Here is a 55903-nt window from a genome sequence, read left to right as displayed (position 1 = left end):
CCGGAACACGGTCGACCCGGAGGTCAAGCGACAGCTGGCGCGGGTCCGCTACATCGAGGCGCAGCAGCAGAAGGTCGTGAACTGGCTGCTGCCGGGTGTCTCCTCGGTGCTGGAGACGACGATCGCCTACGAGCAGGTCGCAGTGGACCTGACGGCGTGGGTGGCACGGATGGAGCCGGACCCGTACCTGAAGCAGGCGTACCAGTTCGGTGTGCTGGAGGACTTCGACCACCTGTACCGGTACGCGAACCTGTACGAGATGATCGAGCACCGCAAGGCGGAGTCGATCGTCGACAACCTGACCGAGGTCATGCCCGGCCGGCCCACCCGGTTCCACCACCGCAATCCGGTGGACAACGTCCGCGACCCGTACGCCAAGGACGAGACGAACCCGCTGTCGAAGCTGCACGCGTTGACGATCATGTCGGCGGAGCAGCAGACCATGAACTTCTACATGAACACCGGCCCCACCTACATGGAGCCGATCGCCCGCCAGCTCTACCAGGAGATCGGGCTGATCGAGGAGGAGCACGTCACGCACTACGAGTCCCTGGTGGACCCGGGTGAGACGTGGTGGGAGCAGCTGGTCAACCACGAGTACAACGAGTGCTACCTGTACCACTCCTTCATGGAGCAGGAGAGCGACCCCAAGGTGAAGGCGATCTGGGAGCTGCACCTGAACATGGAGCTGGAACACCTGCACGCGGCCTGCGACCTGATGCGCCGGCACGACGGCCGCGACCCCGCCTCCGTGCTCGCCCCGGAGTTGCCCAACGTGCTCACCTTCGAGCCGAACAAGGGGTACTTGCGCGAGCTGCTCGACACCCAGATGGACCTCACGACCCTGGGCGCCGGCTATGTGCGTGAGGCGCACGAGCGGTTCGAGCAGATGCAGGAGCAGATCCACGGCGGCGAGGCTCCGCCGAGCGACCGGGTGATGACCGAGCACCAGGAGATGTTCGGCCGCGAGTACCGCGTCCAGACCGAGGGCGAGCATCCCGACCCCTCCCAGCGCGAGAAGTAGGGAGGCCGCGATGTCCGAGCTGAAGACCCCGCATGCCGGGGACGACATGGCCAAGGACGACGACGTCGTCTCCCTGCTGATGCGCCAGCACGGCGACATCCGCAACCTCTTCGACGAGGTCGAGGCCGCCAAGGGCGAGGAACGCCGCGACGCCTTCCACCGCCTGGTGCGCCTGCTGGCCGTGCACGAGACGGCCGAGGAGGAGGTCGTGCACCCCTTCGCCCGCAAGGGCTTCCCCGGTGGCGAGCAGGTCGTGAAGGACCGTCTTGCCGAGGAGAAGGCCGCCAAGGAGACCCTGTCCGCGCTGGACGAGCTGGACACCGACGACCCGAAGTTCATGCCTCAGCTGCTGAAGCTGCGCAGGGACGTCCAGGAACACGCGCGGGCCGAGGAACGCTACGAGTTCACCCACATCCGGCGCAGCACCGACGTCACCAACCTGGCCGCGATGGCCAAGGCGATCAAGGCCGCCGAGGCGATGGCACCGACCCGGCCCCACCCGGGTGTCGAGTCCGGGGCGAAGAACATGGCGCTGGGGCCGGTCGCCGCGCTGATGGACCGCACCAAGGACGCCGTACGCAAAGCTATGGGAAAGGGCTGACTCCGCGTCCTCCTGGCCGGCCGGGGCACCCGTCCGGTCGACCGGGAGGCGGAGCCGACGTCCTGGCCCGGCCGCCGTTTGTCCCATGCCCTCCGGGGGACCCTCCGCCCATGAGCAAAAAGCCAGGTCGTCGCCGTATGGGCCAGAACCGGATGCTGTGGCTGCTCGACGCCCTGGAGCGTGATCCCAGGGCGGACGCGGCGATCGACAAGCTCACCAAGGGCGTGCGGGCGCTTCCGCTGGGCCGGGCCCGAGACGCATTGCACGGCAGGTGGCTCGGCCATCCCGTGCACCCCCTGATGGTCCAGGTGCCGGTCGGCAGCTGGATGTCCGCCGCCGTGCTCGACCTGTGGCCCGGCCGCACCCGGGAGGCCGGCCTCCTGGTGGGGGTCGGGCTGGCGGCGGCCGTCCCGGCCGCGTTGGCGGGCGCGGTCGACTGGGCCGAGCTGCACCGGCAGCAGACCCGGGTGGGGCTGGTGCACGCCGTGGCCAACACGGCGGCCGTGGGACTGTACGGCGCCTCGCTCCTGTGCCGCCTCACCGGACGGGCCGCAGCGGGCCGCGCCTACGGCTTCCTCGGGCTGACGGCGGTCGGCCTGGGCGGCATGCTGGGCGGCCACCTCGCCTACCGGCAGGCTTCCGGAGCCAACCACGCCGAAGAGGTACCGCACGTCGTCAGCGAAGGCTGGCACCGGGTCGGCACGGTGGACGAGTTCCCCGCCGGCCGGCCCGTGCGGCGTGCCGTGGACGACGTGCCGGTCCTGGTGGTGCGCGAGATGGGCGGCACCTTCCACGCACTGGCCGACCGGTGCAGTCATCTGGCGGGCCCGCTGTCCGAGGGCACGGTCGCCGACGGGTGTGTCGAGTGCCCCTGGCACGGCAGCGTCTTCCGGCTCTCGGACGGCTGGAACGTCCGAGGCCCCGCCACCGCGCCCCAGCCCGCCTTCGACACCCGCGTCATCGAAGGACACGTGGAGATCAGGCTGCGCCGTGGGGACGGGACGCAAAACCCGGCACCGGGCGGGGAGGACGGGGCATCGGTGCGGGCAGGGGAGGAAGAGGATCATGAGCGTGGCATCTGACGGCCGTGTCGTGGAACGGCTGAGGCGACGGCTGCGCCGCACCGAGCGCACCTATTCGGCGGGAGAGGACCGCCCGCTGCGCGGCTACGCGGCGGCCATGACGGCTTTCGGTGTCTACACGGCGGCGTGGGCGGCGGTGGTCAGGATGCGCGGTCGGCCGCTGCCGGACCGGCCCGAGCCCTGGGATGTGGCACTGACGGCGGTGGCGACGTTCCGGCTGAGCCGGCTGCTGAGCAAGGCGTCGGTGACGAGTCCGCTGAGGGCTCCCTTCACCACGTTCCAGGGCCCTGAGGGACCGGCCGAGCTGCACGAGGAGGCGCGGTCCGAGGGGGCCAAGGACACGGTAGGCGAGCTGGTGACGTGCCCGTTCTGCATGAGCGTCTGGGTGGCCTCGACCCTCACCGCCGGACAGCTGCTCTGGCCACGCGCCACCCGCACCGCCATGGGGGCGCTCACCGCGCTGGCCGGCGCGGACGCCCTGCACCTGACGTACAGCGCGCTGGTGGCCAAGACGACCCGCGACTGACCACGCCACACCGCGCCCGCCCGACCGCCTCGCGGCCGCGCGGGCACGTCTAGCGGTCACCGCCCCCGGGGCAGAGGTCCCACGTCGGATCGGCGGCCGGGGCGCATCGCCGCGTGCCGCTGCCCGGGACCGGGGCCCGACCGGGCGGCCAGGGCGTCGGCGACCGCGCCGGTGACGAAGGCGTACACCGTCTTGTGCAGCAGGTCGACGGCGAGTTCTCGGCGGGGCCAGGTCTGGGGCGGGGCGCCGACGCCGGTGGCGTTCTCCAGGATCTGGTCGGAGGTGACCCGGACGACGGCGAACTTCCCCGACGACCAGGGCCCGCGCAGCCCCGCGTGCGCCATCACCGACCGCAGAACCCCGAGGAGGGCGCCCTGCCCCACGTGCATGGCCAGGTTCACCGGCACCGGCTGACGCCCGGAGTACTCCCGCATACCGGTCAGGCGTTCCAGTGTGCGGGCGGGGACGTGGGAGTCGGGCCGGCCGGTCAGCCGTTGCTCCGCCTTCTCGCCCAGCGTCATCACCAGCACCCCGCTCGTACCGGCCAGCAGACCCTGCCACAGTGCGCGCTTCATCATGCCGCCGCGAGTACCCGCCTCCCCCGGCTCACAGGCCCGGTTCTCGCCCGCCCCTGACCGCCACCGTTTTACTCCGGCGGTCACGGAAACCCGGCGCCGGACGGTGGGCCGCCCGGTGGCCACCGAAGCGGAGGGCTTTTTCATGAAGAAGCTGGTGTGGTCGGTCCCGGTCGCGGTCGCCGGGGCGGTGGCCGTGCGACGGTCCCGGCTGGCGCGCGGGATCTGGGAGCAGGCCGGCAGCCGGGCCCAGGAGCAGGTGGGCGACCGTTGGCTCACAGTGACGGCCAACCGGCCGCCCACGGACGTGGGGTCGGAGGGGAAGCTGCCGCCGCCCCTGGACGAGCTGGCGGAACGGATCGACGTGCGGATCCGCCCGGCGCCGGGCGACCGCGGCACGGAGGTGGCCGCGCGTTTCAAGGAGTCCGTGCCCGTCGCGTCCACGTCCGCGCCCGCGCGGCTGGCCGGGCAGGACCCACGGCAGGAGCTGCGGCGCGCGTTGCGGGACGCGAAGTCCCTGCTGGAGGCGGGCGAGGTGCTGCGGCCCGACGCGCCGCCCACCACCCGCCCCACGCCGGGCGGCAGGCTGGTCGAGGTGTTCACCCGTCGCTCCGGTGGGGAGGGAGTGCTGTGAAGGCGCTGTGCTGGGAGGGCGTGAACAAGCTGTCCGTCGAGCAGGTCCCCGATCCGGAGCTGCGCAACGACCGGGACGTCATCGTGCGGCTGATCGCGGGCACTACCTGCGGCTCCGACCTGCACCTCATCGGCGGCTACATCCCGGCGATGCGCGCCGGTGACGTGATCGGCCACGAGTTCGTCGGCGAGGTCGTCGAGACCGGCTCCGCCGTGCGCAGGCACAAGGTCGGTGACCGGGTCGTCGTCTGCTCCTTCGTCGGCTGCGGACGTTGCTGGTACTGCGCCAACGACCTGTGGTCCCTGTGCGACAACACCAACACCAACCCTGGCATCGGCCAGGCCCTCTTCGGCTACGAGACCGCCGGCATCTTCGGCTACTCGCACGCCATGGGCGGCCTGCGCGGCAGCCACGCCGAGTACGTCCGAGTCCCCTTCGCCGACTACGGCGCCTTCAAGGTCCCCGAGGGCATCGACGACACCAGCGCCCTGTTCGTCTCCGACTCCGTGCCCACCGGATGGATGGGCGCCGACCTGGCCGGGGTGAAGCCCGGTGACGTGGTCGCCGTCTGGGGTTGTGGCGCGGTGGGGCAGATGGCCGCCCGGGCGGCGGTCCTCAAGGGTGCCGAGCGGGTGATCTCCATCGACCGCATCCCCGAGCGGCTGGCCATGACCGAGCGATACGCCGACGCGGAGACCATCGATTACACCAGCACGGACGTCGCCGCCGAACTGCGCGAACGCACCGGCGGACGCGGCCCCGACGTGTGCATCGAGGCCGTGGGCATGGAGGCCCACAGCGACGGCCCCGCGCACCTGTACGACCAGGCCAAGCAGCAGCTCCGCCTCCAGACCGACCGGCCCACCGCCGTACGCCAGGCCATCCACGCCTGTCGCAAGGCCGGCACCGTCTTCATCCTGGGCGTCTTCGCGGGCGCCGTCGACAAGTTCCCGCTCGGCGCAGTGATCAACAAAGGGCTCACCGTGCGCGGCGCCCAGATGCACGGGCAGCGCTACATCCCCATGCTGCTCGAGCGGATGGCCGCCGGCGAGATCGAGACGGCCCATCTGGCGACCCATACCCTCTCGCTCGACCAGGCGCCCACCGCGTACGACATGTTCAAGCAGAAGACCGACGGCTGCGTCCGCGCCGTCATCCGCCCCGAGCTCCGTGGGGCGGCGTGATAGCCGGCCACATCGCCCACCGGGTCGCCGACCGGGTGGCCCGGTGGCGCTCGGCACCGGCCCTGCACCCCTACGGCGTGCTGTGCACGGGAACTCTGACCGTAACCGGCCGTGCCGACGCCTCCTGGGGCGTGCCCTGGCTGGACAGACCGGGCTCCTATGCGGCGACGGTGCGCTGGTCCCGGGCGCTCGGGCTGCCCCGGCCGCTACCGGACGGCCTGGGCCTGGCCGTGCGGGTCGAGGACACCGACGGCCTCGGTAACGCGCTCGACCTGCTGTTCACGTCCAGCCGCCGCGGCCGGCTCGGCCGCCACTTGCCGCTGGCGCGCCCGAACGCTCTGAAGGGGCCGTACTCCACCCTGCTGTCCTACCGCGTGGGCGAGCGCGATCGGGTGCTGGCGGCCTTCCCGGTCGGCCCTACGGGCGATGCCCTGCCGACGCTGTGGCAGGAGCTCGTCCGCCGACCGGTCCGTTTCGATCTGCGGGCGGCCGCCCCTGACGAGCCGTGGACCACCTTCGCATCACTGTCTCTGGGTGCTGTGCACGCCGCCCCGGCCACCAGCACCGTGTCTTACGACCCCTACGCCCGCAGCCTCCCTGGCCTGCGGCCCACCGGGCGACTGCGCCGCCTGCGCGACGCTGCCTACGCCGGCTCCCGTCGGGGACGGACCCCCGTCTAGCGTCGGCCAGGATCGCCTTCGCGTTCGCCGGTGCAGGCGATGATGACCCGGGCTTTGCCCTTGCGTGCGGGGTGAGCCATGGGCACAGCTGCCGGCAACGGGGCCGGGCTCAGTGGGACAGCAGGTGGGATCCGGTGCTCAGGATGCCGGCACAGATCAGCAGGAGTGAGGCACCGACGGCGAGGCGTTTCAGGAGCAGACGGCGCAAGGCGGTATACCGGGCTTCATACTCGTCCCGCAGCTGATCGGCCCGCGAGCCAACGGCCTGCAGTGCCCGGCGGGTCAGGTGCAGGCGCTGCTCGCAGTAACGGCTCGTGAGATCCCCGGCCTGGGAGCTGGTCAGCCACGGCAAGCGGGCGCAGAGAGCTGCGGCTTCGCGGAGGGCCTGCTCGCGCTCGGCCTGTATGAGGAGGCAGCCCTCGACTTGACTGGCGAGCGTGCCCGCCTCAATGTGGCGCGGTGCTTTGCGGGCGGTTCCGGCGTCACGATCGGTCGCCCTTGTGGCCACTGGGACCCAGGGCGTCGCGCTGTCCGGTGTTCTCTGCCTGGTCGAGCACGGCGACGTCGGGGTGGTGCAGGTCGAAGGCGGGGGATTCGGAGCGGACCCTGGGCAGCGTGACGAAGTTGTGCCGGGGCGGCGGGCAGGACGTCGCCCACTCCAGGGAGCGCCCGTACCCCCAGGGGTCGTCGACCTCGATCTTCTTGCCCCCCCCTGGGCGGTCTTCCAGACGTTGTACAGGAACGGCAGCGTGGACAGCCCGAGCAGGAACGCGCCGATGGAGGAGACGGTGTTCAGGGCGGTGAACCCGTCGGCGGCCAGGTAGTCGGCGTAGCGGCGGGACATGCCTTGCGCGCCGAGCCAGTGCTGGACCAGGAACGTGGTGTGGAAGCCCACGAACAGGGTCCAGAAGTGGACCTTCTCCAGCCGGGTGTCGAGCATGGTGCCGGTCATCTTCGGCCACCAGAAACTGAAGCCGGCGAACATCGCGAAGACGATTGTGCCGAAGAGCACGTAGTGGAAGTGGGCCACCACGAAGTAGCTGTCGGTGACGTGGAAGTCGATCGGAGGCGGGTCGGCTCGGGCAACCGCGCTGCGGACTGAGCGGTGCAGGCACGGGGTCCGAGTAACACGCCGCGGACGTGCTGGTAACAGTGGCATACCCGCCGGAACCGCCGGATGGCGTAGGCGTTGACCGCCTGGATCGGATGCCACCTCCGCGCGGTAGATGGCATCCGACTGGCTGGGCGCCGGAACCAGCTACGCGCTCTGGGTTAGCAGACCGGTGTCGATGACCTCAGCGATAAGGGTGGCGCCGCGGCTGTTCTGGTGGATGTGGTCGGTCGTGAGCACGAGACCTCGCCGCCGCGAGATCGTGTCGAGGCTGCGGCGCAGCACCGCGTGCTCGACGAGAACGCCGACGACCGCTGCGGGCGTCACCTCCCGGTAGGGAATCGGCGGCGGGTCCGCTTGGCGCATTTCCTCGATCTGGCGTTCGTGGAGCGGAAGATAGGCCACCTCGTTGGTGGCGGCGACCTCGGCGATCATCCGGCTGTACGCCTGCGATGCCTGTGCCGCCGGCCCGTCGAGTTGTTGGCCGAGTACCGGTAGCGACAGCAGACCGATCGTCGCGTCGGTCTCCGCTCGCAGCCGTGCGACGACGGCTCCCAGGCACTGTTGGAACCAGCCTGCCGACGGGCGATCGGGGAGCTGTTTGCGCTTCATGGCCTGCTCGACGGGGTAGCCGGCAAGGCTCGCTCGGGCGTCGTTGGTCCCGATCAACACGGTGATCACATCGGGTGGGTTCGTGACGACGGCATCGAGGCGCTGCGAGAGGTTGTAGGCGAAGTCGCCGTTGGCGCCGAAACGGGCAAGCCGCACGTCACCGGGAGGGTGGCGTCGTCCGAGAAGATCCAGGTAGTCGACGCTGAACTGCGCGCGGGTGAGGCTGTCGCCGAGGCACGCGATGCGTGTCGTCACGGCGCTTCCTCCGGGCTGGGCATGCCGGCGCGTTCGGCCGGGCGGGTGTCGGTCCGAGGGCGGTGGTCGGTGCCGAGGGTCGGGGTGATGGCCAGGATGGACGTCGGCCCCTCCATGTCGACCACGTGCCATACCCCGGCCGGGTTGATGGTGGCCTCGCCCGGTCCGAGCAGAACGCGGTCGGGCACCCCGTCCACGTCGCGAGTGACCGTCACGGACCCGCTGAGGCAAACGACCAGTTCGTCGCCTGCGGGGTGGCTCTCCCAATGGTCGCCGAGCCCGTCGCCGTCGAAGATCATCACCATCCGGCCCTCGGCGCCATCTGCCGCGACCGCGGCGCTGTAGGCATGGAGCACCTCCGGGTCCCAGGTGAAGCCCTCGACGGGTTTCGCTCTCGATCCCAGTCCGAGGTGCACGGGGGTGGTCCGCAGGTCCATGGCATCGCGTTCGTGGTTGACGAGTCTCATGCCGACGATCGTCCACGACAGCGATCGGGCAGTCTTGAAGAAAAGGGAAGAGAAGCCAACGCGACGGGCGGACGGTCGGCGGCTACCCGGCTCCGAGGAGGACTTCGCCGCGACGCCAGGCCGTCGGCGATCGGCCGGTGAACTCGCGCCAGTCCCGAACGAGATGGGCCTGGTCGGCGTAGCCGGAGACGGTTGCCACGTCGCCCCACGGGAGCGGGTCCTGCGCTGCCGCCAGTTGGTGCGCGTGCTCGAAGCGCAGGACTCGGGCGAAGGTCTTCGGCGACAGGCCCACCTCACCGCGGAACCGCTCGGTGAGGTACCGACGGCTCCAGCCGAGTTCCGCGGCGACCGTACCAACCTGGACGCAACCCCGCGCGGCGACGAGGCGGCGCCACGCCTCGGCCACCTCGGGGCGCACCCAGCGCACATGGTCGCCGCAGGCGCCACGGTCGACGGCTCGGAGGAGCAATTCGTCCAGCGCGGTGAACCGCGCCGCCCATGTCGTCGCCGATCGGAGCCGGTCGACCAGTTCGACGGCAAGCGCTCCGAGAAGCTCGTCAAGTGGGACCAGTCGGTGGGCGAGCTCGGCGGCGGGCATGCCGTAGACGGCCCGGGCCCCGAGTGGTGTCAGTGATACCAGAACGCCTTGCTGGCGCCCGTCGTGGTGAATCGCGACGGACCGGCACATCAGACCGCCTGCCACGCTGCCGAATCGGGTGACCGGTGACCCGTCCTCAACGCCCGCCGCCACCTCCAACGGATCTGACAGACTGATCACCGCAGTGAGCGCGCGGCTCGGCGGGCCGCAGTGCACCCCCGTCGGGAGCCCGCGGAGGTCGAAGCCGACATACGAGTCGACGTACTCCCGCAAGACGGGTGCCGGACGTGCACCGATCCCGGTGCGCGTGTGGTCCTCCATTTCGCCAGTGTACGAGCCGCCCACCCCAGGAAGATCACAGTCCGAGGACTGATCACCACCGTTCGCGGCTGGTGACGCGGTTCCTACCGGCAAGCGCCGGGAGCCGCCGCGTTGATCGCGGGCGGCAACGGCGAATACCGCGCGACCTACCGGCGCGGCGCGACATCGACGCCGGCCACCCCGTCCCCGACACGAGCACCGTCGGCGCCAGGCGGGCGGACGCTGAGCCTCGCCATCGGCGCCTGACCTCGCAACACACCACAAGTTCGCCGCCATCGCTGCACCGACCAGGCGCTGACCTGCAGGCCCTTGGCGATGGTCGCGCTGTTCTCGCACAGGACACCCCGTTCCGTAGCCCGCAGCCCGCAGCCATGACCTCTCGCGGAACCCTTGCGGACAGCGCATGCCCTGGAGGAATGGCAGAGGACACGCAGCCGCCAGCTCGCACGGCACCACGAGTTGAGGCTCAACAGCCCCGCACGAGCTCATCAGCCGTCGAGGAGGAAGTCCACCGCCATCACCACGTGGAGGACGATCAGGGCGCTGCAGCAGAAGACCAGGACGGCGCCCGCGTAGGCGTTCACCAAGTGCCTGAGGGGCGACGCCGGAACCAGCACGTCCGCCGGGTCCTCCGGGGGGTGGGCCACGGTGATCGCCGGGCCGTCCTCGCCGTGCAGGAAGCCGCGATACGTCCCTGTCGCGTCCGGATAGACGTAACCCCCGCGGGTCATCGTGGCCCGGGTGGCGGTCACCAGGACACCGTGCCGGTACAGCCAGCGTTCCCGCCGGGAGCGGATCACCCCGTACAGGCCGAGCCACAGGCCCAGCCAGGCGAAGCCGCCGACCGGAATCGTGAGGAGCACCAGGTCCCACCTGCCCAGCGAGCCGGCCACCACGCAGAGGACGACGAGCGCCAGCAGGTGCCACAGGGTGCCCCGCAGGATCCGGCGGTGGAACCTCGTCCGCCAGGTGGGGGCTAGCGAGCGGACCACGGCGAACGGGGTTCCGTCGACGTCGTCGCTGTCCGTCCGGTTCGCCAGGATCGCGTTGACCCCGTCGGCGAAGGCGGTGGCCGCCGCCTCGTCCACGTCGTCGATGCGGTGGACGCGCGGCGTCGTCCCGGCCTTCGACCGCAGTTCGATCAGGACCGAGCGGCCCTCGGCGCGTATCCGGCCCAGCCCGTCGGGGGTGAAGGTGACCTGCTCGCGCGGGAGGTCGAGGATCAGTCCTATGTCCTCGACGGACAGGACGGCCCCGTCCCGGCCTCGGAGCACCGGGAGGGAGGAGATAGAGGTCGACATGGTCATGATCGTAGAGCGAGGTGCCGTCCCGGTCAGCCCCTCCGATCCCCGCTCGTCCGGCCCTTCGGGGGAGGAGAGCGGTGACGACCTCCGCGATGGCGAGCACTCCGCTCCCGCTGTTTGACCGCTTGCCGGTCGAGAGCAAGTCCTAGCTGTACAACCAGCTGCCGTAAGGCGCGGCGCCCACGAGTCGGTACAGACCGAGAGCGGCAGCTTCTCAACTTCGGAAAGCTGAATTACGTGGACCAGTGGCCGGCCGGCACTGCGCACGGTCACGACGCGGCCGGCGTCGTGGTGCGCGCCGCGTCCGACGGCTCGGGGCCGCCCGAAGGTACGTGTGTCGCAGTGGGAATGGCACCCCACGCATGGGCGGAGCGGGTGGCTGTCAGCCCCGCCTCGCTCGGAACGGTCCCGGAGGGCGTGGACCTGGCCGACGCCGCCGCGCTGGGGATAGCCGGAGTCACCTCATTCCGGGTGCTGCGCAAGCGTTCCCTGCTGGCGCGCGACGTTCTGATCACCGGGGCCAGCGGGGGCGTAGGGGACTTCGCCGTTCAGCTGGCGGCGCTGGCGGGCGCCCGGGTGACGGCACTCGTAGGTTCGCCGGGGCGGGCCGTCGGACTCCGTGAACTCGGCGCCGACAAGGTCCTGACCGACCTGTCCGAGACCGGGGACCGGTTCGATCTCGTCCTGGACACGGTCGGCGGACCACTGGTGGCCCAGGCCTGGAGTTCCCTCGCTGAGGGCGGCACCATTCACCTGGTCGGTTACTCCTCGGGGCAGGAAACCACGTTCCCGCCAGGGGCCTTGTTCGGCTTCGGTGAACCCCGCAGCATCGCCACCTACGGCGATATGACGCCGACCAGCGGGGAGCTGACGGACCTGCTGGACCTCATGGCCAGTCTCGAGCGCCGCAGCCAGCCCCGGGGGCTCTGGTCGGGGGCCGGAGTCAGTCTGCGGTCTTCGTGAAGTCCAGGTCGGCGTGGCGGACGGCGTGGGAGGCGGTGGAGACTGTGGCGCCGAGCATGCTGATGCAGCCGAAGAGGAGGAAGGTGGGGCCGGCGCCCCACCCCTCCACCAGGAGGCCGAAGAGCGGGAACATCACCGGGGTGATGCCGACTGCGCTGAGCGCCTGGACGGAGGCGACCCGGCCCTGGAAGGCGAGGGCGGTGTTGGCCTGCATCAGGGCCAGGGACAGACCGCCGCAGAGGCCGGAGACCAGGCCGGACAGGAGCGCCACGGCGACCGCGAGGGGGAGATTCGGCATGACGCCGATCAGGCCGATGCCGGCGGAGGCGACGAGCAGGGTGATGTTGTGCCAGTGGCCGGCCCGGGGGAAGCGGCCGCGCACGACCAGCAGGAGCGAGGTCGTGCAGACGCCGGCGCTGAGGGCGGCGTTCACCCAGGCACCGCCGGAGGGGCCCCAGCCGCGTTCCTCGGCGAGCATGATGACGCCGATCGCCATCGGTGGGATGCAGCCGATCATGGAGAGCAGTCCGGAGAGGACGAGCGGGCCGACGACGGGCTGGTGGCGCAGGTAGACGATGCCGTCGACCAGGTCGCGGCGGGCGGTGGAGTCCGCGGCGGGCTGTTCCCCGGGCGGCAGTGGGGCGAGCCGGACCGCGACCAGGAGGAGCAGCGACAGGGTGAAGAGGGCGCCGGTCACGGCGAACGCGGCGGCGGGGCCGCCGAGTCCCATGGAGAACCCGGCGAGCGGCGGACCGGCGATGTGACCGGACCGCTGCACCAGGTTGCGCAGGCTCTGCACCCGCATCAGCTGGTCGCGGCCGGTGAGCCGGGGCGGCATGGCGCCGACCGCAGGCATGAACAGGGCGTCCACGATGCCGAAGACGAGGGCGAGCGCGACGAGCAACCAGAGGCCGGGGGTGCTGAACGCGAGCGCCGCGGCCGCCGCGAGGATCACCACAGCGCGGACCGCGTCGGAGGAGATGACCACTCTGCGCGGGCCGAACCGGTCGGCGATCACACCGCCGCCGAGCATGAGGATCGCCCGGGGTATCGCGCCGACCGCCATCACCAGGCCGACCTGGGCCGGTCCGGCCACCTTCTGTGCGGCCCAGCCGAGCGCCACGAAGTAGGCGGCGTCGCCGACCACGGAGAAGGTGTAGGCGATGAGCCAGCGCAGGATGTTGCCGTCCCGGTGCACCGGGGTGGAGGGGGCGACGGCCACGGCGGGGGCGGGCGGGGCCGCTTCGTGGCTGGTTTCATCTGCTCGCGAGGTCACGAAAGCGCATGATCCCTCACAACGTCGGGCCTGTACACCGGAATTACCGGCGGTGTCATGACCACCGGCGGCGGGCCGTCACCGTCAACCGCTGTCAGCGGACCGCGAGATCTGGGAAGCGACAACACATCCCACACCTCGGTGACGGCAAGCCGCTGCCACAGCGGGTATGTCCCGGCGTTCACCGTGTTCGGCTCCTGCCGGGTTGCAACCTTGCACGACCGTCGGCCAGTCGAAGTCGAGCGCGGGGTACGCGGCACTCAGCTGTAGTAGGCGATCTTGTCGTCGAGCACGTCCAAGGCCCGGCGGAGCGCCGCCACGCGCTGCTCCAGGCTCGCACGACGCTCGCGGAGGAAGGTGACCCGGTCCTGCGCGGAATGCTCGGCCCGTAGCATGGCGACGAATTCCCGCAGGTCCGTGATGCCGAGGCCGGCATCACGGAAGCAGGTGACCAGGCCGATCCAGAAGAGGTCGTCCTCGCTGTACTCCCTGCGCCCACCGGGGGAGCGCCGGATCGGTCCGATCAGCCCTTCGCGCTCGTAGTAGCGCAGTGTGTCGAGGGAGACGCCGGTGCGGTCGACCGCTTCTGCCGGGGTGAGGAGGGTGGTCATGGGGCTCCTTGTCCGACCGTCGCTACCGCGCTTCGGCGAAGCGCGCCAGGTGCTCGTCGCTCAGCCGCACACGGCGTGCGGCGAGTGCCTCCTCGATCTGCTCCACCCGGCTCACGCCGACGATGGGGTCGATCCCTCGGCGCATCAGCCATGCGAGGACGACCTGGTTTCTCGTGGCCGCCAGCTCGTCGGCCACGTCGTCCAGAACCGCGAGCACCCGGGTGGTGCCAGGGTGATCATAAGTCTGGGGAAGCGGCTTGTCCGCGCGCACGTAGGAACCCCACATCAGCGAGCTGTACGACCACACGGTGAGCCGCTCCGACTGCGCGAAGTCCAGGTCCTCGTCGGTGAGCAGGCGATGGCCGCCCTCCGCGAGCGGGGTGAGTGGGCGCGGCTGGACAAGTGAGTGGCGCAGCTGCAGGGCCGTCCAGGGTTCCAGGCCCTGCTCCCGGGCGAATGACCGGGCGCGCTCCACACGCCAGGCGGCATGGTTGGCCGCCCCGACGCGCAGAGCCGTTCCCTTCGTGACCAGCTCGCCGAAGGCGCCGACGGTCTCTTCCAGCGGCACAGTGCGGTCCTCGGCGTGAGCCCAGAGGAGATCGACGTGATCGACTCCGAGACGTCCCAGGCTCCCCTCGACACCCGCTCGTACGGCGGAGGCGGAAAGTCCTTCGGCGCTCTGTGGCCAGGAGTGCGGAACGAGTGGATTCTGCCGGACCTTCGTCGCGATCCGCACCGCGTCGCGTGCGCCGGGGCGGGATCGAAGCCATGCGCCGATGACCCGCTCGCTGGCACCGCCGACGCCACTCGAATCGACCCAGAAGGAGTAGCAGTTCGCGGTGTCGAGCCAGACGCCGCCTGCGCCGACGAAGGAATCAAGGATCGCGAAAGCCTGGTCCGGTCCGACGCGGGTGCCGAAGTCCATCGTTCCGAGGACGATCTGGGGGGCAGTGGTGTTGATGTCCATGCCCCCATCCTCAGATCTGGAGCGCGCTCCAGGTCAAGTAGGCTTGTGGAGCCGATTCGATCCCCGGCCTCCGGCCCGTTCGCCTTCCGGGCCCCGTCGGCGGATCAGCGCCGAGGACGCTCGTAGACGGTGAATCCCGTTGACCACCTGCCAGTGATCACGCCACCTCCGCAGCGGTTGTCCCCCCGACCGGCATGCAAGGGCCGGAACCAGCGGACGGCATGGGCACGGTCAGCATCTGCGATGCCATCACGACAACTCCGGATCTGTCATGGGCTCATGATGCGTTCGTCTGAGCAGCACCTCATCCAGGCTCTCGGCCTCCGCCCAAAGCTCGGTGCCGCGGATGCGAAAAGTCCAGATGCTCAGTGCTACCGACACGATGCCCGGGGGCAAACGGTCCCGTTCGAGGGCGCGAACGGCCGCATTCGCGGCTCCCGACAGTCGCGGGACATCGCGATAGTGCACCCAGGGCCGTCCCCAGCCGCGTTGACGCGGTCGAAGTGAAGCGGGTGTTCTACGCGGCTGGGTCCGGCGCCCACGGCACGTTCTCACCCCGCGCCGGTGAAGCCGACCTGTTGGTGGACAAGAACCGCGACGGCGGCCACCGCCTCCGCCACGGCCTCCTGCGGGCCGAGCTCTTCACCACGGCGGAACGCGGTCTCGAAGGCCCCTTTCTCCAGTAGCTCGCGCGCCTGTGCCGTCGCGCGGTCCACGTCGCCGCGTTCCGCCGGGGGCAGTGGGGCTCCGGTCGCGGCGCGGGTGGTGGTGGCGGCGCCCAGGAGCACGGCCGCCGGTTCCCCCGCACCTGAGAGAGCAAGGGCGGCAGCCAGTCCCTCCAGGGCGAGCGCGACCGCCCGCGGGTCGCCCGTGGAGCGGGCCGTGGCGTACCCCTCCTGGTGCAGCTCCCAAGCCGCGTCCGCGTCTCCCCGGGACTCGGCGATGAACCCGAGCTCGGCGAGGATCAGGGCGTTGGCGCCGTCCAGGCCGACGTCGTGGTGCCAGGCCAGCACCGTCCGCAGATGGGTCTCCGCCTCGTCGAGCAGCCCCTCGCGCCGTGCGCCGAGCCCAAGGCCGAGCACGGCATTGATCTCGCCCGCGCGGAACCCGATGCCGGCCGCGGAGCGCCGGGCGCGCTCGTGGTACGTACGGGCCGCATCGAAGTCACCGGTCAGCAGCGCGTTCCGCCCCAGGCCGGACAGCAGGTCGGCTTTCTGGGTGGCGAGCCCGAACTCCTGCGCCGTCTCCAGCGCATCGCGTTGCAGTCCGGACGACCGGGCATAGTCGCCGTGGATCGCGGCGACCGCCGACCTCGGGTACACCGACCACAACTGCCCGTAGGTGTCGCCGACCGCGCCGAACAGCTCGGCACTCCGCGCCGCGTCCGCCTCCGCCCCCGCCAGGTCACCGGCGAGCAGCCGTTGCGCCGCCCGGTCGGAGAGGGCTGCCGCCTCGCCCCACCGGTCACCGGCTTCGCGAAATCCCGCAAGCGCCCGCTCCGTGAAAGCCTCGCCCTCGGAGATGTTGCCCGTGCCACACAGGGTGTGCGCCAGGAACCACCGCGCCCAAGTGCACTCGGTACTGTCGGCGACCTCCCCGTACGTCTCGAGAGCCGCGTGGATGCGCGCGATACGGTCCTCGCCGTCACCGAGCAGAATGGTGAAGCCGACCTGCCACACGCGCACGCGTGCGCGTAGCTCGCCCGCTCCGCCGGCCAGTTCAAGTACGGACGTCATCGAACGGCGCGCCTCGCCGAGCCGGCCGCGCAGGACCCAGTACCAGGCGAGGGCGTCCACGAGACGCAGCGCGTGCGCTGCGTCGGCCGGCTCGAGTGCTCCCTCCAGCGCCCAGCGCAGGTTCGCGTTCTCGGCGTCGAGCCTGGCCAGCCACGTGCGCTGGCCGGGCCCGCGCAGGTGCGGCGTCGCGGTCCGCGCGAGTTCCGTGTAGTACGCGACATGCCGTTGTCGGAGGGTCGCGAGTTCGCCCGCCTCCCGCAGCCGTTCGACACAGTACGCCGCCACCGACTCCAGGAGCCGGTATCGGTCGTCCGCGACGACGACCAGCGACCGGTCGACGAGGCGTACCAGGAGATTGAGTACGTCGGCCCCCTTGAGCCCGTCGCCTCCGCACACCTCCTCGGCGGCTTCCGGCGTGCAGCCCTCGGCGTGCACGGCGAGCCGCCGCAGCACCACCCGCTCGGGCCCGCTCAGCAGTTCCCAGCTCCACTCGATCATCGCGCGCAGGGTCTGCTGGCGTGCGGGGGCGCCGCGCTGACCCGTGCCGAGAAGTCGGAACCGGTCGTCGAGTCGGTCCAGGAGCCGGTGCACCCCGAGCGCCCGTACGCGCGTGGCGGCCAGCTCCAGGGCCAGCGGGAGGCCGTCGAGCCGACGGCAGACCGCCTCCACCGCGGCACGGTTGTGCTCGTCCACTGCGAAGCCGCGCGCGGCGGCCTCGGCACGCGCCGCGAACAGCTGGACCGCGCCCTCGGTGTCCAGAGGCGGCACGGCCCACAGTGTCTCGCCGGCGAGGGCCAGGGACTCCTGACTCGTGGTGAGGACGACGAGCCCGGGCGCGCCGCGCAGCAGCAGTTCGACGAGCGTGGCGGCCTCGTCCACGACGTGTTCGCAGTTGTCGAGCACGAGCAGCATCCGTCGGCCGCGCAGCGCGTCGGCGAGCCGCTCGGCGGCGCTGCGGGTCACGCCGCCCTCGGGCCGTACGCCCCAGACCCCGTCGTCGCGTAGCCCGAGCGCGACGGCGACGACCTCGGCGAGGTCGCCGCCAGGCCCGGCACCGGCGAGTTCGACGAGCCATTCGCCGTCGGGGAAGGTGCCCTTCAGCCGTGTGGCGACGGCCACGGCGAGCCGGGTCTTGCCGACTCCGCCGGGACCGGTCAGGGTGACGAGGCGGCGCCCGGCGAGCAGTTCGCCCACCTTGGCGACGGCGTCGTCCCGGCCGACGAGGTCACTGATCGGTGTGAGGACGTTGCCGCGGGCGGGCGCTGCCGTGACACTCGGACCGGCCTCCTGCCGCAGCAGCTCCCCGTGCAGTCGCACGAGGTCCGGGCTCGGGTCGAGGCCGAGTTCGTCGGCAAGCCGGGCCCGCAGGTCCTCGTACCGGTCGAGGGCCTCACTCTGCCGCCCTGCCCGGTACAGCGCCCGCAACTGCACGGCGCGCAGCCGTTCACGCAGCGGGTGGCGTTCCACGAGGCCGGCCAGCTCTCCGATGAGCTGAGCGTGTTCACCCGCGTCCAGCCGCGCCTCGGCGTGCTCCTCGACCACCGCGAGCCGGTCCTCCTCCAGTCGGTTCACGGCTGCCCGAGCGAAGGCCTCGTCCGCGAAGTCGGCGAAGGCGGGGCCCCGCCACAGCGCCAGCGCGTCAGCGAACAGCCCGGCCCGCGTGTGGGCGTCCGGCGTCGATCTGGCCCGCGCCGCGAGACCGGCGAACCGGTGAGCGTCCAACGCTGCGTCCTCGACGACGAGTTGGTATCCGGGTGCGCGTGACGCGACGAGTTCACGCCCGCCGGGTTCGGCGTCGTCGAAGACGCGTCGCAGCTGTGAGACCTTCGCCTGAAGGGCCCGGGTCGGATGGCCGGGCGGCTGGTCGCCCCACAGGTCGTCGATCAGCCGGTGTGCGGCGACGGGCCTGCCCGGGTCGACGAGCAGGGAGGCCAGCAGGGCTCGCACCTTGAGTTCGGGGACCCGGACGGGTCGCCCGTCATCCGTCCAGACGGCAGTCTCCCCCAGTACCCCGAATCGCATGCCGCCCACAGTAGCCCGGCGGCTCCGAACGCCTCCGAACAGATCCGTAACGCCGTCCGAGCCGGTCCCGAAGCGCCAGGCGGCACAGTCCTCCCATCGAGCAGATCGCACCACACGGGACCGCACTCCGCGGGACACGGAACAGGGAGAGGCATCATGGGACGACTCACCGGCAAGACGGCACTGGTCACCGGCGGCAGCCGCGGCATCGGCCGGGCCATCGCGCTACGACTCGCTGCCGAGGGCGCCCGCGTCGCAGTGCACTACGCCTCCAACGAGACGGCGGCGAAGGACACGGTGACCGCCATCGAGGCCATGGGCGGCAGCGCCTTCTCGCTCCGTGCCGAACTGGGGGTCCCCGGCGATGCCGACACCCTCTGGACGGCGTTCGACGAACACGCCGACGGTGTCGACATCCTGGTGAACAACGCGGGCATCGCAGGCCCCGGGCAGATCCACGAGGTGTCCGAGGCCGACTACGACAAGGTCTTCGCGGTCAACGCCAAGGCCCCCTTCTTCGTCATCCAGAAGGGCCTCGACCGGCTGCGCGACGGCGGCCGGATCGTCAACATCTCCTCCGGCGTCACCAAGGTCGCCTTCCCCGGAATGACCTCCTACGCCGCTGCCAAAGGCGCGGTGGAGGTACTGACGCTGACCCTCGCCCAGACCCTCGGCTCCCGCGGCATCACGGTCAACGCCGTCTCACCCGGCACGATCGAGACGGACATCCACCCGTGGATGGCAGACCCCGCCGCCAAGGCCCACGCCGCCGCGTTCTCCGTCTTCGACCGGGTCGGCCAGCCGGACGATGTCGCCGACGTGGTCGCCTTCCTCGCATCCGACGACAGCCGCTGGGTCACCGGCCAGAACATCGACGCCAGCGGCGGCTCCGGCCTCGGCCTCTGAAACCCGACCCGCGGTACCGGAAGGCGGCTGCGTCATGCCCCACACCCTCCTCGTCACCACCCACCCACGCCCCGACTCGCTGACCGCCCAGACCTCCGCCCACCTGCACGCCCGCATCAAGGACGGCGGCGGCACCGTCGACGTACTCGACCTGTACGCCGAGGAGTTCGACCCACGCCTGACTCCGGTCGACGAACCGGACTGGGCGGACCGTGAGAAGCGCTACTCCCCGGAAGTCCGCGCCCACATGGAGCGCATCGAGGCCGCTGACGACATCATCGTCGTCTTCCCCGTGTGGTGGTTCGGTCCGCCGGCCGTCCTCAAGGGCTGGATCGAACGGGTGTGGAACTACGGCTTCGCGTACGGTCGCAGCAGGCCGCGCCTCGCGGGCAAGCGGATGCGGTGGCTGGGCTTGGCGGGCGGCTCCTCGGCGGACTACCACGAGGCCGGCCTCGACACCGCGATCGACACCCAACTGCGCGTGGGTATCTCGGAGTTCTGCGGAATCACCGACGCGGAGGTTCACCTCGTGCACGACACCGAGCTCTCCGGCATACCGGAGGCGTCGCGCCCGGACCGGGTGCGGAAGATCCTGTCGGCCGCACAGGCGGTCCTGGACGTGCGTGACTGAACAGCAGCACCACCGCGGCCATCCTGGCCGGCCCTGCGCCGCCGGGGTGGCCGAGGTCGTCTCCGTCGCGACTTCCGGCCCGTCTCAGCCGCACCACACACCACCCGAACCGAACCCGAAGCACCGTGCTGGAAGGTCTCCCCATGACTGCACCGACCCCTTCACCCCTCTCTTCCCCCGCCCGGGCGGGCGTTCGCCAGTGGCTCGGACTCGCCGTACTCCTGGTTCCCGTGGCCCTGATGACCGCCGACCTCGGCGTCCTGTGGCTGGCCACCCCCTATCTGACCGCGGACCTGCGGCCCACCAGCGCCGAGGTGCTGTGGATCACCGACATCTACGGCTTCCTGACCGCGGGCCTGCTCGTGATCATGGGCACGCTCGGTGACCGCATCGGCCGCCGCACGCTCCTGATGGCCGGTTCGGCCGGCTTCGTCGCGGTCTCGCTCGTCGCCGCCTACGCGCCGAACCCCGAAACCCTCATCACGGCGCGTGCGCTGCTCGGAGTGGCCGGGGCAGCCGTCCTGCCGTCCACGCTCGCGCTGATCAGTCACATGTTCGCCGACCCACGCCAGCGGGCGACGGCGATCGCCATGTGGGTGAGTGCCCTCTCGGTGGGCCTGGCCGCCGGACCGATCGTCGGCGGTGCCCTCCTCGACAACTGGTGGTGGGGCTCGGCCTTCCTGATCGGCGTGCCGGTCATGGCTCCGGTCCTCCTCGTCGCCCCCGTGCTGCTGCCCGAGTACCGCGACCCCGCGGCCGGACGCCTCGACCTGGTGAGCGTGCTGTTCTTCCTGCTCGCGGTGCTGCCCCTGGTGTACGGCATCAAGAGCGTGGCCGGGCACGGCCCGAACGCGTCGGCTGCCGCCGCCTTCGCCGTCGGACTGGTCTTCGTGATCCTCTTCGTCCACCGCCAGAACCGACTCGAAGCCCCGTTCCTCGACCTGCGCCTGTTCCGTCGACGAGCCTTCACGGGTGCCCTCCTCACCCTCCTCCTCGGCATGGCGGCCCTGAACGGCGTCGAGTACCTCGTCCCGCAGTACCTCCAGGCGGTGGCGGGCCGGTCACCGCTGGATGCGGGCCTTTGGCTGCTGCCGGGCGCCGCGGGACTGGTGGCCGGCTCGCAGCTGACACCGGCACTGGCGCGGCGCTTCCGTCCCGCGTATGTGCTTCTCGGCGGCCTGCTGATCTCGCTCACCGGCTACATGGCGATGACGATGGCCACCGGCGTCGCCCCCATGTCGACCGCCCTCGCAGTGATCATGTTCGGTGTCGCCCCGATCAGCGTCCTCGGTACCGTCCTCGCCGTCGGCTCCGCCCCGCCGGAGAAGGCTGGAGCAGCGGCTGCGACCGGTCAGACGGCGTACGACCTGGGACTGGCGCTGGGTATCGCCGTCACCGGCAGTGTCGCGGTCGCGGTCTACCGTTCAGGCATACCCGCGGACGCCCCGCCACAGGCGCGGGACACGCTCGGCGCGGCCCTGGCGACAGCCGAACGTCTGCCGAACGGCACGGAACTGATCATCGTCGCCCGCGAGGCGTTCACCTCGGGACTTCACACCGCGGCGATGGTGAGCGCGGGCTTCGCCCTGGTGACCGCGGCATTGGTGATGACGCTACTGCGGCACATCCCGCCGATCTCGGCAGCGGGTCCGGGGGAGGGGCACGCGACCCGCGGCGACGACCGGGTCCACCACCAGGAGTCAGCCCTGAACCGCTGACGGAGGCCTCTCCGTGGATCATGCCCGAGCACACGGTCCGGCATGATCCACTGAGTGGAGGCTCAGCAGGCGCTCGAGGCGTGCCCGGGGCGGAACCGGGAGAAACAGCCCGGCGAAGCATCGCCGGGCTGTTCGACATGTGCCCACACGCCCTCGACGGGGTCGCGGCCGGGGGAGTGGGCGGGCAGCAGGGAACACCCTCAGCCCCCCGGGCTCGGTGATCAACTCAGGCATGGCGCAGGGAACATGGATGTACAGCCGGTCCCAGTCCCCCTGCCCGGGACTCTCACCGCATCCATCCACGGACAGGATCGGGAGGACGAACCGCTCGTCCGCGGTCTGTCGGGCGCACTGCCGGCCGGACGGCTCATCTGGAACGGCTGGCCCACGGGGTGTCGCCGTCACCCCGGTCATGCACCACGGAGGTCCCTGGCCGGCGAGCACCTCCTCGCTGCACACGAGCGTCGGCTGCAGAGCCACCACCTGCTGGATGCGCCCCGTGGTCTACCCGAACATGCCGGAGGAACTCTTCCCCGAGCCCTGAGGCACGCTGATTTGCGAAACACCTCCCGCATGGGCGGACGTTCGCTCCTGAGTGAACATCCCGGGGCGGGCCGCCTTCGGCACGGCAGCAGAAGACGCTGGGACGCCGAGGCTCCTCGGGGAGGGGGACAAGCTGTTTCGTCACGGCTTCATGCTCCTGCCCACACCACGGGGAGTGAGCACGCAGGCCGGCAGCGTGATCGAGGCGATGCCGCAGGGGGCCAGGAGCCCCCTTTCCAACATGCACCGACGCGTGGGTTGCGTCGGTGCTCAGATGGAGCGGGCACCCATCTCATGCCTTCAGGTGAACTTCAATGACAAAAAACGTTCACTCACCCGGTGTTGGCGGTGTTGTAGGCAATTCTGGCAGCCCTCCAACGGAAGGCTTGCTCATGCGGCGTCGTACGCTGATCGCCACCGCTCTGCTTTCCCTGTCGGCCGTCGGCGTGTCTGTGGCAGTGGCTGCGGGACCCGTGATGCCCGTCGAAGGGACGGTCACATGGTGCTTGACTTCCGCGGCGGCTGAGCATCTTGCGGCTGACGGCGTGGTGATGGCGGCCGGTGCTCCGGCCGTGCTGGACTTCTCAGGGCCGACCCCGTGTGTGCGGTGGCCCATGCAGGGCACGATCAGTCTCGACCTGACCGAGGGCTCCTGGACGGCGGGTGGCGACATGACCTTCACCAGGGCCTCGGACGGGCGCACTCTGCGCTTCACCGGGGCACACGGCGACATGGCGCGGCGGTCTCTGCTCACGGATGCGGCGGTCGGAGACGAAGCGGCGCAACCGGTCGAACTCTCCACGTACGAACTCGACATGGCGAGGGTCACGGTCACCCCGCCGTCCTTGAACTCGCCCGGCTCTGTCGAGAGTCAGCCGTTCGACACGACGCTCGAGCCGGACGGTGCGGCGGTGTTCTCGCGAGCGTTCGACGCCTCACCGGTTCCCACGGGGAGCAGCCTGGCCACGCTGGCGGGCCGTGTCGATGTGGTATCGGCGTCGGGCTGAGTCGGTGCCGGGGGAGACGGGTGTCGGCCTCGTGGGTCCTGGTCCGAGGGGAGCCCTGGACTGATGGGTGAGGTCCGGGCCGAGAAGGCCGGCGCTGCGGTCCTGACCTGGGCGCGGAATGCGGGCCTGGTGGGCGACGCTTTCGAAGAGGAACGCTTGGCCGCCATGCGGCTGGGGAGACTCGCTGAGCTGACCGCGCCGGAAGCGAGTGACCGCGATCTGGAACTGACGGCCCAGTGGGCCGCATTCATCTGCCTGGTCGACGACCGGTTCGACCGCAGCCGCCTCGATGCCCGGCCGGAGGAGGTCGCGTCCCTGTTCGCGCGGCTGCTGGAAGTGATCACCGGCGGCCACGCCGGGCGCGGCAAGGGCTTCGAGCACGCCCTGGATGACCTGTGGCGGCGTACGGCTCCGCGAATGTCCACTCAGTGGCAGGAGCGGTTCATCGCCGACTACCGAGACTTCGCCCTGGCCATGCACGAAGAAGCCCTCGGCCGCGCCGAACGGGCCCCGCTGGGGCTCAGCGCCTACGTCCTGCGGCGTCGCAGGACTATCACGGCCCTGCCCATGGCCGACATCCTGGAGTGCACCACCGGCGCGCCCTGGCCCGCCCTGCCCACCGGGGGCGGCCTCATGAGGGCCCTTCGGCGGGCTGCGGCTGATGTGGCCGGCTGGACCAACGACCTGGTGTCGGCCGAGGACGACCTGCGGGAGGACCGCGACAACCTGGTAACCGTGTTGAGCCGTGAGCACGGCTGCTCCCTGTCCTCGGCACGCGACCAGGCCACGGTGATGCGCGATGACCGCCTCAGGGATTTCCACGCGCTGGCCGCCTCGCTGACGGCGATGCCCCTTCCCGGAACCGAGCGGGAAGGAGTACGGCGCTACGTGGCGACGCTCGGATCCTTTGTCGCCGCGACGCTGCACTGGCTTGATGTCACCCATCGCTTCGACGCCCACTGGGCACCCCGGCCGAGCTGACGGATCCCTCGTTCGCCCGACCCTGCCGATCCATGCGCCACCATGCCTTCTCGTGCTCTCCAAGGACTGCCGCCGATGAGACTCCCCGCCGCCGATCTCCCCCCGGCCTGGCCGCCGTCGCATTTCCCGGCAACGTTGTCTGCCGGACGCGGGCGTCTCTTGGCGCATGTGCTCAGGCGGGTGGGAGCGGACGGTGCCGTGCGCGACGCCTGCCGCAGCCGGGTCCTGGAAACCGCGCTCGCCCTGGCCCTCGTCAAGCGCTGCGGATCTGATTTCCACGACGCGCGTGACCGCCTGGTCCGTCACGTGGAGCGCCACCTAGGCAGCGCAAGCCTGATGGACGCGGCTGTGGCCGCCACCGTCCTGGGCCGAAGCACCGGGCATCCGGCGCGTCATCGGGCCCTCGACGACATCATCAGTCGAGTTCCCGACTTCACCGGACCGCGCAAACGCGTCCTGGTTCACGCCATCTTCACCATGCTGGGCGCCGCTACCGACCAGGCCGACATCGCCGGCCAGGCCGTCGATGTGAGCGCGCTGCATCCCTGGGCTGAGGTGCAAGCCGTTGCCGTGAACGCGATTCTGGGCCGGGCGGCGGGCAGAGGACGGGCCGGCCGGGACGCTGTCACTCTGCTGGCGGCCACCCAGCGCCCAGGGACGGTGTGGGAGGGCAACCTCTTCATTCACCTGTCAGTCCTGCACGCCCTGGTGGACGTCCCCGGCATGGAGAGCGTCGTCGGTGCCGGCCTGAGCACCGCCCTCAGGCACCAGCGGGAGGACGGCGGCCTCCCCTTCGTCACCGACACCGACACGTGGAGCACCGTCGTCGCCGGCCTGGCCCTGTGCGGTGCCGGCGCACCGCGTGAAGTGCTGCACCGCATCGCCCGGCACCTCGTGAACGTTCAGCACGTCAACGGCGGCTGGTCCTACACCGACCAGGCCGCGCTCTCCGACACGGATTGCACCACCGTCGCTGTCGAATTTCTCCATCAGCTGGACCCGGCCACCTACCGCGACTCGATCGAACGTGCTCTGGACGCGCTGATCGCGGTCCGCGGCGTCGACGGCGGATTCCCCACCTACGGAGCGGGCACTCCTTCCGAGGCGTGCATGACCGCGGCCGCTATCAACGCGCTGGACACCCAAGGCCGCCACCGTCACCTGATCCGGCCTGCCCTGCGTTTTCTCGCCGACCGCCAGCTGCCTGACGGCTCCTTTCCTCCCGGCTGGAGCAGCAGTCGCCTGCACACCCTCTTCCGGGCGTACCTCGCCACTCGACCCCACCACCCCATGAGCGGTCGGATCGCCGGCCTGGTGCGGAACACTCAGAACGCGGACGGTGGCTTCGGACAGCAGACCCGGGCCCCGAGCGACGCCATCAGCACCGCCTACGCCTTGATCGTCCTGTCCGGGCAGCCCGATCCCGTCCCCGCCGCGCGCGCCACCGGCTACCTGCTCGCTCAGCAGCGTGCCGACGGCAGCATCATCTCCGTTCCCGACATGCTCGGCCCTCGTCCATTTCCGTATCACGTCCCCGTGCTGACCGACGCGTTCACTCTGCTCGCCCTGGACCACCTCACTCATCGCATCCGGCCATCACGCGTCGTCCTTCCGGCCGGTCGGGAGAGCAGCGCGCGAAGCACCGAACGGACCTCCCCGTGAACCCGTCCCGTTCCGAGTGGTCTCCTCCTTCCCGGCCCGGGCGCGTACGCCTGTTCACCGGAGGCGCAGCGTGCGTCGAGGGGCCACTGACCCGCGCCCGTGGCGGGGTCGTCGCTCGCGACGCTGCCTTCCCTGTCGTTCCCCTCCGTCGCCGCGCCCCGGGCAACCGTGACCCGCCGCGGACGCACGCCACCGGTGACCGCCACCCCCTGAGGGGATCCGGGCGGGGCGCCGCCCGGGGACACCTCGTCACCGTGTGACCCCGTCTACGTCCCCTTCGCCCGACGGTCGGGAGCTGCCTGCGGATCTTCCGGTTCAGGCCGGCCCGCTGCCTGTCGTCCCACCCCGAACCACCACCCCGGAGAACGCCGTGACCGTGTCCCTTCGTCCCAATCCCATGGACCTGACCATGCACGACATGGCCCAGGCCCACCCCTCGGTTTCCCAGACCATCGGAGTGATCCTCCATCTTGAGGGAACCGCTCCAGATCTCAGCGAACTGCGGGCCCACGTCGGCTCCCACCTGCAGCGCGAGCCGCGCCTGACGCACTACCTCAAGGGCCCCGGCCTCAAAGCCCGCTGGCACCACGACCCCACTCCTGACCTGGACCACCGCGTCCGCGAACAGCACCTCCCGTCAGGCGACCAGCACCTTGAGACAGCTCTCACCGGCCTCATCGCGCACCCCTTGCCCGAGGAAGGCCCACTGTGGGACATCTGGCTGCTGGCCGGGTACGCCCCAGGTCGTTACGCCATCTGCCTGCGAGCGCACCACAGCACCCAGGACGGAATGGGCCTGCTCGGTACCCTGACCGCCCTGTTCGGCACCGCACCCGCGCCCAGCACGCATCCGGCGCCCCGGGCGGGCGCAGGGGCCTACCTGGGCACCGTGCGCGGCATGCTGGGCGCGAGCGCCCTCAACGACGCGTGGAACGACAGCGAGCTGCCCCTCACCGGCCACCGTGACATCAGTTGGGCGCACGTGCCCACCCAGCTACTGCGACAAGCAGCGACCGCCCGCGGCGGCGACACGAACGACGGGTTCCTGGCTGCCCTCAGCGGAGCCTTGCGCACCTGGACAGCACACTCCTGGCCCCGCGGTGCCGGCAGGCCGGTGCCGGCGATCAAGATGGTCAACCTGCGCCGGGCAGACGAACACGACCTGCCGGGAAACTACTTCACCTTCGCCCCCGCGTCCCTGCCCTGCCACGAGCCGACGGCTGAACGCCGCCTCGAACAGGTCATCGCCACCACGCGCGCCACGAAGGACCCGGCCCGCCGCAAAGCCATGCGTTCCGTGATGGACCTCGTCCCCGCACGTGCCTTTCACGCTCTGGCTACCCGGCTGACCACACCCGACCGGGCCACCGTCACCACGTCCTACCTGGCCATCCACCGGCCGTTGCGCTACAAACGGGACCCTGTCACCCGCCTCCAGCCCTTCACCTGGCTCCCCCGGTGCCAGCCGGCGTCGATCGTGGCATGCAGTTACAACGAAACCACCAGTGTCTGCTTCGTCACCGACGCCGCTCTTCCCGGCCTGAACCAGCTGCCCACCCTGTTCCACGACGCCGTGGGCGGCCTCCCGCGGTCGGACGACGACCCGCAGGCGCCCTGCCGAGAGGACCTGCCTCCTCACTCCGGTCTGAAGGCACCTTCCGTACCCGACGCTGACCATGACGCCGCAACCGTGGTCGATTTCAACCTCATCAAAGGCATCTTGGTCCACCAGGGGAACCTGCCGGCCGACTCGATCACACCTCAGGCGACGCAGGAGCAGGCCGGCATCGACTCCCTGGCTGTGACCGAGTTGTCCATGATTCTCGAAGAGCACCTGGGCGTCGTGATCACCGAACACGAACTGGCGAAGCCGGCCACCATGGCCGATCTGGTCAGCCTGGTGGCACAGCGGGCGGCGCCATCCCCCGACATCGAGCGTTCGGACGAGCAGGGTCCGCACCCCCGGACAGCTCGACCGCGTGCCACCCACGAGGCGTAGCAGCGCTCCGGATGCCCAGGCAGCAGCCGCGGCCGTCGTCCGCCCCGCAGCGGCAGCACGCCAAGCGACAGCGGGGTCGCGACGAGCAGCCGGTCAGCCCACAAGACCGAAGGCAGACCCTCCGCCGGCGGTGCCGCGAACGAGTAGACACAGAGAAGACGAACCATTGATCTTTGCACGTAGAACCACGTCTCCGTCGCGAGCGCACGCCGCGCGGCTGATCGGCCTGGGCTCCTACCTTCCCCCGCGGACGGTGAGCAACGCCGACCTCGCATCACGCCTGGACACGACGGACGAATGGATCCGGACCCGTATCGGTATTGCCGAGCGACGTATCGCCGATCCGGCGACGGCCACCAGTGACCTGGCGGCAGAGGCAGGTCTCCGGGCGATGAAATCAGCGGAGGTCGGACACGTCGACGCCGTCATCCTGGCCACCGCCACCCCGGACCACCACGTGCCCGGCACCGCGCCCACGGTGGCCCACCGACTCGGCTTGCGCCAGGTGCCCGCCTTCGACCTCGGCGCGGGTTGCTCGGGCTTCGTCTACGCAACGACCGTCGCGGCGGGACTCATCCACGGGGGAACCGCCGGTACAGTCCTGGTCATCGGAGCGGAAAAGATGTCGGCCGTCATCGACACCACCGACCGATCCACCGCACCGATCTTCGGAGACGGAGCAGGGGCGGTCGTGCTCACAGCTGGGCATGCCAACGAACCAGGAACGCTCGGACCGTCCGTGTGGGGCAGCGACGGCGAGCACGCGAACGCCATCCGCATCCCCGACGGGGGCTCCCGCCGCCCCTCGAACCCAGCCGGCGGAGTGGATGACCGATACGTACGGATGAATGGGAACGAGGTATTCCGTCACGCGGTGCGGCGAATCACTCAGGTGACCCAGGAGTCGGTTGCCGCAGCGGGATGGTCCCTCCAGGACATTGACAGGCTGATCGTTCACCAAGCGAACGCACGCATCAGCGCGGCGGTGGCCAACACACTGGCCATTCCCGTGGAGCGCGTACCGTCCAACATCACCCACGTCGGCAATACCTCGGCAGCTTCCATCCCCTTGCTGCTGAGCCACTCCGCGCTCGACGGGCGGCTCCAAGCCGGGCAACGAGTCGTCGTGACCTCCTTCGGCGCAGGCTTCACCTGGGCGGCAACCACTCTGCTGTGGCCCATGGGTCTCCACGCCAGGTGAATGGTTCGTTCAGGCACGTGGTTCTGGGCCGGCTGCCCGTAGGTTTGCGGCGGGAAGGTCGTCAGGCTGAAATGGGGTCCCGCCAGAACCGGGATACGGTCGTTGAAGTCGCCCCCGGGCAGGTAGCAGCGGTGACGAGTACGGTATCCGCGCGCGGACAGGTACTCGCGCAACCGCTCCAACGACGTGACGAGCGGCGTGTTTCGATCGGCGTTCTCTCGTGCTCCGACTCCCGGCCCAGCCGGACCGCTTCACGCAGGGCGACTTCCTCCGCAGGTGGACGGAGAGTGAGGGCGGCCCCGTTGGACAGCTTGATCGCCAACCCCCCCCCATGTACTGTCCCGGATCGTCCCGGCGAGACGGGCGAAGAGGTCCACCACGCGCTGCTGTGTCGCCACCGCTTCGTCGACCTCGCGCAGGTTGTTGCCGTGTGCGGCGTACAGCCAGGCGCGCTCGTGCCGGTCCGGAGCTGCCACGATCCGGGACGCGACCAGCCGGACGCCAACGGCGGCCTGTCCTACCACGAGATTCGCGGGGGAGGGGTGGTGCGGAGTTCGCGGCCGTTCCAGCAGTCGGACTTCCATCACCGCACTGACCTGCGGCCAACCTGACCACCGCTCAAGCTGATCTGCAGACCACACAGAGATGACGACCGCCCAATGGCCGCCGTCCCGCGGCAGCGGGCGGCCGCCTCGGAGTGGCTGGCCATGTGCCCGGCTGCCTCGCCGGGGGTCGGCGTGACCACCGGGCTCGCCTGATCAGCCACACGACACTCCGAGTTGAACGTCGAGCCGAGGAGTTCGAGCAGCCCGTGGAGAAGCAGCAGGCCGGAGTACCTGCGGCCCGAGGGCCGAGGTGCCCCTCAGGCCGCTGTCAGCGCCGCCAACGCCGTCCATCGAGGAGGTGGACTCTTCTTCCGGCGCCAGGGGCAGACGGGACTTGACCTCCCGACCTCACTGGTCGGCGAGGCCCTCGCCGGCGCCGGCCTCAACACCGTGGAGCGCCGCGTCAGCCAGGTCCGACGGAGCGATCTTGTCCACGGGCCAGCCCGCCGCCGTGTCGGTGTCGGCCAGGCCGAGGTGGCAAACGGCTACATCACCTGCCACGGCTGACCCGGCCACCCGCGCGAGGAAAGCCGGCCGTCGGGCAGACGCCCGGCGGCCGGCCCCGTTCCCGCCCCACCGCCCGCGGCAGGGGCGGACGCTACGCGGCGGGCTCGTAGGTCACGCTCTGCTCCGGGCAGTCGCCCGCCGGCTCCCGCAGCGCAGCCAGTTCCGTCTCGTCCGCCGTCAGGCCCCAGCGCGGCTTCGTGCCCACCCACTCGGCGATGTACTGGCACTGCACCTTGGCGGCCGGCGGCAGCCACTGGGCCGGGTCCTGATCGGCCTTGGACCGGTTCGACCGGGCGGTGACCGCGACCAATGACGCGGGCGCGCCCTGATCGTTGGCATAGACCTCACGCAGCGCCTGCCCGACAGCCGGCACCGGGGCCCCACCGCAGGCGGCTCGACGGCCTCGGCAAGCAGGAGTTCTCTCCGTGTTGAGCAGCCAACGGACGGGTCGTCACCGCTGTTCCAGTGGCGGAAGGCGTCACGGTCGTACCCGTCGCGGGACTCGGTGTCGACCGGCAGGCGGGTGACGGCTTCCGCGACAGGAGCGTCTCGGCCGCGTGAGGGGGCGTGTAGGCGACGATCGGCGGCGCAGCACAGAGGTGAGCATGAGTTGCTGATAGCGGCCGGGGAGGGGGCGCGGTCAGTGGTTTGCCGACTGTGCCGCCCGTGTGAGTGCAATGGTCATAACGGCCCGGCCGCGTCGCGGCATCCTCGTAGCCGGCTCGGCGTTGACCTGCTCCCTGATCTGGGGGAGACGGGCCACCGGCGCCCTGTACCTGTCCGAACAGACGGCCATCCTGCCCGCGCTCCAGGGCTGGCGATGGCTGTGCTGCGGCACCGTCCGGATCCCCGGCATCGTGAAGGCAGTCCTCGCGCTCCACCTCGCGGCAGTGTGAGGCGGGACGGCTCATTGACTACCGTGCGCGATGTGCGGCGGACACCGTATCTGCTCGAGTCGGCAGCGGCCGCAGCACCGCCATCCCGTTCTCGAGCCCGATCTTCATGGCGAAGTCGAACCGGTCGACCTCCAGGCACAACTCCACATCGGTGGGGTGAGCCCCGCGGCGTCGTCCGCTGCGCAGGTCGTCCGCGGCTGGGGAGGTACGGGCACGGTGCAGATAGGGGTCTGGGTCGGGACGCGTGCCGGCCAGGAGCTGGCCCAGGTATTCGGCGCAGGCCAGATCCTCGGCGGCACGGCCGTCCTCGCCGGTGGCCACGAACGTCACCGGGTCGGCGTCGGCATCCGTCAGGACCCGGGCCGTGGCGCCGGCCACGGCGAAACTGGCGCACAGCGCCCATTCGGCCTCGACGACGGCCAGGGCCCCGACCGTCCCCGCTGTGGTCTTCTGGATCACGGTGCGGCCGGCCAAGTCGGCCTCCTGGATCAGGCTGGGGGAGTTGACCAGGTCGAACCCGCTGACCGGCGCCCCGTCCTTGAGCGCGAGCCAGCCCGGGTGACGCGCCTTGATCGCCAGTGCCTCGTCCTTGTCGGCAGCGAGAACGATCTTGTCTGCTCCGCGGTGGAAGGCCCATGCGGCGGTGGTGAATGCCCGCATCACGTCGATGACGACAGCCACCTGTTCGGTGCCGTCCACGTCGGATATTCCGACCACTCGCGAGTTCATGCCGGGATGGTCGCAGCCCACGGAAGCGGTCCGCAAGACACGTTGACGACCGGGCTGCCCTGCGGCTCGGCGGGTGTGGTCCGACCTGGACCATCAGCACGTTGGAAAGGGCTCCATGACCAGGCAGCGGGGGTCGCCGAGGCTGTTGGCGAAGTCCTGACCCGTCGATCCAGGTGCCCGTCGTAGTCGCTCTACCAGCGGCCTCCGTCCAGTTTGCAGCCGGTGCGTCCAGTGGGGGTGCTCGCCACGGGTCTGGAAGTGATGTTTGCGGAGGCGGTCCTCGTTCGTGAGCGTGCTGTCTGCAGCAACTCCGTTCCAGCGGCTCGTGACACGTCGTAGCGTCTGGCTCGGTCCCCATCTCCGGGAGCGAGTTGATGACACAGGCCGGCACGGATCGAGACCCTCTCCAAGGGCCCCGGTACCGTGCGTACATCGATCACATCCAGGGCTGCACCGTGTGCGGGCCCACGCGCTGCCCCGTAGGCCAGGCGTTGTGCACCGCCTACCTCACCCACGCCCGTTCACCCGTCCGCACAGCCCTGCCAGCTCGCGGGAGCGGCTAACCCCGTGTCAGGGCGTGAGTGAGAACACGAGTGCGGCGGTGACGGTGAGCGTGGCCACGGTCAGTATCACGTCCCGGATGCGGGCCAGGTGCCGCCCGGCACCCCCTGCGGCGGTGGGCGTGTGCGGCTGGGCGGGGTGTGACCGGTGCAGCGCGGTGCACAACGTGCACGGCAGAGCGCAGTCGTCCACCCAGTAGGTCCCGTTCAGTTCGGCGAAGGCCGGCTCGCTCTTCTTGCTGCTGCGGCTCATGTCTGGACAACGCCGTGCGATGTGGGCCGGTAGCGCGGCAGGCTGGACTGTGGTCCTTTCGCTGCTCCGCACGCGGCCGGGGTTGACGCGGCGCCGCATTCTCGGCCTGCCGCACACCCATTGGTCACCGTACAGACGAGGCGGGGCTGGGGGAATCGAGGCCGCCGGGCTCGCTGTGGACGTCGAGGTGCAGGCGGTTCTTGCCCGCCTTGCCCTTGGGCACGTCCTGGAAGAGCAACCGTCGGCCGCGGTCGACACCAGTCATTTTGTCGAACGGGTCCTCGGGGTGGCGGATCGCGGCGTAGCCGCGGAAGGTCTTGCGGCCGCGATGCTCGATGACCGCCTTGTCGCCGATGTGGCCGGCGGGCAGCAGCTGTTCGATGAGAGGGCTGGGATCTTCCACCTCGTACTCCAGGGCCTGGGCCCAGAAGTCCGCGAGGACGGACGCGTTGGTGCTGTCGATGACCAATTTCCAACTCAATTCCGTGTAACCGGTTATATTGGTTACATGGACTCCTCCGTAAGCAAGGGACTGACGCTGCACTCCCGTGCCGGCGTCGCCTACCGGTTCGATCCCGGCGCGCTGTGCCTGGAACTGCTGGTCACCGGCGGTCCCGGCCCCTACCGCCGCTATGAGGTGCTGCACGAGCCCGCCGACCTCGCCGTCTGGGTTGAGCGGTCGCGGTTGACGCCGACGCCCGTGCTGGAGATCTCCGAAGCCGAGGTGGCCGACATCCGAAGGCTGCGCGACGCACTGTTGCGTGTGGTCATCGCTCACACGCGCGGCGAGCCGCACCCCTCCGGCGACCTGGAGGTCATCAATGAGGCGGCCGCCCGTCCCGCACTGGCTCCCGCCATCGCTCAGACCGGGAAGCGGCAGTGGGTCGGAACCTGCGATGGCACGCACCTGGCGGCCACCGTCGCCCGGGACGCGGTCGAGTTGCTGACCGGTCCCTTCGCCAACCGCATCCGTACCTGTGCCGCCGAGGACTGTCACCTCGTCTACGTCGATACCTCACGTCCCGGCCGCCGCCGCTGGTGCTCCATGGAGCACTGCGGCAACCGCCACAAGGTCAGGGCGCTGCGCGCCCGCCACTCCGAGGAAGGATGACCGCCATGCCCACAGGGCTCACTAAGGACGCCGGCTGGCAGATCGGCGTATCCCGCACGCTGCCCCACCCCGTGCCCGTCGTCTGGGACTTCATCAGCGGCCCCGAAGGGCTCGCCCTCTGGCTCGGCCCCGGCGCGGTCCTCACCCCGGAACGCGGCGCCCCCTACCGGACGGCCGCAGGCGCGGCGGGTGAGGTGCGCGGCTACCGCCCGGCAGACCGCATCCGCATCACCCACGGCACCACCACGGTCCAGGTCACCCTGACCCCCGCCGCCGACGGGGCCCGGACGATGCTCCGCTTCCATCAAGAGCACCTGGCGAGCGCCGAAGAGCGCGAACAGCAGCGGACGCACTGGCGGCTCGTCCTGGACCAGGTCGCTGCTGCCTTTGACCGGCAGTGACGGCGGCGCGCGATTCCCGACCAAAGATCAGCGCCTCCAGAACCTCCCGAAACACCGGCTTCCTCCCACAAACGGTCCTTTGCGCGAGCAAGATCAAAGACGGCGTCCCAGGGAACGCGAACCGTCGCTTCGGTTCGCAGAACTCAAACAGCATCCCACTGGTTGGTCCGGGGCACTGCTTGCATGTGCTGCACGGTGCGGCGAGGGGGTGGCGGGTGGTACCGCACGTGTGCGGCCGTACCGGGGAGTGTTGGCACGCTGAGGCCGGTGCCCGGGCGGCACGCGGGTACTGCTCGGTCTGCAGGCCCGCGCTGCGCTAGGCTCTGTCGTTTGGATCAGCCCGGCCGTTAGGTGCGGCGCCTTTTGACCGCCCTGGCCCCGCGATGCCGGGATGATCCAGCCGAGAGGGCCCAGCTAGCCCAGATACCGGGCCACCGCCTCCGCTATCCCCGCCGCATCCGCACCCTCCGCCGCCCAGGCCACGTATCCGTCGGGCCGTACCAGGACGGTCGTCCGGCGGTCGCCCGCCCAGCGCTCCACGGTCAGCCACCCCTCACGGACACCGGGGCCCTTGTACGTCCCGGGCGTGATCAGCACGAACCGGCCGCCGCGCAGTGCCTCGTAGAGCCGGCCGTCCTTCAGGGCGACGTCGGGGGCGCGGGTGCCGGTGAGGCGGTGGGCGCCGCGGGGGGCGGGGTAGGCGTAGCCGATGCCGGTGATCTGACCCAGGGCCTTGCGCTGGACGGGCGGGGCCATGTCGACGAACGCGGAGACAAGACCGCGGGCGGCACGCAGCAGTGGATTCCGCGCGCGGGCCAGCCGGACCAGTCCGCCACTGCTGCGCAGCACCACCCTGCCGACCGGGTGGCGCTCGGCCTCGTAGCTGTCGAGAAGTCCTTCGGCCGCCCTGCCCTGGACGGCCGCGGCGAGCTTCCAGCTCAGGTTGGCGGCGTCCTGAAGGCCGGTGTTCATGCCCTGCCCACCGGCCGGGGAGTGGATGTGCGCGGCGTCCCCGGCGAGGAAGACCCGCCCGACCCGGTAGTGCGGTGCCTGGCGCTCGTCACTGTGGAAACGGGAGAGCCAGCGGGCGTCGTGCATGCCGTAGTCGGTGCCCAGGGCGCGGCGGGTGATCTCCTTGACCTCGTCGAGGTCGAGCGGGGCGTCGTCGGAGACCTCGTTGCGGCGGTTCCAGCCCATGACCCGGTACCAGCCGTCGCCGAAGGAGGCGATCATCGCGAAGGCGTCGCCGCGGCCGTTGACGGTGAGGACGCCCTCGGGCTTCTCGAACAGTCGGACATCGGCCAGGATCAGCGACTTGATGACGGAGACACCGGGGAAGTCCAGGCCGATCGCCTCCCGCACGGCGCTCCGGTGACCGTCCGCACCGACGACATACGCCGCCCGGCAGGTGACGACCGCCCCGTCCGCGCTGCGCACGTCGAGGTCGACCCCGTCATCGTCCTGCCGCAGCCCCACGACCTCGCTCTCGTACGCGAACTCGACCCCGGCCTCGCGGGCCCGCCGCTCCAAGAGCCGCTCGACCTCGTACTGCGGGGTGATGAGCAGGAACGGGAAACGCGAGGGCAGCGTGCTCAGGTCGAGGGAGAGGCGGCGGAAGAGCTGCAGGCCGGTGATGGTGGCGCCGGTGGTGAGGAGTTCGTCGGCGAGACCGCGGGCGTCGAGCTGCTCCAGGGTGCGAGCGTGCACCCCGAAGGCGCGGGAGAAGTTACTGATCTTGCGCGGCCGCTTCTCGACGAGGGTCACGGTGACGCCGGCTGAGGCGAGGTCACCGGCGAGGAGGAGGCCGGTGGGGCCGGAGCCGACGACGATCACGGTGCGGTGGGTCGCGGTGCCGTGCATGGTGGCCTCCTGGTGCCAACGCTTGCTTGCCATCGCCTGTCGCCAACAGATGTTGGCCAACGCTTGTTGGCGAAGATACGAGACAGCGCATAGGTTGTCAACAGTCGTTGGCAAACGAATGTTGGCGAACGTTTGTTGGCCTACATTCGTTGGCCTACGCTTGTTGGTATGAACGGCAGCGACAGCACCCCCACGGTTCCCGGCCTTGGCGCCCCCCGCCGCTCCGACGCCACTCGCAGGGCGATCCTCGTGGCGGCCCGCGAGCGTTTCGCGACCGACGGCTACGAGCGAGCCACCATCCGAGCCATCGCCAAGGACGCGAACATCGATCCGTCGATGGTGATGCGGTACTACCGCAACAAGGAGGGCCTCTTCGCGGCGGCCGTCGCCATCGACCTGCGGCTGCCGGACGTGAGCGGGGCGGACAGCCGGCAGGTCGCGGGGCGGATCCTCGTCGAGCACTTCCTCGACATGTGGGAGAACAACGAGGTCCTCACCGCCCTGCTGCGGGTCGGCGTGACCAACCAGGCCGGGGCGGAGCGCATGCAGGGCATCCTGCGGGACCAGCTGCTGCCGGTCGCCCGGCAGGTGTGCCCCGACCCCGAGCAGGTCCCGGCACGGGCGGCACTCATGGCGTCGCAGCTGCTGGGGCTGGCGCTCACGCGGTACGTCCTGCGGATGCCGTCGGCGGTGGGGCTGGCGCGGGCGGAGATGGTGGCATGGCTGGCACCGACGATCCAGCGGTACCTGACCGCACCGAGTCCCTGAGGCTTGTCGAGCACTCGTATGCGCCGGGTCCATCGCCCGGTGGCCAAAAGCGTGAGACTCCGGCAGCTACCAGCCGGCCGAGTTCGGCCGTGAGGGCCGACCCCGGTGCGTCCGGTAGCCGGCTCTCACGTCTCGATGACGGGTGGTCAGCCGTGGTAGGTGATGTAGCAGTTGCCGTCGCGGTCGTTGGCCTTCTGCGTGTACGAGTGGACGTCGGCGCGGGCGCCGCCCGGCTTGTACAGGTAGATGGTGTCCTTGTCGTTGTTCCACATGAAGTTGCAGCTCTGCCGGTAGGCGACGTTCTTCGCGTCACTGTCGGTGCCTCGGCCGCCGCAGAGGCTGACCTGTTCGCCGGGCTCGAGGGTGTGGTTGCTCGTATAGGTGTAGGTGTTGCCGGCGGCGTCCTTGACGAGGTAGCCGTTCAGATTGACGTTGCTCCGCGAGTAGTTCTTGATCGTCAGGTACTCGCTGGCGGTGTTGCCGCCGGAGCACTTGTTGGAGTCCCGGCATTGACGCGCCCTCATGGCCGGAACCTGTACCAGCACTGGCCTCAAGGAACGAACCGCCAGGTCACGCCACCCCAGCCGGCCAGGAGCGTTCACTCGATAGTGAGTAACGGCTAGGCACGCCATGACCGGCTACGGATGTGAAGAAGTCCCATCCCCTGACGAGGCGGGGACGGGACCAAGTGGAGCGCCGGGCATGCCTTACACCTGCATCTCCCCGCAGGAAGCGGGGCATCTGTCCTTAGACGACCAACGCACGGCAGACGGCCGCCGCAGGGACCTGCCTTGCAAGATCGACTGTAGGCGCAGTCGCGCCTGCGGCGCACACCGTCCTACTACGCTCACTGCGCGGGAGAAGAGAATCCTGCACCCGCGACAAGCGCCGGCCCCGCAAGCGCCGTCACATCACGCATCCTCGCCCCGCCCCAGACGGCTTCTACCGCCCGCATGCCCGCCGTTCGTGCCGCGAGCACCCCCGCCCTGGCCCCGGACACCGCTCCACGCCAGCCGGAACAAATCAGACCTGGGGACGAGCGAGTCTGGCGGCGACTCCAGCTGAACGGGCCTCAAGGACCTGTTCTACGCCCTGGCCAAGCCCGCACCCCCGTCCCCGACGTACTGCCTGACTCCGCGGGGGCCCGCGCGGCCGAGCAGCAGCAGGACCTGGCCCGCCTCCGCGCCGAGCGCGACGACCTGCGCGGGCAGACGCAACTCCGGGCCCGACTCGTCCACGTCCTGGAGTTTGAGAACAGCAAGCTCGAGGAGACCAAGGCCGCCTCGGAGCAGCAGGTGGCCGCCCAGGCCCTGGTGCCCGGCCTCGCCCGCCGGCGGCGCCGGCGGGCACCCCGCCGTCAACGCCGAGCGGCGGCACCCGCCCAGGTGCCGCCGCTCCAGATGGTGGTCAGTCGGCGCCCTGCTCCGCGGGTGAGTCGACGTTCTGAGTGGCGGCCCAGGAGGCGAGGAGGCGTAGTCCCTCTTCGTGGGCCGAGCCGGGTTCGGCGGTGTAGATAGTGAGAGTGAGACCGGGTGCGGCGGCCATCTCCAGGCCCTCGTAGGCGAGGGTGAGGTCGCCGACGGTGTGATGGTGGAAGCGTTTGGTGCCGGTGCCGTGGTGGCGGACGTTGTGGGCGCCCCAGCGGGTGCGAAACTCGTCGCTGCGGGTGGACAGCTCGCCGACGAGGTCGTGGAGGTCCTTGTCGTGGGGGTTGCGGCCGGCTTCGGTGCGCAGGATGGCCACGGCGACGTCAGCGGCTTGGCCCCAGTCGGGGTAAAAGCGGCGGGAGGCGGGGTCGAGGAACTGGAAGCGGGCGAGGTTGGCCTGGTTGCCGGTCGTGGCGTAGACGTCGTCGTAGAAGGCGCGTGCGAGCTGGTTGGCGGCGAGCAGGTCCATGCGGCCGTTGCGGACGAAGGCGGGGCCGGCGGTGACGGCGTCCAAGACCCATTGCAGGCTGCGGTGCGGCTTCCACTGCGCGGTGCGGCGCCGGGGGCGGGTGAGGGCGTCGGAGCCGTCGGCGGCGTGAGCGAGGTTCAGCAGGTGAGCGCGCTCGGCGTCGTCGAGTTGGAGCGCACGGGCGACGGCTTCGAGGACGGCCGGGGAGACGCCGGCGAGGTTGCCGCGCTCCAGCTTGGCGTAGTACTCCACGCTCACATCGGCGAGTGCGGCGACCTCGCTGCGACGCAGGCCCGGCACCCGTCGGCGGCTCCCGGAGGGCAGGCCGGCCTGCTCGGGAGTGATCTTGGCTCGCCGCGAGGTCAGGAACTCGCGGACCTCTGCTTGGTTGTCCACGCCTTCGACGGTACGTCCCGCCTGCGTCCATAGGGATGTACTGGCGGTACACCCCTCGACGGTGTCTCGCTCCCCGTGCGAAGAGCGGGTTACCTGGATGACGTGGTGCTTTCGCCCGGTCGTCACGACGGGATCTTGCACCTGGCCCTGCACTCGGCGACGGCCCCGGCATCCGGGATCGCCCGCCCCCGGCACGCGAAGGAAGCACATCCATGCGCGGCGCAGTTATCCACGCCCCCGGTGACGTCCGCTTCGAGTCTCTCGACGATCCGAAGCTGCTTCACTCCACCGACGCGATCATCCGCACGGCCCTCACCTGCGTGTGCGGCTCCGACCTCTGGCCCTACCGCGGCGCCGAGCCGATCGGCGACCCGCACCCGATGGGCCACGAGTACGTCGGCTTCGTCGAGGAGGTCGGCTCCGAGGTCACCGCGATCCGGCCCGGTCAGTTCGTCGTCGGCTCGTTCGCCACGTCCGACAACACCTGCGCGAACTGCAAGAACGGTTTCCAGTCCAGCTGCTTGCACCGTGAGTTCATGTCGACCTGCCAGGCCGAGTACGTGCGCATCCCCAACGCCCAGGGCACCCTGGTGGCCACCGACGAGGTGCCCGGCGAGGAGCTGTGGCCCGGTCTGCTGGCCGTCTCCGATGTGATGGGCACCGGCTGGTGGGCCGCGGACGCCGCCGAGGTGGGGCCCGGCTCGACCGCCGTGGTCGTCGGTGACGGCGCGGTGGGCCTGTGCGGGGTGATCGCGGCGAAGGAGATGGGCGCGGAGCGGATCATCGCCATGTCGCGGCACGAGTCCCGGCAGAAGCTCGCCCGGGAGTTCGGCGCCACCGACATCGTCACCGAACGCGGCGACGAGGGCGTTGCGAAGATCAAGGAACTGACCGGTGGCATCGGCGCCGACAGCGTCCTGGAGTGCGTCGGCACGGCCCAGGCCATGAGCCAGGCCCTGCGCTCCGCCCGCCCCGGCGGCAACGTCGGCTTCGTCGGTGTCCCGCACGAGGTCGCCGTCGACGGGCAGGAGCTGTTCTTCTCCCACGTCGGCCTGCGCGGCGGCCCCGCTCCCGTACGTCGCTACCTGCCCGACCTCATCGACCGCGTCCTGGCCCGCCGGATCGACCCGGGCAAGGTCTTCGACCTCACCCTGCCCCTGGAGCAGGTCGCCGAGGGCTACAAGGCGATGGACGAGCGCCGCGCCATCAAGACCCTCCTCAAGCCCTGACCTCCCGACCGCACAAGGAGCACCCATGCAGATCACCCGCAGCTCGCTCGACACCGTCAAGGGCCCGGCCGACTGGTTCACCGGCGACGTCTACATCGATCCGATTGCCGCCGCCCCTGGCCCTTCCCGGGTCACCGCATCCCTGGTGCACTTCATGCCCGGCGCCCGCACCCACTGGCACCGCCACCCGCTCGGGCAGACCGTCTTCGTCACCGAAGGCGTCGGCCTGTGCCAGCGCCGCGGCGGCCCGGTAGAGGTCATCCGGCCCGGCGACCGCGTCCTGTTCGAGGCCGACGAGGAGCACTGGCACGGCGCCGCCCCGAACCGGCTGATGGTCCACGTGGCCATCAACGAGGGCGACGACGACCACGCCGTCGTGCACTGGCTGAACCCGGTCACCGACGACGAGTACACCGCCGCCCCGGCCACCGACTGACACTGCGGTCCGCCCGGCCCTGCGTCCGCACCGCCTCAACCGAAAGGCTCACCGTGACCACGTTCGCTCTCGTCGGCGCCGGCCCCGGACTGGGGCTGGCCGCCGCCCGCCGGTTCGGCGCCGCCGGCCACCATGTCGCCCTCCTGTCCCGCAACGCCGATCACCTCGACGCCCTCACGGGCGAACTCGACGGTGAGGGCATCCGGGCGCGCGGCTTCACCGCCGACGTCCTCGCCCCCGCCTCCCTGACCGCAGCCCTGGACACGGCGGCCAAGGAGCTGGGGCCGATCGAGGTCCTCCAGTTCAGCCCGGTGCCCCGCGGCGACTTCATGAAGCCGGTCCTGGAGACGACCGCCGCCGACCTGGAGGACCCGTTGGCCTTCTCCGTCAAGGGGCCGGTGACCTGTGTGCACGCCGTCCTTCCGGGGATGCGGGAGCTGGGCCGGGGCACGCTGCTGTTCGTCAACGGCGGCAGTGCCGTACACCCGAACCCCAAGGTGGCCGGCACCTCGGTCGCGTTCGCCGCCGAGAGCGCCTACGCGGCGATGCTCCACGACGCTCTCGCGCCCGAGAACATTCACGCTGCCCAGCTGATCGTCCCCGGCGCGATCCGCCCGGACGCCGAGCACTCCAGCCCCGACGCGCTCGCCGAGCGCCTGTACGCGATCCACACCGAGCGCGGCGCCTTCCGGCACTACGCCGAGCCCATGCCCGCATGACAACCCCGGGACCTCCTCCATGAACCCCGCCGCCCGCCGCAAACTCGCCCGCGCCGCTCCGGCAGCCGCCCTGCTCCTGGCGGTGACCGCCTGCTCCGGCGACGCACCGGAAACCACGCCGTCCACCGCTTCCCCCGGGCAGCAGGAGCCAGCCGCACCCACCGCGCCGTCCACCACGCCAGCCACCTCGTCGTCCGCCTCCGGCAGGAGCATCGCCATGGACATCCGCCTCACCGTCGACGGCAACCCGGTCGCCGCCGCCCTCAACGACAGCGCGACCGCCGGCGACTTCGCGTCTCTCCTCCCGCTCACCCTGGACCTGAAGGACTTCCACCAGGCCGAGAAGATCGTCGATCTCCCTCGTCAGCTGTCCACCTCCGGTGCCCCCGAGGGAGCCGCTCCGAAGGCTGGTGACCTTGGCTACTACGCGCCCTGGGGGCAGTTGGTCCTCTACTACCGCGACGTCCCCTACGCCGACGGCATCGTCATCCTCGGCCACCTCGCCGACGACCATGACACCGAGCGGCTGGCCACCGCCTCCACGGTGACCATCGAAGCCGCCCGCTAACCGACTTCTTCCTGTGAGCCCTCCGCTCACGGCCCGCCCCTCCATGGGAGAAAAGGCATGAACGTCACCTACGACTTCCACGGAAAGACCGCCTTCGTCACCGGCGCCGCCTCAGGCATCGGCCGCGCCGCCGCGCTGGCCTTCGCCCGCGCGGGCGCGCAGGTCGCCCTCGTCGACCTGTCCGCCGGCGGTCTGCGCGAAACCGCCCGCCTCATCGAGTCCGAGGATGGCCGGGCCCTTGCTCTGACCTGCGACGTCACCAGCGAAGAAGACGTCCAGGCGGCCGTCGCCCAGACCGTTGAACACTTCGGGCGTCTGGACGCCGCGTTCAACAACGCCGGCGTCGAACAGCCCGTGCAGTCCGCCGCCGACACCGCCAAGGACGACTGGGACCGCATCCTGGGCGTCAGCCTCACCGGCGCGTTCCTGTGCACCCGCGCGCAGATCCGGCAGATGCTCCAGCAGGACGGCGGAGGCGCCATCGTCAACGTCTCCTCCGGCGCCGGCGTCAAGGGCTTCAAGGGTCAGGCCGCCTACGCCGCCGCCAAGCACGGGGTCATCGGCTTCACCCGCTCCGCCGCCCTCGACCACGCCGCCGCCGGCATCCGCATCAACGCCCTCTGCCCCGGCATCATCGACACCGAGATGATCCGCCGTTTCGGCGACACTCGCCCAGGGGGCCATGAAGGACTCATCGCCGACGAACCCGTCGGCCGCCTCGGCAAACCCGAAGAGATCGCCTCCGCCGTGCTGTGGCTGTGCTCCGACGATGCCGCCTTCACCACTGGCACCGCCCTCGTCGTCGACGGCGGCCAGACCACCTGACCCCCTCAATCCCTTCCCGGAGATCTCCGATGAACCCCACGTACGACTTCACCGGCCAGGTCGCCTTCGTCACAGGCGCCTCCTCCGGCATGGGTCTGGCGACGGCCCGGGCCTTCGCCGCCTCCGGCGCCTCAGTCGCCCTCGCCGACATCGACGAGGACGCCGTCAACACGGCCGCCAAGCAGCTCGCCGCCGATGGCAGGCAGGTTCTCGCGCTGGTCTGCGACGTCACCGACGAGGACCAGGTCGCCGCCGCCGTCGACCACACCGTAGAGACCTTCGGCCGCCTCGACATGGCCTACAACAACGCCGGCATCATGCCCCCGCCCACCGACGCCGCAGACGAGAGCGCCGACCAGTTCGACCGCGTCCAGGCCATCAACCTGCGGGGCATCTGGGCGAGCATGAAGCACGAACTGCGCCACATGCGCACCCAGGGCAACGGCGCCATCGTCAACTGCTCCTCCCTCGGCGGCCTCGTCGGCAACCCCGGCCGCGCCGCCTACCACGCCACCAAGCACGGCGTCATCGGGCTGACCAAGAGCGCCGCCCTCGAATACGGCCCCCGCGGCGTGCGCATCAACGCCGTCTGCCCCGGCACCATCGCCACCCCCATGGTCGACGCCATGGTCGAAGGCGGCGAACTCGACCGCTCCCAGGCCGAAACCGGCCAGGCCATCGGCCGTCTCGGCACCGCCGACGAAATCGCCCAGGCCGTCCTGTGGCTCTCCAGCCCCGGCGCCGGCTATGTCACCGGCATCGCCCTGCCCGTCGATGGCGGCTACACCGCCCAGTAACCCCTCGCACTGCCGTCAAGCACGAGAGGCCGTCCTCGTACTCCGGCGTGCCCGGGATCGCGCAGCACCGCCCACAAGCCCGGTCTGCCACGCCTGACACAAGAACGGTCTCCGCACATCGCGTCTCGGCCACGCCCCCTGCGGGCCGTTGCGCCCTGCCTCCACCGACTGAAGATGGGGTCCACTCCATGTTACGTCGCAAAGCGCTCGGACTGATCGCCGCCACCGCCGCCTCCTTCACGGCCGCGTCGCGGGCGCCGCAGGACAGGGCAAGACCGCAGCTAAGGGCGGCTACACCTTCGCGCTGGACAAGAACGTCAAGCGGACCGCAGTGCGGTTTAGAACCGCTACGGCATCGAGGTCGCCCCAAATCTCTACGTGCCGAAGAAGGGCAAGGGCAAGCTGCCCGCACTGGTCGTCAGCGGGCCGTTCGGCGCGGTCAAGGAACAGTCCTCGGGGCTCTACGCCAACGAGTTCGCCCGCCGCGACTACGTCGCCCTCGCCTTCGACCCCTCCTTCACCGGGGATGGCGGCGGCACGGTGCGCGACGTGGCCTCACCCGACATCTTCACCGAGGACTTCAGCGCCGCCGTCGACTTCCTCGGCCTGCAGAAGATCGTCGACCGCGAGCGGATCGGCGCTCAGGCCATCTGCGGCCTGAGCGGCATGGCGCTCACCGCGGCGGCCGCGGACAGCCGTATCAAGGCGGTCGCCACGGCCTCGATGTACGACATGTCGCGCAGCATGTCCCGCGGCCACGAGGACTACTACACACGCGAGCAGCGCCAAAAGGTCGTGGACCACCTCAGCCGGCAGCGCTGGACCGACGCCGAGAACGGCACTTACTGATCGTTTCAGAATGAGGTTCGGAGTCGTCGCAAGCAGATGACGCTGCAAGCGAGTTGGAGCAGGCCGAGGTGGAGGTCGGCGCGTATCTCGTAGCGGATGCGGAGTCGTTTGAACTGGTGGAGCCAGGCGAAGGTCCGCTCCACGACCCAGCGGGTCTTGCCCAGCCCCGAGCCGTGCGGGACACCTCGACGGGCGATCTTCGGTGTGATGCCGCGGGCCCGGAGGATGCGGCGGTACTTGTCGTAGTCGTAGCCGCGGTCGGCGAACAGCCGGCCCGGCCGGTGCCGCGGCCGTCCGACCAGGCCGCGGATGCGGGGGATCGCGTCCAGTAGCGGCGTCAGCTGGGTGACGTCGTGCCTGTTTCCGCCGGTCAGCGACACGGCGAGGGGTGTTCCGTGCCGGTCGACGATCAGGTGGTGCTTGCTGCCCGGCCGGGCGCGGTCGACCGGCGAAGGTCCGGTGTGAGCCCCCCTTTCAGGGCCCGGACGTGCGAGCCGTCGATCGCGCAGTCGTCCATGTCCAGCAACCCTGCCTTGCGCAGTTCGGCCAGGAGAACTTCGTGCAGGCGGGGCCAGACGCCGGCCTCAGTCCAGTCCCGCAGCCGCCGCCAGGCCGTCACCCCGCTGCAGCCGGTCCGCTCGGCCGGCACGTCTCTCCAGCTGACGTTCTTGCGCAACACATAGATGATGCCCCGCAGGGCCGCACGGTCGTCCGCCGGCAACCGCCCGGGGTGCCGATGACGCCGCGGCGGGCGGGGCGGCAGCAGTGGAGCGATACGTTCCCACAGGTCATCAGGCACAAGATCATCCGACACCCGCACCACTCTGCCGCCACCAGACCCGACCGCCAAGCCACTCACGCCGAACTCACTCTGAAACGATCAGTGAGCTTCTTCAGCACGGCCACCGATCGGGGTGACGTTGACGGTGGCGGTTCGGACCAGCCCGAAGGCATCCGTCCTGCTCGCCGACATCGTCAACACCCAACTGCTCCTCACCCACAGGGGTGGCGACTGAAGAAGCTCAGTAAGACCCCGCATCAGTCACGTTCCGTAGTGGACCCCACCTCGCCCCGCGATTGCGGCTACGCCCGGGTCCGGAGTCACAGGAGATCTGGGGCTCGGTTCAGGGGCCCGTGACCTCGTGGATCCAGGGTCCGTGCCGGCCCGGCCCGTGCGTGTGCCGCTACCGCCGCTCGCGCACCCTGACCACCTCCAGTTCCGGCGACCGCATGATGTCCCGTTCGCAGAACCGCGACGTCACCCAGTGCTCACCTGAGAACAGTGCCGTCTGGTCCCGGTAGTGCGGCGAGGCCGGGTTCGACGACTGGGAGTACGTCAGAAGCGTTCGGGCCACCGGGCACCGCCCACCGTCCCAGCCGACTGCCTGGATGTGGCTCGACCCGTGCACCGTCTCCGTGTAGCCGCCGTCCGGCGCGTTCCACACCGACTCGACCTTTTTCCACACGCCGAGCGCCTCCGTGCCCCCGTGGACCGGGTACCGCTTCCCGTTCCGTACGACGAACTGGTGCTCACCCAGCGGCGCGTCCAGCGCGATGCCGGCCGCCCGCAGGTCGGCCACCGTGCCCCTGAGCGCCTTGGCGAACGCGGGTGAGCCGGTGTTCAGGGTGTTCGGCGTTGCGACCGGGTCGCCTGCGCCGAAGGGAACCTTCCACAGCTGAGCCGCGGGCACCGACGCGGTCAGCGCCCGCCAGAAGCGGTCGAAGAGCAGTGCGCCGCGGCTGCCGGTGTCCATGGTCCGGTCCCAGCGATCCAGCACCTTGCACGCCTCGGCCAGATCATCCGCCGAGAGTTCCTTGCAGGCGCGCACCGTGTCGTCGGCGGCGAGATCTGCCGCTGGCACCCGGTTGGCGAACTGATGCCGCTGAAGATCGGCCACCGTGAGCCGCCCGCGGTCCGCCATCGCCGCGCCATCCTCGATCGCGCCGCGCGTACGCAGCGTACGAGGTGTTCCCACGGTGCCGAAGACCCGCTCGTACCCCGTCAGCGGCGCATCGGCGTTGGCCAGCCAGGCGCTGTCGTTGGAGTTCTCCGCGTACGCCGCGTCCTTGAGCGTCGGCATCCGTGACGGCCCGAAGATCCCCGGCTGCACCGCGTCATGGTCCCGGCCGAGCCCGCAGTCGCTCCGCAAACCGTCCAGAACCGCCACACCGGATGCCGGGTACGTGACCCGGCCGAGCGGGGTCGAGCAGCGCCCGGCCAGCTCGTCGGTGATACGCGGCAGCACCTGCGACTGGGTGAAGAGGGTGTGCCCGGCCGAGTCCGCGGCGATCGTGTTCAGCCACGGCAGCCCCTGGGTACGCCGCAGTACTTCGAGCACGTCGTGTGTCGACCGTGCCTTGCCGAACGCCAGCGACGTGTCAAAGCCGCGCATATTCACCGCGTTGGGATCGTTCAGAGCGTACGCCGTGGTCTCGGACCACGGGCGGCGGTCTCCTCGGGCCGCTGGTGATAGCCCTTCACGACGTTGTGGCCGCGCACCAGGATCTCGCCCACCTGGTCGGCGCCGGGCGGCAGCGGGCTGCCCTGGCGGTCGGTGACGCGGACCTCGACGCCCTGGATCGGCTTGCCGACCGAGCCGATGCGGCGTTCGTCGGCGTCGGTGTTGAAGGTGATCACCGCGGCGCTCTCCGAGATGCCGTATCCCTCGAGCACGACGCACCCGGGGAACGTCTTTCGAAGGCCGCGATCACTTCCGTGGGCATCGCCGCGCCGGCGCTGATCACGGCCCGCAGGCGGGAGGTGTCGCGCCCGGACCGGTCGGCCTGCAGGAGCGCGACGTACATCGTCGGCACTCCGACGGAGAGGGTGCAGCCGTGACGCTCTATGGCGTCGGTTACCGCGGTCGGTTCGAAGCGCGGTACCAGGACCAGGCTCGAGCCGAAGCGGACCGCGGTGTTCAGGACGCTGGACAGGCCGAAGGCGTGGAAGAAGGGCAGGGCCGCCAGCGTGCGGTCGGCCGGTTCCAGGCCGAACGCGCCACCCGCGACGGTGCAGTTCATGTACAGCTGAAAGTGGGTGAGTTCGGCGCCTTTGGGCGTGCCGGTCGTGCCGCTCGTGTAGAGGATGGCCGCGGTGTCGTCGGCGCTGGTGGGATGGATCTCGTCGTGCGCAGGGCCTCGGCAGAGGTCGCTGAACGGCAGGATGGTGTCGGGGAGGCCCTGCCGGTCCTCGACTCCCACGCAGTAGACGCGCAGGTCGGCCGGCAGGTCGGGCCCCTCGGTGGCCGCCTTCCAGGACGGGGCGGTGGTGATCAGGGTTCTGGCTCCGCTGTCGCCCAGGTGGTGGGCGAGTTCGCGAGCTGTCAGCAGGGGGTTGAGCGGGACCATGATCAGGCCGGCCCTGAGCAACCCGAAGTAGGTGAGGGGGGAACTCGACGATGTTGGGCAGCTGCACCGCCACGCGGTCACCGGGACGCAGGCCCGAGTCGAGCAGGGCGCGGGCGATGCACCTGGAGATCGCGTCCACCTCGCCGTAGGTGTAGGTGGATTCACCGTGCAGGAGCAGGGGGTGGCCGGGGGCTGCCAGGGCCGACTCACGCAGCATGGTGGCGAGGTTGAACGTCATGGGCGTCTCCTGTCCTGCCGGGCGGCGGCGCCCACGCGTGCGGGCTCGCCGCGGGGCCGGTGTCGTCCCAGACACCGGCCCCTGGGGGCATCTGTTCGTTGGTGCCGTGGTGCGTCATGCGTGGTGCGTCACGCCTTGGCGCGTCATGCCTTGGCGCGTCATGCCGTGGTGCTGCCTGCGGCTCAGCGCGAGGCGACTATGCCCCCGTCGACGGGGATGACCGCGCCGGTGATGTACGTGCTGTCGGGCCCGGCCAGGAAGGCCGTGATGCCGGCCATGTCGCCGGGACGGCCGATCCTGCGGAGCGGGATCTGCGCGGCCGCCGCATCGCCCGCGTGGCGCAGCAGGGTGGCGGTCATCTTGGACTCGAACAGTCCGGGGGCCACCGCGTTGACGAGAACGTCGGGTGCCAGCTCCGCGGCGAGCTGCTGGGTGAGCAGGTGCACTGCGGCCTTGCTGGCGCTGTAGGAGAAGTTGTTGAAGCCCGGTGCGGGTGCTCGCAGGCCGTCCACGCTGCCGATGTTGATGACCCGGGCCGGGTCGTCGGCGGTGGAGACGGAGCGCAACAGCAAGGGAGTATCAGCGCGTCCACGGTCCTTGAGGGTGACCGGCTACACCTGTTGTGGCTGACGTGTGGAGAGCTCGTCCGGCACGCTGCTGGAATCGAGGGCAGGGGTGCTGACGGCGCAGAGAGTCTGGCTCCAGTGTGGCCGGTACTGGTTCTTGTAGGCGTGCTGGCCTGGGACGGTACGGCCCAGGTCGAGGTGTTCGTATCCGGCACAGGTCAGGTCCTGTGCGAGGTGGCGCAGCAGTGCGTGGCCTGGTGCGAGGTCCCGGTAGTCCGGGTGCATGGCTGGTACGACGGAGTAGGCCCGGCGGTTTCGTGTCAGGCAGAGTTGGGCTGCGACGACTTCGCCATCCAGGGCGAGGGTGGCGATGAACGCTGTGCTGGGGCCGCACCGTTTGAGCACGGCCTGCCAGTGGGCTGTGCCGGGTGTATGGCGCGCGCCGGCCGGCGGGGTGTAGCCGGCCCAGCGGTGAGCGTGCAGCCGGGCCAGGACAGCGTAGGCGCTGAGTAACTCGCCGCTGTCGCGGCTGCGCTGGTAGGTCACCTTCCGGCTGATGGCGAGTTCGTCCCAGGTCCGCTGGCGTCGCTTGTGATCACGTCTGGTCGAGCGCGACATCGCCTCATAGGCGAGCGGTAACGCGATCTCGGCGCAGTCGGTGACGCTCGTGCGCCACAGCCCGGATGCGGCCAGGCCACTGGAAGCGAAGTGCCGGGCGAGGTGGTCGGCCGCGGGCAGGCCCGCGATTTCCACCCGGTGGCCCTGGTACGCCAGGTCGTGGAGGTACCGGGCGAAGGACGCCGACACCCGCGGGTCCTCGGCTGCCGGGCCCACGGCCCGGGCGTACTCTCCCATCGGCGTGGACAACGCATACGTCCACACCTCCGAGCCCTCATGGTCGTGAACCAGCGGCAGAGCGGCGAGGACCTGCCCGGCAGCATCCTCGCAGAGGACCAGGACGGGGCGGGCAGCGAACGGGAGTTGCTGCGCCCATCCGGTGAGCCACGACGGAGACTGGTAGGGCGTTGCTTCCGGGTCCTGCCGGTACAGCTCCGCCCACGATGAGGCCAAGAAGGCGCTGGCAGCAGCCCCCTCGAGAGCACGCGCGCATAAATTCATGATCGGCTTCTTCCTCGCTGGGCGACCGGATGGCGCCTGAACCCCCATGGTCACGTCGCCCCGCACGGCAAAACGCCGCATCAAACCTGAATTCACACGAACGAGACTCCGATAGACACGCCGACCGGACGCGACGGATAGGTGTCGTCGGCCCGCCTGGCCGTGTCTGCGTCAGAGCGCTCCATCCGTGGGTGCGGTCGTCACCGGACGGCCTCGCCGTCGGACGCGCCTGGGGCCGCTGCGGCAGTCCCGTGGGGGAACGAACCACTGCCGCAGCGGCCTTCCGGCTGGTGACTGCCCCTGTGTGAGGGCACGCACTCCGGATGTCACTCTAGTGGGGGACGTGAAGGCCGATGGCAGCGCTGCCGACGTACGCCGGTCGACTGCGCCTCGCCGTCGGGCAGTCCCGTCGCCCCCGACAGAACCGGATCGGACACGGCTGGCCTCGCCCTGGAGGACGTCGCCGCCCTGGTCCAGGAGCTCGTTGCCGGACAGGCCGCGACGGTGGGGAGCCTGCTGTGACCGCACAACTCGCCCTCGGTACCTACCGATGCCGGGCGATCCCGGAGGCGGTCGTCCGTGCGGCCGCCTCCGGCGCGGGGTGGGTCGACACCGCCCCCAACTACGCCATCGGCCGCGCACAGATCCTGCTGGCCCCGGCCCTTGCCGCCCACCCGTCGCTGAACGTCTCCACCAAGACGGGGTACTTCACCGCGGCCACCGGCACTGACGCCGTGAACGACGGTGTCCTCGACCAAGACCAGGCCGCCGCCGGGCACAGCCTCGCCCCCGACTACGTGCGCTGGCAGACCGGCTGCAACCGCGAGCAGCTCAGGCGCGACCGTCTGGACCTGGTCTTGCTGCACGCAATGCTGGCGGCTCCTGCGGAAGCTTCGCTGCAGCGCCACCCGGATCACCGTCCCTGTCCGAGCCGTCGTCGCTCTTTAACTCACCGCGTGATCAAGATGGCAATGGCTCAGGGTCTGGCATCGGGCTGGCTTGACGGTCAGAGTTCCCAGTCCGCCGAGGCGAAGGTGACCTCGCTGATCGCGGCGTCCCCGGCCCGGGTGGCGTTCACGTCTATCTGGAGCCCAGGAGGGATGGGGCTGCCGCTGGGAGTGAAGTGCAGCCCCAAGTCGTGATTCTCGATGTGTTGGAGCATGGCCGTGTCGAGGCGGGAGGGTGTCGCCCCGATCAGCTGGATTTCGGCGTAGGTAATCTGCGGTCCGGTCCGGCCGTTGACCGTCACAGCTCCCAGCACCGGCAGGCCCCAGCGGGCCGACAGCCCTCTGCGGAGACCAGTCCCAGTGCGAGCGCTCCTGGTCAGTCTTCACCGGCCAGGAGCCGCTGTTTTTCTCCCGTTCCCGGACGTCGCACCAGTGCATGACCGGCCCGGCTTCGTAGGGTGCTTCGGCAAGCTCCGCAGTGACGAACAGGGCAGAGGTGATCACCTTGTCCTTCGACTCTGGGTATCCCTCGGCGGAGAGCCTATATTCCAGTGCCCATGGAGACCCCCCACGCCGCGATCTCCGGATCACCACCCCAGTTCCCCCGCACTGCGACGCTCTCCTGGCGGGCAAGATCCTCGATCTCTGCGCGCGCCTGGGACGGCACCCTGGCGATCAGCTCGACCTCATGGAGCTGGACCAGCGGGCCCTTCCATGGCATCGATCTCGACGCCGACCAGAAGCATCCCCGGGCCATAAATACCGGTCACCCCGATGCCCTCATAGCGCACCCAGTGGGCCCCGTCTGCCGCGACCTGCGAGTTACCTGCCCTCGGCCCGCCCAGAGCCGCGTCCGCCTCGTCCAAGGCCATCCCGAATCGCAACGGCCCCAGCCCTATCAAAGGATCAAGCACCCACCGCTCTCGATCCTCCAACCTTCTGCCCCACCATCTCATCCAGTCCCCATGGTTCCGTCTTCCGGCGATCTTGTTAGGAGCCTATGGGCACCCTGTGACAGCCCCGCTCTGTGATGGCTCGGGGAGCTGAGGGAGGGAGCCGCGCGGCCGTCTGCGCGGCACAGATAGCCTGCGCGAATGAAGCGGATGCAGCGGGCAGCTGGCGCGGTCGTCGGCTCGGCGGTGGGTGACGCCCTGGGTGGCCCCTTCGAGTTCGGCCCCCCGGGAGCCTTCTCGGCCCGGTTTCCCGCGCCTGGTGTCGGTGGTGAGATGTGCGGGGGCGGTGGCTGGGATCCCGGTGAGGCGACGGACGACACGCAGATGGCCGTCCTGGTCGGGGAGTCGCTGCTGGAGCAGGGCGGGCTGGATCTGCCGGACATCTTCGCCCGCTTCCAGCGGTGGGCAGTATCGGACCCGAAGGACATCGGTTTGCAGACCGAAGACGTCCTGACCAACGGCATGCCCTGGGACCTCGCTGCTGCGATACATTTCCAGGTCAACCAACGAGCAGCGGGAAACGGCTCCTTGATGCGGGCGTCGACCTCCGCGGTCTACTTCGCGGCCGCCGGCCAGGAAACCACCATGGAGGCGGCCCGCCGCATCGCTGCCCTGACCCACGGTGACCGCGCGGCCTGGGAAGGCACCGCGATCTTCCACGAACTCATCCGTGTCACGTTCGAGGACACCGACCCCCTCGCCGCCCTCCCGGACGTCCTCGCTCTTGTCCATCCCGACCACCGCAGCCGCTACATCACCGTCCTCGCGCCCGACTGGCACCCCGACCGGGCAACCGAGTTCAATGGTGCCGTGTGGCCCTGCCTGGGCTCCGCCGTCTGGGCCCTGCGCACCACCACCAGCTTCGAAGACGCGATACGCGCGGCCATCGACCTCGGCGGCGACACGGACACCGTCGCCGCGGTGACCGGAGGCCTCGCGGGGGCGTACTACGGACTGGACGCCGTCCCCGCCCACTGGACCCAACCACTCCATGTCCCCCTCCCGGGCTTCGACGGACGGGTGCTGGACCTGGCAGACCTGCTCCACCTCGCTCACCGCCTCCTGGAGGGACGCCGCCGGTGAGACACGCGGTAGCCCACATAAAAGGGTCGGATGGGCGACGTCCGGCCTTGTAGATCGAGACCGCCAGTGGGCACGGGTAGCTACCACAAGATCCGAAGAGTGCGGGGCTGGGTGGGAATTCTGTCCAGATTCCAGTCGGTGTTTCCTGCGAGGGCAAGGCAGCACAGACGCAGGAGGACCTCGCGAATGAACAACCAGATGGACCAGCGGACGGTACTGCTCATGCTCGTTGGTTGCAGCGTCGTGTACGTCGCCTTCGAGCACCCGTCGTTCGGCACCGCACTCATGGTCGGTGCCGGAGTCGTGACACTGCTGCATCTCCTGATGAAGGAGCGTTGACGTGCCCTGCTCGAACTGCGAGGGCACGCGATCAAGTTCGTGGTCTCGGGCAGGAAGCTCTGCCAGGGGCCAGCAGCGGGTCGAGGAATCCTGTCGCGGCGGCTCTCCGCGTCACGACGGCGGTGCAGCGAAGGTGGGAACGTCGGTGGGGAGACGTCGGGACGGACGAGGTGCCACCGCTCGGGTGATGCCTCCGGCTGGCGGCGCCACGGACGACATCGACCCCACTGCTACGCGTCGGCGGCCTCGTGAAGGTCCAGTAAGAACCGGAGCCGTACGCCGGACTCACCGGGCTCCTGGGCCGTCCGGTCTGCCGGGGCGATCGCGCACCGCGCGGCGAGCAGGTCCTGGACAGCGAACACCGTCGCGTCGTCGGCTGCCGCGACCTCCACCACGGCCAGGCCCGGCTGCGCCACGTGAGCGTCCATGATCTTCCTCATGCCGGACACCACGCGCAGGCGGTCCGTCGAGCCTTGCGCCGCCTGGCCGCCTTCACTCGGCGGGGGTATGGAGGGCCTGCTGCTGGACGCGGGTGCTGACGAAGCGCACGGCCGGCCCCCACCGCTGCATCGCCGGAGCCAGGCACCACTGGCACAGGGGGAGACCGCCAGTGCCGTACTTGTGCGTATTGCGCTGGCATCCGGCGCAGGGACCGACCTTGTCGCCGGGACAGGCCAGCGCGGACGGTTCGGGCTCGGAGACCGGAGGCGGGGACGTAGTCATCAGGGTTCCCCTCCCAGGCAGCGGCGGCCGCTACCCGCCACAGGGTACCGACGCGACCAGCACAACCGTTCGAGCCGCGCCCTTGGTGCCGCCTGCTGCGCTGAGGCCCCATGGCCGCACGTGACTGCCCAGGACCTGACACAGGAGACAGGGCAACGCCACAGCCGGGGAACAGCTTCGTCATGTAGCGGTGCCGCGGCCCACCTCGGCGGATCGGCCACGGCACCACTGCGCAGGGCACTCACCTGCAGGGACTGAATGCCCCGAATCGGCGCAGGATCACGAAGCTGAACGGATGACGCGACACCGGCCGCAGACGCGACCACCTTCACCGCGACCGAATACTCCTTGAGCTGACGGAGACGAACACGGCCAGGCACGCGTGCACAGCGCCCCGGCTGTGAGAGATCACTTCAGCAATCGACCGGGGCGCCACCCGGTGCGGGGGAGAGGGGAGGCGGCGTAGCGGGGCCGGGGCCCTGGCTGGTAGATAACTGTGGGTGCCTGCGGGGGCGGGTTCGCTGGACGAAGGGCGGGGGCTCTTGCGGCAAGGGGACAGGCGGCAGATTCAGACGGCGGTCCTGGGCAGCGCGGACTCGGATGATCCGCTGATGCTGCCGCTGGAGGCGATCGAGCTGGACGCCTTCCGTCGGCGGCACCAGGGCGACACCTTCTGGTGCGGCCTCCCGTTGGGCGGCTGCGGCTTCCAGCTGACGTCCAAGCTCTACACCGACAGGGTCTGCCACTTCGCCCACCACCCAGGACCGGACGGACAGTCTCACCTGTGCGGTCGCCGTGCCCGTGGAGTCAACAGCGCCGATCACCTGTACGTGAAATCCGCGGCCGCCGCCTGGCTGCGCGGCCGGGACCTGCAAGCCGACTTCGAGTTCACCCAGCCGCAGGGGGCAATGATCGGTTCGGCGGTGGACATTCGCTTCCAGCACCGCGCCATCGGGCCAGTTGCTGCACGTCGGACCCGCTCAGGGCGGGCTCGCCACGGCCGTGCAGCGCCTCGAAGGCGACCCGGGTCAGGCGCTCGCAGTCGTCGGCGAGATGGACGGGGATGCTCCCGGACGCGTCGGTGGACAGGGCCGGGCGCGGATCGAGGGGCGGTACGAGCGGGAACGCCGCGATGGCCCGGTCCTGCTGTCCGCCGGCGGCGCGGCCGAACACCGAGGCGTGGTCGAGGCCCCCGCGTGCGACGTACAACTGCACCGCGACGGCCTCACTGGAGACGGCCTCGCCCAACGCCTGGGCCACGCGGGCCGCTCCCCAGGCCAGGTCCGCCGAGCAGTGCACCAGATAGGCGCGGGCGGACCGGTGCGTGAACGCCAGGGCGTACGGCGTCACCGGTGCGCCGTCCCGCCCGCGGTGGCTGGCGACGAGGTCCTGGACGGCGGCCGCCGCCTGTACCGCGCGGGACAAGGGGGTGTCGTGGTGCAGGGCGGCGATCTCGGTGTCGACGGCGGGCAGCCGCCCGGCCGCGCGGCGCAGGGCGTTCCGGGCGGTGGTCAGGTGGGCGGCAGGCGCCTCGTTCGCCCGCCGGGGCCGCTCACCGGTGCTCTCCAGCGTGGTCTGCAGATGCCTGACCAGCTCGCCGAGCAGCCCGACCACGACGGCCTGCTCCCGGGCGTCGTCCGGCATGAGGGTGCCGGAGACCACCTCGCGCAGGTTGCGGTCGGCGGCCTCGCTCAGCTCTCCCAGCGTGGTGGGCATGGCTATCGCTCCCGAGTGGCGAGGAGCGCGTCGGCGGCGACCGCCGCCTTGCCGGCGGCCTCCCGCACCACCGCCCGGCCCTCCTCTCCCATCCCGGGACCGGCAGCCACCTGTTCCAAGGCCGCCTGGACGTGGCGCAGCAGCTCCACGTACGGGGCGAGCCCGTCCGCACCGGGCGACGGACGCGGTACGACGTCGACGGGGCGACCGGAGCCGGGCAGCGGCAGCAGACTCCGGCCCGCCGCACTCGCCTGCGCGGCGACCAGGGC

The 55903-nt window shown here is 70.4% G+C and carries 53 protein-coding genes and 8 pseudogenes (2 of these 61 cut by a window edge); 31 read left to right on the top strand and 30 right to left on the bottom strand.

Annotation, left to right across the window (positions count from 1 at the left end; translation table 11 throughout):
• The 4 genes from ACFIF2_RS26960 to ACFIF2_RS26945 form a co-directional block, all read left to right on the top strand.
• Positions 1–1024, top strand: the 3' portion of a protein-coding gene (locus ACFIF2_RS26960; protein ID WP_395575825.1) for a hypothetical protein. 176 nt of this gene lie to the left of the window's left edge; only the last 1024 of its 1200 coding nucleotides appear in the window; its start codon lies off the left edge, out of view; the stop codon is at positions 1022–1024.
• Between the two features lie 10 nt (positions 1025–1034).
• A complete protein-coding gene (locus ACFIF2_RS26955; protein WP_395575824.1) occupies positions 1035–1625 on the top strand; it encodes a hemerythrin domain-containing protein in 591 nt (196 codons plus the stop codon).
• 137 nt (positions 1626–1762) lie between these two features.
• Positions 1763–2707, top strand: a complete 945-nt coding sequence (locus ACFIF2_RS26950) for a Rieske 2Fe-2S domain-containing protein (protein WP_395575880.1) — start codon at positions 1763–1765, stop codon at positions 2705–2707.
• Positions 2691–3233: a DUF1360 domain-containing protein gene (locus ACFIF2_RS26945; RefSeq protein ID WP_395575823.1), complete on the top strand. Its 543-nt coding sequence runs from the start codon at positions 2691–2693 to the stop codon at positions 3231–3233. The genes ACFIF2_RS26950 and ACFIF2_RS26945 overlap by 17 nt, the downstream gene beginning before the upstream one ends.
• Positions 3234–3289: 56 nt before the next feature.
• Here the strand turns inward: ACFIF2_RS26945 and ACFIF2_RS26940 are convergent, their stop codons facing one another.
• Positions 3290–3811: a hypothetical protein gene (locus ACFIF2_RS26940; protein ID WP_395575822.1), complete on the bottom strand. Its 522-nt coding sequence runs from the start codon at positions 3809–3811 to the stop codon at positions 3290–3292.
• Positions 3812–3953: 142 nt separating this feature from the next.
• On the opposite strand from ACFIF2_RS26940, the gene ACFIF2_RS26935 reads away from it, so the two are divergent.
• From ACFIF2_RS26935 to ACFIF2_RS26925, 3 genes are read left to right on the top strand one after another with little or no spacing between them, the layout of a single operon-like run.
• Entirely contained in the window at positions 3954–4442 is a 489-nt protein-coding gene (locus ACFIF2_RS26935) for a hypothetical protein (protein WP_395575821.1), read from the top strand.
• Between the two features lie 20 nt (positions 4443–4462).
• Positions 4463–5626, top strand: coding sequence for a zinc-dependent alcohol dehydrogenase (locus ACFIF2_RS26930; RefSeq protein ID WP_395575820.1), 1164 nt, complete (start codon positions 4463–4465; stop codon positions 5624–5626).
• Complete coding sequence (locus ACFIF2_RS26925) at positions 5623–6306, top strand: phosphodiesterase (protein WP_395575819.1); 684 nt, start codon at positions 5623–5625, stop codon at positions 6304–6306. The genes ACFIF2_RS26930 and ACFIF2_RS26925 overlap by 4 nt, the downstream gene beginning before the upstream one ends.
• Before the next feature lie 109 nt (positions 6307–6415).
• Here ACFIF2_RS26925 and ACFIF2_RS26920 read toward each other — a convergent pair whose 3' ends face one another.
• The 6 genes and pseudogenes from ACFIF2_RS26920 to ACFIF2_RS26895 all read right to left on the bottom strand — a co-directional run bounded on the left by ACFIF2_RS26920 (position 6416) and on the right by ACFIF2_RS26895 (position 10971).
• Positions 6416–6814 carry a hypothetical protein gene (locus ACFIF2_RS26920; RefSeq protein ID WP_395575818.1) on the bottom strand — a complete coding sequence of 133 codons (399 nt, stop codon included), beginning with the start codon at positions 6812–6814 and terminating at the stop codon, positions 6416–6418.
• Positions 6789–7375: pseudogene (locus ACFIF2_RS26915) on the bottom strand (cbb3-type cytochrome c oxidase subunit I); the annotation flags it as partial. The gene ACFIF2_RS26920 and the pseudogene ACFIF2_RS26915, both read right to left, overlap by 26 nt.
• A 189-nt stretch (positions 7376–7564) precedes the next feature.
• Entirely contained in the window at positions 7565–8284 is a 720-nt protein-coding gene (locus ACFIF2_RS26910; RefSeq protein WP_395575817.1) for an SGNH/GDSL hydrolase family protein, read from the bottom strand.
• Positions 8281–8751 carry a cupin domain-containing protein gene (locus ACFIF2_RS26905; protein WP_395575816.1) on the bottom strand — a complete coding sequence of 157 codons (471 nt, stop codon included), beginning with the start codon at positions 8749–8751 and terminating at the stop codon, positions 8281–8283. The genes ACFIF2_RS26910 and ACFIF2_RS26905 overlap by 4 nt, the downstream gene beginning before the upstream one ends.
• Positions 8752–8833: 82 nt before the next feature.
• Positions 8834–9670: a helix-turn-helix domain-containing protein gene (locus ACFIF2_RS26900; protein WP_395575815.1), complete on the bottom strand. Its 837-nt coding sequence runs from the start codon at positions 9668–9670 to the stop codon at positions 8834–8836.
• Between the two features lie 488 nt (positions 9671–10158).
• Complete coding sequence (locus ACFIF2_RS26895) at positions 10159–10971, bottom strand: hypothetical protein (protein WP_395575814.1); 813 nt, start codon at positions 10969–10971, stop codon at positions 10159–10161.
• Positions 10972–11187: 216 nt separating this feature from the next.
• On the opposite strand from ACFIF2_RS26895, the pseudogene ACFIF2_RS26890 reads away from it, so the two are divergent.
• Positions 11188–11937 (top strand): annotated as a pseudogene (locus ACFIF2_RS26890) (zinc-binding dehydrogenase); the annotation flags it as partial.
• Here ACFIF2_RS26890 and ACFIF2_RS26885 read toward each other — a convergent pair.
• From ACFIF2_RS26885 to ACFIF2_RS26870, 4 genes are all read right to left on the bottom strand, one after another.
• A complete protein-coding gene (locus tag ACFIF2_RS26885) occupies positions 11918–13213 on the bottom strand; it encodes an MFS transporter (RefSeq protein WP_395575813.1) in 1296 nt (431 codons plus the stop codon). The pseudogene ACFIF2_RS26890 and the gene ACFIF2_RS26885 overlap by 20 nt on opposite strands.
• A 260-nt stretch (positions 13214–13473) precedes the next feature.
• A complete protein-coding gene (locus ACFIF2_RS26880) occupies positions 13474–13824 on the bottom strand; it encodes a MerR family transcriptional regulator (RefSeq protein WP_395575812.1) in 351 nt (116 codons plus the stop codon).
• 22 nt (positions 13825–13846) lie between these two features.
• The gene (locus tag ACFIF2_RS26875; protein WP_395575811.1) at positions 13847–14791 is read right to left on the bottom strand and encodes an aldo/keto reductase; all 945 of its coding nucleotides are present in this window, start codon (positions 14789–14791) and stop codon (positions 13847–13849) included.
• A 551-nt stretch (positions 14792–15342) separates the two neighbouring features.
• Positions 15343–18549, bottom strand: coding sequence for a BTAD domain-containing putative transcriptional regulator (locus ACFIF2_RS26870; RefSeq protein ID WP_395575810.1), 3207 nt, complete (start codon positions 18547–18549; stop codon positions 15343–15345).
• A gap of 156 nt (positions 18550–18705) precedes the next feature.
• On the opposite strand from ACFIF2_RS26870, the gene ACFIF2_RS26865 reads away from it, so the two are divergent.
• The 9 genes from ACFIF2_RS26865 to ACFIF2_RS26825 all read left to right on the top strand — a co-directional run bounded on the left by ACFIF2_RS26865 (position 18706) and on the right by ACFIF2_RS26825 (position 29808).
• Positions 18706–19455: an SDR family oxidoreductase gene (locus ACFIF2_RS26865; RefSeq protein ID WP_395575809.1), complete on the top strand. Its 750-nt coding sequence runs from the start codon at positions 18706–18708 to the stop codon at positions 19453–19455.
• Positions 19456–19489: 34 nt separating this feature from the next.
• Complete coding sequence (locus ACFIF2_RS26860) at positions 19490–20086, top strand: NAD(P)H oxidoreductase (RefSeq protein WP_395575808.1); 597 nt, start codon at positions 19490–19492, stop codon at positions 20084–20086.
• A 143-nt stretch (positions 20087–20229) separates the two neighbouring features.
• Positions 20230–21804 (top strand): MFS transporter, encoded by a 1575-nt coding sequence (locus ACFIF2_RS26855; protein WP_395575807.1) that lies wholly within the window; start codon positions 20230–20232, stop codon positions 21802–21804.
• Positions 21805–22961: 1157 nt separating this feature from the next.
• The gene (locus tag ACFIF2_RS26850; protein WP_395575806.1) at positions 22962–23354 is read left to right on the top strand and encodes a hypothetical protein; all 393 of its coding nucleotides are present in this window, start codon (positions 22962–22964) and stop codon (positions 23352–23354) included.
• Between the two features lie 63 nt (positions 23355–23417).
• A complete protein-coding gene (locus tag ACFIF2_RS26845) occupies positions 23418–24335 on the top strand; it encodes a hypothetical protein (protein ID WP_395575805.1) in 918 nt (305 codons plus the stop codon).
• 198 nt (positions 24336–24533) lie between these two features.
• Positions 24534–25997, top strand: coding sequence for a prenyltransferase/squalene oxidase repeat-containing protein (locus tag ACFIF2_RS26840; protein WP_395575804.1), 1464 nt, complete (start codon positions 24534–24536; stop codon positions 25995–25997).
• Between the two features lie 370 nt (positions 25998–26367).
• Complete coding sequence (locus ACFIF2_RS26835) at positions 26368–27996, top strand: wax ester/triacylglycerol synthase domain-containing protein (RefSeq protein ID WP_395575803.1); 1629 nt, start codon at positions 26368–26370, stop codon at positions 27994–27996.
• 130 nt (positions 27997–28126) lie between these two features.
• Positions 28127–29197, top strand: coding sequence for a beta-ketoacyl-ACP synthase III (locus ACFIF2_RS26830; protein ID WP_395575802.1), 1071 nt, complete (start codon positions 28127–28129; stop codon positions 29195–29197).
• A 302-nt stretch (positions 29198–29499) separates the two neighbouring features.
• Positions 29500–29808: a hypothetical protein gene (locus ACFIF2_RS26825; protein ID WP_395575801.1), complete on the top strand. Its 309-nt coding sequence runs from the start codon at positions 29500–29502 to the stop codon at positions 29806–29808.
• 342 nt (positions 29809–30150) lie between these two features.
• On the opposite strand, the gene ACFIF2_RS26820 is transcribed toward ACFIF2_RS26825, so the two are convergent.
• Together ACFIF2_RS26820 and ACFIF2_RS26815 are read right to left on the bottom strand one after the other, a co-directional pair.
• A complete protein-coding gene (locus ACFIF2_RS26820) occupies positions 30151–30303 on the bottom strand; it encodes a hypothetical protein (protein ID WP_395575800.1) in 153 nt (50 codons plus the stop codon).
• A gap of 97 nt (positions 30304–30400) precedes the next feature.
• Positions 30401–30890 (bottom strand): annotated as a pseudogene (locus ACFIF2_RS26815) (HNH endonuclease).
• A gap of 87 nt (positions 30891–30977) precedes the next feature.
• Between ACFIF2_RS26815 and ACFIF2_RS26810 the strand changes: the two are divergent.
• Complete coding sequence (locus ACFIF2_RS26810; protein ID WP_395575884.1) at positions 30978–31205, top strand: hypothetical protein; 228 nt, start codon at positions 30978–30980, stop codon at positions 31203–31205.
• A gap of 18 nt (positions 31206–31223) precedes the next feature.
• Here ACFIF2_RS26810 and ACFIF2_RS26805 read toward each other — a convergent pair whose 3' ends face one another.
• From ACFIF2_RS26805 to ACFIF2_RS26795, 3 genes and pseudogenes are all read right to left on the bottom strand, one after another.
• The gene (locus ACFIF2_RS26805; protein WP_395575799.1) at positions 31224–31934 is read right to left on the bottom strand and encodes a 2-phosphosulfolactate phosphatase; all 711 of its coding nucleotides are present in this window, start codon (positions 31932–31934) and stop codon (positions 31224–31226) included.
• Between the two features lie 570 nt (positions 31935–32504).
• Positions 32505–32747, bottom strand: a complete 243-nt coding sequence (locus ACFIF2_RS26800; RefSeq protein WP_395575798.1) for a hypothetical protein — start codon at positions 32745–32747, stop codon at positions 32505–32507.
• Positions 32748–32898: 151 nt separating this feature from the next.
• A pseudogene (locus ACFIF2_RS26795) lies at positions 32899–33210 on the bottom strand (VOC family protein); the annotation flags it as partial.
• A gap of 45 nt (positions 33211–33255) precedes the next feature.
• On the opposite strand from ACFIF2_RS26795, the gene ACFIF2_RS26790 reads away from it, so the two are divergent.
• Together ACFIF2_RS26790 and ACFIF2_RS26785 are read left to right on the top strand one after the other, a co-directional pair.
• The gene (locus ACFIF2_RS26790) at positions 33256–33858 is read left to right on the top strand and encodes a CGNR zinc finger domain-containing protein (RefSeq protein ID WP_395575797.1); all 603 of its coding nucleotides are present in this window, start codon (positions 33256–33258) and stop codon (positions 33856–33858) included.
• Positions 33859–33863: 5 nt separating this feature from the next.
• Positions 33864–34259 (top strand): SRPBCC domain-containing protein, encoded by a 396-nt coding sequence (locus tag ACFIF2_RS26785; protein ID WP_395575796.1) that lies wholly within the window; start codon positions 33864–33866, stop codon positions 34257–34259.
• A 414-nt stretch (positions 34260–34673) separates the two neighbouring features.
• Here ACFIF2_RS26785 and ACFIF2_RS26780 read toward each other — a convergent pair whose 3' ends face one another.
• Entirely contained in the window at positions 34674–36152 is a 1479-nt protein-coding gene (locus ACFIF2_RS26780) for an FAD-dependent monooxygenase (protein WP_395575795.1), read from the bottom strand.
• 135 nt (positions 36153–36287) lie between these two features.
• Here ACFIF2_RS26780 and ACFIF2_RS26775 point away from each other — a divergent pair, with 135 nt between their 5' ends.
• Positions 36288–36887 (top strand): TetR family transcriptional regulator, encoded by a 600-nt coding sequence (locus tag ACFIF2_RS26775; protein WP_395575794.1) that lies wholly within the window; start codon positions 36288–36290, stop codon positions 36885–36887.
• A gap of 146 nt (positions 36888–37033) precedes the next feature.
• Here ACFIF2_RS26775 and ACFIF2_RS26770 read toward each other — a convergent pair.
• From ACFIF2_RS26770 to ACFIF2_RS26760, 3 genes and pseudogenes are all read right to left on the bottom strand, one after another.
• Positions 37034–37393: pseudogene (locus ACFIF2_RS26770) on the bottom strand (lamin tail domain-containing protein); the annotation flags it as partial.
• A 579-nt stretch (positions 37394–37972) separates the two neighbouring features.
• Positions 37973–38125 carry a hypothetical protein gene (locus ACFIF2_RS26765; protein ID WP_395575793.1) on the bottom strand — a complete coding sequence of 51 codons (153 nt, stop codon included), beginning with the start codon at positions 38123–38125 and terminating at the stop codon, positions 37973–37975.
• Between the two features lie 169 nt (positions 38126–38294).
• Positions 38295–39179, bottom strand: coding sequence for a helix-turn-helix transcriptional regulator (locus ACFIF2_RS26760; RefSeq protein WP_395575792.1), 885 nt, complete (start codon positions 39177–39179; stop codon positions 38295–38297).
• Between the two features lie 212 nt (positions 39180–39391).
• Here ACFIF2_RS26760 and ACFIF2_RS26755 point away from each other — a divergent pair, with 212 nt between their 5' ends.
• The 7 genes from ACFIF2_RS26755 to ACFIF2_RS26725 all read left to right on the top strand — a co-directional run bounded on the left by ACFIF2_RS26755 (position 39392) and on the right by ACFIF2_RS26725 (position 44602).
• A complete protein-coding gene (locus tag ACFIF2_RS26755) occupies positions 39392–40408 on the top strand; it encodes a zinc-dependent alcohol dehydrogenase family protein (protein WP_395575791.1) in 1017 nt (338 codons plus the stop codon).
• Positions 40409–40433: 25 nt separating this feature from the next.
• Positions 40434–40844 (top strand): cupin domain-containing protein, encoded by a 411-nt coding sequence (locus ACFIF2_RS26750; RefSeq protein ID WP_395575790.1) that lies wholly within the window; start codon positions 40434–40436, stop codon positions 40842–40844.
• A gap of 53 nt (positions 40845–40897) precedes the next feature.
• Positions 40898–41563 carry an SDR family NAD(P)-dependent oxidoreductase gene (locus ACFIF2_RS26745; protein ID WP_395575789.1) on the top strand — a complete coding sequence of 222 codons (666 nt, stop codon included), beginning with the start codon at positions 40898–40900 and terminating at the stop codon, positions 41561–41563.
• Positions 41564–41582: 19 nt separating this feature from the next.
• The gene (locus ACFIF2_RS26740; RefSeq protein WP_395575788.1) at positions 41583–42131 is read left to right on the top strand and encodes a cyclophilin-like fold protein; all 549 of its coding nucleotides are present in this window, start codon (positions 41583–41585) and stop codon (positions 42129–42131) included.
• A gap of 57 nt (positions 42132–42188) precedes the next feature.
• On the top strand, positions 42189–42956 hold the full coding sequence (locus ACFIF2_RS26735) for a glucose 1-dehydrogenase (protein ID WP_395575787.1): 768 nt from the start codon (positions 42189–42191) through the stop codon (positions 42954–42956).
• Positions 42957–42985: 29 nt separating this feature from the next.
• On the top strand, positions 42986–43753 hold the full coding sequence (locus ACFIF2_RS26730; RefSeq protein WP_395575786.1) for an SDR family NAD(P)-dependent oxidoreductase: 768 nt from the start codon (positions 42986–42988) through the stop codon (positions 43751–43753).
• A gap of 354 nt (positions 43754–44107) precedes the next feature.
• Positions 44108–44602, top strand: coding sequence for an alpha/beta hydrolase (locus ACFIF2_RS26725; protein WP_395575879.1), 495 nt, complete (start codon positions 44108–44110; stop codon positions 44600–44602).
• Between the two features lie 5 nt (positions 44603–44607).
• Here the strand turns inward: ACFIF2_RS26725 and ACFIF2_RS26720 are convergent.
• From ACFIF2_RS26720 to ACFIF2_RS26695, 6 genes and pseudogenes are all read right to left on the bottom strand, one after another.
• Positions 44608–45416 (bottom strand): IS5 family transposase gene (locus tag ACFIF2_RS26720; protein ID WP_395575785.1). Its coding sequence is split into 2 segments (ribosomal slippage): positions 44608–45077 and positions 45077–45416, totalling 810 coding nucleotides; the frame shifts between segments, so codons are not numbered across the junction.
• A 370-nt stretch (positions 45417–45786) separates the two neighbouring features.
• Positions 45787–47046, bottom strand: a pseudogene (locus ACFIF2_RS26715) (penicillin acylase family protein); the annotation flags it as partial.
• A pseudogene (locus tag ACFIF2_RS26710) lies at positions 47016–47950 on the bottom strand (AMP-binding protein). The pseudogenes ACFIF2_RS26710 and ACFIF2_RS26715, both read right to left, overlap by 31 nt.
• A gap of 70 nt (positions 47951–48020) precedes the next feature.
• Positions 48021–48167 (bottom strand): annotated as a pseudogene (locus ACFIF2_RS26705) (hypothetical protein); the annotation flags it as partial.
• A gap of 203 nt (positions 48168–48370) precedes the next feature.
• Complete coding sequence (locus ACFIF2_RS26700) at positions 48371–48760, bottom strand: SDR family oxidoreductase (RefSeq protein WP_395575784.1); 390 nt, start codon at positions 48758–48760, stop codon at positions 48371–48373.
• Positions 48761–48799: 39 nt separating this feature from the next.
• Positions 48800–49954, bottom strand: a complete 1155-nt coding sequence (locus ACFIF2_RS26695; RefSeq protein ID WP_395575783.1) for a GNAT family N-acetyltransferase — start codon at positions 49952–49954, stop codon at positions 48800–48802.
• A 437-nt stretch (positions 49955–50391) separates the two neighbouring features.
• On the opposite strand from ACFIF2_RS26695, the gene ACFIF2_RS26690 reads away from it, so the two are divergent.
• From ACFIF2_RS26690 to ACFIF2_RS26680, 3 genes are all read left to right on the top strand, one after another.
• A complete protein-coding gene (locus ACFIF2_RS26690) occupies positions 50392–51015 on the top strand; it encodes a hypothetical protein (RefSeq protein WP_395575782.1) in 624 nt (207 codons plus the stop codon).
• An 899-nt stretch (positions 51016–51914) separates the two neighbouring features.
• On the top strand, positions 51915–52856 hold the full coding sequence (locus ACFIF2_RS26685; RefSeq protein ID WP_395575781.1) for an ADP-ribosylglycohydrolase family protein: 942 nt from the start codon (positions 51915–51917) through the stop codon (positions 52854–52856).
• Between the two features lie 186 nt (positions 52857–53042).
• Positions 53043–53195, top strand: coding sequence for a hypothetical protein (locus ACFIF2_RS26680; protein WP_395575780.1), 153 nt, complete (start codon positions 53043–53045; stop codon positions 53193–53195).
• Positions 53196–53425: 230 nt separating this feature from the next.
• On the opposite strand, the gene ACFIF2_RS26675 is transcribed toward ACFIF2_RS26680, so the two are convergent.
• The 4 genes from ACFIF2_RS26675 to ACFIF2_RS26660 form a co-directional block, all read right to left on the bottom strand.
• A complete protein-coding gene (locus ACFIF2_RS26675; protein ID WP_395575779.1) occupies positions 53426–53635 on the bottom strand; it encodes a DUF6207 family protein in 210 nt (69 codons plus the stop codon).
• 52 nt (positions 53636–53687) lie between these two features.
• Positions 53688–53918, bottom strand: coding sequence for a hypothetical protein (locus ACFIF2_RS26670; protein WP_395575778.1), 231 nt, complete (start codon positions 53916–53918; stop codon positions 53688–53690).
• Between the two features lie 888 nt (positions 53919–54806).
• On the bottom strand, positions 54807–55634 hold the full coding sequence (locus ACFIF2_RS26665) for a hypothetical protein (RefSeq protein ID WP_395575777.1): 828 nt from the start codon (positions 55632–55634) through the stop codon (positions 54807–54809).
• Between the two features lie 2 nt (positions 55635–55636).
• A protein-coding gene (locus ACFIF2_RS26660; RefSeq protein WP_395575776.1) for a hypothetical protein crosses the window boundary here: on the bottom strand, positions 55637–55903 show its 3' portion. 150 nt of this gene lie beyond the right edge of the window; only the last 267 of its 417 coding nucleotides appear in the window; the start codon falls outside the window, past its right edge; the stop codon is at positions 55637–55639.

The sequence above is a fragment of the Streptomyces sp. BK79 genome, assembly GCF_044142145.1.
GTDB lineage: Bacteria > Actinomycetota > Actinomycetes > Streptomycetales > Streptomycetaceae > Streptomyces.
Note: the sequence above shows the minus strand (reverse complement) of the source record. Positions and strands in the feature narration are given on the sequence as shown.

What these genes read in the sequence shown, in the direction of transcription:
- ACFIF2_RS26945 (WP_395575823.1), top strand. Translation starts at nt 2,691, where the DNA reads ATGAGCGTGGCATCTGACGGCCGTGTCGTGGAACGGCTGAGGCGACGG.
- ACFIF2_RS26935 (WP_395575821.1), top strand. Translation starts at nt 3,954, where the DNA reads ATGAAGAAGCTGGTGTGGTCGGTCCCGGTCGCGGTCGCCGGGGCGGTG.
- ACFIF2_RS26755 (WP_395575791.1), top strand. Translation starts at nt 39,392, where the DNA reads ATGCGCGGCGCAGTTATCCACGCCCCCGGTGACGTCCGCTTCGAGTCT.
- ACFIF2_RS26875 (WP_395575811.1), bottom strand. Translation starts at nt 14,791, where the DNA reads ATGGACATCAACACCACTGCCCCCCAGATCGTCCTCGGAACGATGGAC.
- ACFIF2_RS26860 (WP_395575808.1), top strand. Translation starts at nt 19,490, where the DNA reads ATGCCCCACACCCTCCTCGTCACCACCCACCCACGCCCCGACTCGCTG.
- ACFIF2_RS26895 (WP_395575814.1), bottom strand. Translation starts at nt 10,971, where the DNA reads ATGTCGACCTCTATCTCCTCCCTCCCGGTGCTCCGAGGCCGGGACGGG.
- ACFIF2_RS26865 (WP_395575809.1), top strand. Translation starts at nt 18,706, where the DNA reads ATGGGACGACTCACCGGCAAGACGGCACTGGTCACCGGCGGCAGCCGC.
- ACFIF2_RS26675 (WP_395575779.1), bottom strand. Translation starts at nt 53,635, where the DNA reads ATGAGGAAGATCATGGACGCTCACGTGGCGCAGCCGGGCCTGGCCGTG.
- ACFIF2_RS26775 (WP_395575794.1), top strand. Translation starts at nt 36,288, where the DNA reads ATGAACGGCAGCGACAGCACCCCCACGGTTCCCGGCCTTGGCGCCCCC.
- ACFIF2_RS26940 (WP_395575822.1), bottom strand. Translation starts at nt 3,811, where the DNA reads ATGATGAAGCGCGCACTGTGGCAGGGTCTGCTGGCCGGTACGAGCGGG.
- ACFIF2_RS26665 (WP_395575777.1), bottom strand. Translation starts at nt 55,634, where the DNA reads ATGCCCACCACGCTGGGAGAGCTGAGCGAGGCCGCCGACCGCAACCTG.
- ACFIF2_RS26785 (WP_395575796.1), top strand. Translation starts at nt 33,864, where the DNA reads ATGCCCACAGGGCTCACTAAGGACGCCGGCTGGCAGATCGGCGTATCC.
- ACFIF2_RS26685 (WP_395575781.1), top strand. Translation starts at nt 51,915, where the DNA reads ATGAAGCGGATGCAGCGGGCAGCTGGCGCGGTCGTCGGCTCGGCGGTG.
- ACFIF2_RS26805 (WP_395575799.1), bottom strand. Translation starts at nt 31,934, where the DNA reads ATGAACTCGCGAGTGGTCGGAATATCCGACGTGGACGGCACCGAACAG.
- ACFIF2_RS26850 (WP_395575806.1), top strand. Translation starts at nt 22,962, where the DNA reads ATGCAGGGCACGATCAGTCTCGACCTGACCGAGGGCTCCTGGACGGCG.
- ACFIF2_RS26880 (WP_395575812.1), bottom strand. Translation starts at nt 13,824, where the DNA reads ATGACCACCCTCCTCACCCCGGCAGAAGCGGTCGACCGCACCGGCGTC.
- ACFIF2_RS26780 (WP_395575795.1), bottom strand. Translation starts at nt 36,152, where the DNA reads ATGGCAAGCAAGCGTTGGCACCAGGAGGCCACCATGCACGGCACCGCG.
- ACFIF2_RS26800 (WP_395575798.1), bottom strand. Translation starts at nt 32,747, where the DNA reads ATGAGCCGCAGCAGCAAGAAGAGCGAGCCGGCCTTCGCCGAACTGAAC.
- ACFIF2_RS26680 (WP_395575780.1), top strand. Translation starts at nt 53,043, where the DNA reads ATGAACAACCAGATGGACCAGCGGACGGTACTGCTCATGCTCGTTGGT.
- ACFIF2_RS26670 (WP_395575778.1), bottom strand. Translation starts at nt 53,918, where the DNA reads ATGACTACGTCCCCGCCTCCGGTCTCCGAGCCCGAACCGTCCGCGCTG.
- ACFIF2_RS26750 (WP_395575790.1), top strand. Translation starts at nt 40,434, where the DNA reads ATGCAGATCACCCGCAGCTCGCTCGACACCGTCAAGGGCCCGGCCGAC.
- ACFIF2_RS26695 (WP_395575783.1), bottom strand. Translation starts at nt 49,954, where the DNA reads ATGCGGCGTTTTGCCGTGCGGGGCGACGTGACCATGGGGGTTCAGGCG.
- ACFIF2_RS26950 (WP_395575880.1), top strand. Translation starts at nt 1,763, where the DNA reads ATGGGCCAGAACCGGATGCTGTGGCTGCTCGACGCCCTGGAGCGTGAT.
- ACFIF2_RS26730 (WP_395575786.1), top strand. Translation starts at nt 42,986, where the DNA reads ATGAACCCCACGTACGACTTCACCGGCCAGGTCGCCTTCGTCACAGGC.
- ACFIF2_RS26735 (WP_395575787.1), top strand. Translation starts at nt 42,189, where the DNA reads ATGAACGTCACCTACGACTTCCACGGAAAGACCGCCTTCGTCACCGGC.
- ACFIF2_RS26790 (WP_395575797.1), top strand. Translation starts at nt 33,256, where the DNA reads ATGGACTCCTCCGTAAGCAAGGGACTGACGCTGCACTCCCGTGCCGGC.
- ACFIF2_RS26845 (WP_395575805.1), top strand. Translation starts at nt 23,418, where the DNA reads ATGGGTGAGGTCCGGGCCGAGAAGGCCGGCGCTGCGGTCCTGACCTGG.
- ACFIF2_RS26905 (WP_395575816.1), bottom strand. Translation starts at nt 8,751, where the DNA reads ATGAGACTCGTCAACCACGAACGCGATGCCATGGACCTGCGGACCACC.
- ACFIF2_RS26900 (WP_395575815.1), bottom strand. Translation starts at nt 9,670, where the DNA reads ATGGAGGACCACACGCGCACCGGGATCGGTGCACGTCCGGCACCCGTC.
- ACFIF2_RS26740 (WP_395575788.1), top strand. Translation starts at nt 41,583, where the DNA reads ATGAACCCCGCCGCCCGCCGCAAACTCGCCCGCGCCGCTCCGGCAGCC.
- ACFIF2_RS26870 (WP_395575810.1), bottom strand. Translation starts at nt 18,549, where the DNA reads ATGCGATTCGGGGTACTGGGGGAGACTGCCGTCTGGACGGATGACGGG.
- ACFIF2_RS26955 (WP_395575824.1), top strand. Translation starts at nt 1,035, where the DNA reads ATGTCCGAGCTGAAGACCCCGCATGCCGGGGACGACATGGCCAAGGAC.
- ACFIF2_RS26855 (WP_395575807.1), top strand. Translation starts at nt 20,230, where the DNA reads ATGACTGCACCGACCCCTTCACCCCTCTCTTCCCCCGCCCGGGCGGGC.